Here is a 42,226-nt window from a genome sequence, read left to right as displayed (position 1 = left end):
AGCGGAGTGTCAGTCGACACGTGCATTGACTGACACTCCGCTTTCGTCGGAACGCCGCCCGGAGCAAGCCCGCTCCCACGAGGGATTTACGGTGCAACCAAAAACGAATAATAAGGATCGAGCCATGCGCGCACTGGCTGCATTGAGCCGCTTCGTCGGCAACACCTTCGCTTACTGGGTACTGATTTTCGCTGTGGTGGCGTTCCTGCAACCCGCGTGGTTCATCGGCCTGAAAAGCGCCATCGTGCCGCTGCTGGGGCTGGTGATGTTCGGCATGGGCCTGACCCTGAAACTCGAAGACTTCGCCGAAGTCGCCCGCCATCCCTGGCGCGTGGCTCTGGGGGTTGTCGCTCATTTCGTGATCATGCCCGGCGTGGCGTGGTTGCTCTGCCAGGCGTTCCACCTGCCGCCGGAAATCGCCGTTGGCGTGATTCTGGTCGGTTGCTGCCCAAGCGGCACCTCGTCGAACGTGATGACCTGGCTGGCGCGTGGTGACCTGGCGCTGTCGGTGGCCATCGCCGCCGTCACTACTCTCCTCGCTCCGCTGCTGACGCCGGCGCTGATCTGGTTGCTGGCCTCGGCCTGGTTGCCGGTTTCGTTCATGGAGTTGTTCTGGTCGATCCTGCAAGTGGTGCTGCTACCGATCGTGCTCGGCGTCGTCGCCCAGCGCCTGCTCGGTGATCGGGTTCGCCACGCGGTGGACGTGCTGCCGCTGGTGTCGGTGGTGAGCATCGTGATCATCGTCGCGGCGGTCGTCGCGGCCAGCCAGGCGAAAATCGCAGAGTCCGGCCTGCTGATCATGGCGGTGGTGATGCTGCACAACAGCTTCGGTTACCTGCTGGGCTATTTCACCGGGCGCCTGTTCAAGCTGCCTCTGGCCCAGCGCAAGTCCCTGGCCCTGGAGGTCGGCATGCAGAACTCAGGCCTGGGCGCCGCGCTGGCCAGCGCGCACTTTTCGCCGTTGGCTGCCGTGCCCAGCGCACTGTTCAGCGTCTGGCACAATATTTCCGGGGCGCTGCTCTCGACGTATTTCCGCCGGATGAGCGAGAAGCAGGATCAGGACAGCGCGGCGCAGCGGGTCTCGGACTGACTCGCGCTTGATCCCAGGATTGATGATGGGCACTCTATGGCGCATCGCGAGGACGACCTTGCGGCTCATTCGAGTCATCACTCTGGGGACGGCCCCGTCATCGATGGAGGTCTGTCATGTCCTGGATCATTCTGTTCTTCGCCGGCCTGTTTGAAGTGGGCTGGGCGGTCGGCCTGAAATACACCGACGGCTTCAGCCGCCCTCTTCCCACCGCCCTCACTGTTGCCGCCATGGCCATCAGCCTGGGCCTGCTGGGTCTGGCCATGAAGGAATTGCCGCTGGGCACCGCGTACGCGATCTGGACCGGTGTCGGGGCCGTGGGTACGGTCATCGCCGGCATCATCCTGTTTGGCGAGTCCATGGCGCTGTTCCGGCTCGCCAGCGTGGCGTTGATCGTGGCCGGACTGATCGGGTTGAAAATCAGCACCTGACAACCCTTCGCCCATGAAAAAGCCCGCCCCTCTATCCATAGAGGGAGCGGGCTTTTTCGTTACTGTAGGGGCGGGCTTGCCCGCGATGGGGGGTCAACGATCACGCGGGCGGTCTGATGCTCCACGGCGTTTGAGCCACCATCGCGAGCATGCTCGCTCCTACATCTACACCAGGTCAACTCTCGGCCAGGGCCATGCGCTCACGGGCGACCGAGGTCTTTTCCGCGTGCTCCAGTTGCATGCAGCGTTCGAGGAACAGATACATGTAGTCGTAGCTCTTGCAGATGGCCTGACGCAGTTCGCTCTGCAGGGATTTGCTCGCGTTCATCCCGGCCAGGGTGCAGATGATTTCCAGTGCTTCCCAGGGATGGGCGTCGTCGTACTGGGCATGCATCTTCAGCCACTTCATGGCCCGCTTGCGATCCTCCTCGGGAAACGCCGCTGCATAGACGCCCGTCGAACAGACCAGCGCCGACCACTCACCCGTCGCGCCTTCAATGGCGTAATTGGTGGCGGCAATGGCGACGATCAGCGAGTCCGCTGAACTGGTGTGCCAGCACCAGTGGCTCAGGGCGTGAAGTTCAGGCGCAACCTGCTGGGCCTGCAGGTCTTCAAGGCTGACACCATGGGCACGACTCCAGTGCACCCAGTAGTCGGCGTGGTTGAGTTCCACACGAATGTTGCGCATCAGCCAGCGACGCGCCATGTCCTCGCCGGGATGGCGGGCAAAGCGGGTCTTGGTCAGGTTCTGGGCCATGTAGAGCGCGAATTGTTCGACCACTGGCCAGCCACCGATCAGGTAGTGACGCATGGTCCTGGCGCTGAGCTTGTTATCGCGCATGCGCTTGTACAATTCGTGCTCGACAACCCGGCGTTTACTCTCGCTGCAGTCCTGGATCAGTTTCTGAGCCCAGGCGGGGTAACTTGCAGCTTCCATGAGGGGTCCGGTTCGGTTGAATGAGTCGATCACTGTCGGGTTCCTTCTGATTGTGATTGTAAGGATCAGCGAGAAATTTCAACGGAACGTGCCAGGCGCCTTGAACAGCAAAGGTTGAGGCCTGGCAGGACGACATTGCAGACTATCGCAGGTAAACAGATGCGGGCGCTCAATGACATACCCTTGAGCGTAATCCACCCCGATCTCCAGCAATGCCTGCTCGATCTGAGGCGTTTCAACAAACTCGGCAATCGTACGCTTACCCATGACATGCCCGATGTGATTGATCACTTCGACCATGGCGCGGTTAATCGGGTCGTCCAGCATATCCTTTACGAAACTCCCGTCGATCTTCAGGAAGTCTACAGGCAAATGTTTCAAGTAAGCGAATGAGGACATTCCGGCGCAAAAGTCATCAAGGGAAAAATGACAGCCTAACCCTTTGAGTTCGTTGATAAATCTGATCGCACTGCCTAAATTCGAGATCGCGCTGGTCTCAGTGATTTCAAAACAAATCATTTCAGGCGGTATCGAATACGTAACGAACTGTTCTCGCAGGAAATCGAGAAATGCCTCGTCTCCGATGGTACTGCCTGACAGATTGATCGCACACATGGCCAATGGCCCCTGGTTCCGCTCGGCGATGCACTGGGCAATGATCTTGAACACATTCTGCACGACCCAGCGATCCAGAGACGTCATCAGGCCATAACGCTCGGCGGCGGGAATGAAACTGTCCGGCAGAATCATGCGCCCGGCTTCATCGTGCAGGCGCAACAGGATTTCGATATGGCCCGTGCCGTGTTCGGCTTGCCCCAGAGCCGCGATTTCCTGGGCGTACAGACAGAAGCGATCTTCCTCCAGCGCCATGTGCAGACGCTGGACCCAGGCCATCTCGCCGAAGCGCAGCGACAGTTCCGAGTCATCGGCGTGATACACCTGCACCCGGTTGCGACCCTTTTCCTTGGCCATGTAGCACGCCATGTCAGCGGCGCGCAGTGAGGTTTCGAGGGTGGTCGGGTGCTGGTTGACGTGCACCAGCCCGACGCTCACGGTGGTGACGAAGGGTCGGCCTTTCCAGACGAAATGCAGGTTTTGCACGGTCTGGCGCAGGCTTTCGGCGATCTTCTCCGCCGCTTCCGGGGCGCAATTCTCCAGCAGGATGCCAAATTCGTCGCCGCCGAGCCTGGCCAGGGTATCGCCCTCGCGCAAACCCGACTGCAGCAGCGCGCAGATATGCCGCAGCAGCTCGTCCCCGGCCGCATGCCCGCAGGTGTCGTTGACCAGCTTGAATTGATCCAGATCGAGGAACATCAGGGCGTGGCGCCCCGGCAGTCGCGTCAGGCCGTGCAGCACCTGTTCCAGGCGATATTCGAACTCCCGGCGATTGGCCAGGCCGGTCAAGGCATCGTGGGTCGCCTGCCAGGACAGGTTGGCGATGTACTGCCGCTCCTGGGTCATGTCGTGCAGGACCAGCACCGTGCCGCTGACCTTGCCCGCGTTGCGGATGGGTGCCCCCACCAGCGTGACCGACACCGTGCTGCCGTCCAGGCGCTGGATCAGCTTGGAATGTTCACTGCCGCCGGTGAGCTGGCCGCTCTGGATGCGCTCGATCAGGGTGAAGCCCTCGGCTTGGGCATTCTCGTCCAGCACATTGAACAGCGCAGCCAGAGGCAGACCGGTGGCCTGCTCGGCTTTCCAGTGAGTCAAGGCTTCGGCCGCCGGGTTCATGAAGGTAATGGCGCCCGCGACATCGGTGGTGATCACGCCGTCACCAATCGATTGCAGGGTGATCTGCGCGCGGTCCTTCTCCAACTGCAAGGCGTCGGCAAACGCATGACGCTGCTTGAGCAACTTATGGGTGCGCATCAGGGCCAGGACAATCAGGCCCAGGGCGGTGGCGAGGTTGGTGATCAGCAACAGGCGAAGAATGACCCGTGATCCCTCCCCCAAGGCATCGCTGAACGCTCTCGCCGCCGGTGTGACTTCGTCGTTGATGGCGAAGATCTGCGCCTTCCACCGCTGGATATCGGCATCGGAGGCCCGGGCGGTGATGATGGTCTGGTGCATTTCCCGGGCCACCTCGTCGAGCTTGACCAGGTAGGCGTCCCCCACGGTCCAGCGGTCAATGGCCTTTTCCAGATAACTGAAATGGCGAAAGTTGAGGTACAGCCAGATCAGGCTGGACACGTCATCCGGGTGGTTGCCGCCTTTGAGAATCGCCACCCGTGCCGCCTCGATGTCCGGAGGCTGGCGATCCAGGGCCACACGCAACTCATGCCCGCCCTGTGGCACGGCGATAGCGTTCTGAAACTTACGAAAAATCGTCTCGTCACGACTGTCGGCGTAGAGATTGAGGTAATAGATGGCGTCTTTCTGGCCCTTCGACCAAAGGCTTTCACCGGCTACATAGCCGCGTACCGCCGAAAGAACATAGAGGCTGACGCCGCCCAACAGCGCCTGAAACAGCACCACGGCAATAAACGGCCATACGATGCCCAGCAACCGTGGCGTTCCGAGAGTCCGCGCTTGATTCATGAGGTCCCTATATTAAGCACTGCTTGATCGTCTTCCGGACGAAATCGCTAACGCAAGACTAGGGGGCGTTTTCAATTCCGGCAAGCGACGGATATGCGTCCCCGCCCTGCGCGCGCGGGATGTAGATATGTACCACCCGCAAGCGTCTCGAAATCGATGTACTGCGCTCCCGGCTTTCCTTCCAGCCAGGAAGGGAAGCGTTCACAAGGAGTGCGACATGCCAGCGACCCCTTTTGCTGCATCCGATTCACCGATCGATGATGAACAGCGCGCCAGACAAGCCCTGGGCCTGAACAACGGCCCGGATATAGACACATGGCTCCTCACCCCCACAGCCCGGGATCGAAGACGCCACAAAGCGCTCGCGCGTACGTCACCCGGACTCGATCTCGATCTGACAACGCAAACCCTTACCCGCCTGATCCAGACCGTCAAGACCTTCCTGGACGGCAAGCCTTCGTTGATCGGTCATCTGTCGCGCGACACCCTGAGATCCGTCTCACAGGAAGCATTGCGCGCCCGCCCTTCGGTCTACCTCAAGCAGATACTCGACGCGCCACCCGCACAGGATCTGGCGGACCGCCTGCTCAAAGCGCTCAGGTGGTACGGTGCGCGCCCTGGCGAGCAGACACCGGTCAGCGTCAGGTACATGCTGGTGTGCAAGGCGCTCTATTTTTATCTGCACTCGACGTCAGTGGACCGGAGCGACGCATTCGCCGGCTTCAACTGGTCGGATCCGAGCCATTGGGGCAAAAGCTACGACACCCTGCGCGAGGATTTCGAGCAGCATCTGCTGCGCGTTCGATGGGCCACCACCCCCCATGAATCAGTCATCCTGGCGCAAGTGCTGCAGACCTGGCTCTCAAGGGACTTCTCGGTGCCGGACATTCCGTCCGATCTGCGCTACAGAAGTTCGGTGGTGTGGGTGAATTTCATGCACGGTGTGCTGCTGGCCGACGAGCTTGGCCTGGACCGAGCCACCCCGCTGTCCTTCCAGACGCTGATCAATCTGCCCCTGGAACACAGCGCCAGCGCATCGCCGCCAGAGCTTGCAACCATCACCCGGCTGAGGATCGGTCCGGCGCTGCAATGGGCGGTCTGCATGGGACTGGTGACTGCAAAAGCCCAGTCCGACTACGACGCGCAGGACATTCAACGTGCCCTGGAAGCGCTGGAGGCCCAGAGCGAACAGTTGAGCGACGCCGTGCAGCGGCTGGATGAGCGCCCGCCGGATCGACTGCAAATGGCCAAGCGGATCAAGGATGAACTGTGGGGGGCGAAGGCCTTCGAAACCGACGGCCACCGGCTGCTCGCCCTCCCCCCTGCGGACCGCGCAGGCGCCAGGGATGTGCCAACCCTGAAACTGCCGGGCCACGGTTTTCTCGACGTCTACGTGGACGGCCAGTTCGATGATGGACAAAGATGGACCGTCACGCAGTCCGACGGGACCACGCCAACCCGGCAGACCTTCCGGGTCGACAGCCAGCGAACGACCCACTCGGAACGCCTGGATCCTCAAGGCGAGTACAGAACGGTGTTCCACGGGGACGTTGCCATTGCTTCCGGCAAGCGACTGCCGGATATCAACGCGCAGTTTTCCACCGCCTTCGAGCAGCACCTTTCGACCCTGCGGGCGGCCTATCAGACCCTGATCGCCAGCCTGTTGGCCTCACTGCCCCTGGCGGAACGTCGGGCGCTGGAACAGGGTGACGTGCACGTGCTGGGGTTGCGACAGACCCTCAAGAAAAATGGTCAATCGGAGGTGGTCCGGGCCAGGAAAGGTTTCCTGCTCAAGGTGACCCACGCGCACATCATCACCTATTACGAGGTGATCCCGAGTGCAGGCTTCATATGCCAGCGAACCACCTTGAGGTTTTCGACCATCAATGGCGTACGCACCGAGTTTCCCCTGCACGCCTCAATTCCCAACCAGACCTACGCCCCTGAGCAGAACCTGAGCACAACGCTCCTGCTGGACTGGTCTGCCCACGTTCATGGCAGGGTGCCAGCCGCCAGGGCGTATTGCGTAGGCTGCCTCGACAGCATGGCGCACATCCCGGCAACGGTTCCCGCCGACTCGATTGTGATCGGTGAAGCCATGGCACTGACGCCGAGACTGCAGGCGATCGCTCAGCGCATTGCAGCGAAGTATCTGTTCGTCGACGAACAGCATCTGCGTCTGCAGGCCCGCGGCCTGACGGCCTTCGACACCCTCAGGGCCGAGGGCAAGCAGCGTCGTGAGACGTTCATTGCCACTGTCAAAGCGTTCGCGCCCTTCTGGGGCAGCATCGAGGACCTGATGTCGGACGACATCGAGACGAAGGTCATCGGCGGGGTGGGACTGGTATTTGACCTGGCGTCATTCTTCTTGCCCATCGGCAAATTCATTTCCGGCTCGATGCGCCTGGCCAGGCTCGGCAGTGGGGCTTCGCGCATGGCCGTCAAGGCAACCCTGCCATCCTATTCAACGCTGACCCGCAAACTCCTCACCGCGTCGCTGCAAAACCTCAACCCGCTGGACGGCATTCCGTCACTGCTGAAATCGACGTTCAGCGGTATCGGCCGTTCGCTCTTCACCCTCGGTCGACTGGGCATAAAAGGCGTCAAGCACCTGATCGGACATTCGGCAGACCACTATCGCCTGGCCGACCACCTCTACCAGGTCAGCGACCCGGGGCGTTGGAGACCGCTGTCCAATGGCGATCAACTGGCAACGATCAACGGCATCGATGACGTGCTCGTGCGCAACACCAGCACATCGGGCGGCAGACGCTTGCACCTTGTCGACCCGGTGACGTCCCTGCCCTACGGGCCACGGCAGCCCGACAACCTCAGGCAAGGGCGCTCGACGTTCAATATGCTGCCCGCGACCAAATCCCACGCCCTGGTAGAGGTACCAGGCCACGCCCACGTCCGTGAACTGCTTGAGGTCGATGGCCGTACCACGCTGCTGATCGATGACATCCCCTATCGCCTGGACGGCGATCAACTGCGCCGTGCCGACCTGATCGACGATCAGTCGATCTACAAGCACCTCCCCTGCCGGACACGGCGCATGGACGGCCCCAACACCGTTTGCAATACCCGCTATGTCACCCACACCCCGGCACCGACACCGCCCCCTGGCAGCCATGACCCGAGCAAGGGCTTTGCCGAGTGGTTTGGCGACAGGGTCTATACGCCGGCGTTTGTAACGCGGCCATTGCTGCTCAATGCCCTGCGCACGTACAAGCGGCTCAATGCACGCCTGCTGTTCCAGAAGGGTCTCTACGCACGGATCAAGGTGCGGATCCGCCGTGGCAACCGGTTCGACAGCCTGGAGACAGGCGCCATCATCGTCCCGGCCCTCAATGAACCCAAACACTATGTCTTCACCCGCCTGGGCCCGGGAGATTTCTATGTCGCCGAGCGCCCGGCAGGGTCAGGTGTCTTCGCACCGTTGACCCTGCACACGGCGCAAAACCTTCCCGCTGACCTTGCCGACGAATTGAAGACCGTCTACATCGGCTCGCTGAACGCCAACAACATGGCCAGGATTCACGGTGCAGGCGCCGTGGAGCGCGCGATGAAAACCATGGACGACATTGCCATTCCCATTGGCGGTCACGCCAACCCGCCTGCCGACCTCAAATGGCTCAAGGTCGATACCAGCCCGGGCGAAGCGGTGCTGTTCGACCATCGAACGCGCATGATCGTGACCCGGCTGGCGGACGGCGCGGCCTCCTGGTCCCGCAGCCGCAACGCTCCGGACGCCTTTCGCCAACGAACTGCAGAAATCTTCGACACCTTGTTCGTCGAACCGACCATCAGCGTCAAGCGCAACAGTGACTTGAAGATCAACAGGGCCATGAACAGGTTCCAGGAGCTGCTGCCGGCCAATCTTCAATCGCAGAATCCGAGGAACATCGCGTTCGCAGACGTCGTCACCGCCGATGGCAAACGCGAGGTGTATGTCAGTGTGTCGGGAGGGTTGGGCCTCACCGCAGAGCTGCCGCTGTTCAAGGCGCCTTTTACGCCTGATGGGGTGATCGTCAACGGCACCACTTACTTCAATGTCGACTTCGGGCAGACCTTCACCCGAACGTCGCTGAACCTCTCAGGCGATGGAAAGGTGCTGGCCATACCCCACACCATCAAGGACATCGATACCTACACACCGCAGATGACCCGCCGCCCGACCTCCCTGGACAGTGAAGCCAAGCTGATCAGCACACTCAGGGAAAAGTACCCGCAGAACAGCCTGCTCGCCTCGGTCGACGTGGCCACCACCATGCCGCCGTGCAACAGTTGCTCGGTGGTGATCAAGGCGTTCGGTCACGACGGCGCTGCCGATGCCCTGCAGGTACTGTGGAAGTGACCTACAACTGCTGCAGATGGCCGTAGAGTTTGGCGTACAACCCGCCATCGGCAATCAGTTGTTGATGGTCGCCATCCTCGGCAATCTTCCCGCCGTCGAACACCAGGACCCGGTCGGCCTGCTTCACCGCTGACAGGCGGTGGGCAATGATCAGCGTGGTGCGTTGGCTCAGGAACCGGGCCAACGCCTGGTGCAGGTTGTACTCGGTGGCGGCATCCAGGGCCGAGGTGGCTTCGTCGAGAATCACCACCTTAGGCTCCGCCAGCACCATTCGCGCAATCGCCAGCCGCTGCCGCTGGCCGCCGGACAAACGCACGCCGGAACGGCCGACGACGCTGTCCAGGCCATTGGGCAGCTCGCGGATGGTGGCGTGCAACTGGGCGATTTCCAGGGCCTGCCAACAGGCTTCGTCGCTGCGGTCACGGCCCATGGTCAGGTTGGCCCGCACGGTATCGTTGAACAGCGCCGGGTGTTGCAGGACCACGGCAACGTTTTCCCGCACGGCTTCCAGGCCGATCTCCTGCTGGGTCGAACCGCCAAAGCGGATCGTCCCGGCCAGTGGCGTGTACAGGCCCAGCAGCAACTGCACCAGCGTGCTCTTGCCGCCACCGCTGGCACCGACGATCGCGACCTTTTCACCGGGGGCAATCGACAGGTTCATCTGGTTCAACACCAGTTCGTCGCCGTAGCCGAAGCTCAGCCCCTGGACTTCGATGCCGACGGTCTCGCGGCCGTAGAACGGATCGACACCGCCCGGGTATTCGGGCTCATCGGCCCGGGCCAGCAATTCGTTGATCCGCGACAGCGCGCCACCGGCGGCGTAGTAGGCATATTGCAGGTTGAGCAATTGCTCCACCGGGCCAATCATGAACCACAGGTAGCTGAACACCGCGAGCATCTGGCCGATGGACAGGTCGGAAAAGAGCACTGTGAGCATGGCGGCGGCACGGAAGATGTCGATGCCGAACTGGAACAGCAAACCGCTGGCCCGGTTCGAAGCATCGGTTTTCCATTGCGATGTCACGGCGTAGTCCCGCACTTCCCGGGCACGCTGGCCGAGGCGGCCGAGGAAGAAGCCCTGGCGGTTGCCGGCGCGGACTTCCTGGATGGCATCGAGGGTTTCGGTCAGCGCCTGGGTGAATCGCGAGGTACTGTCGTTCTCGAGCTTCTTCAGGTGTTTGACGCGCTTGCCCAGCAACACCGTGGCGTAGATCACCAGGGGGTTGAACAGCATGATCAGCAGCGCCAGCTTCCAGTGCATCCAGATCAGGATGCTCGCGGTGCCGACCAGGGTCAGCATGGCCACGAGGAAACGGCTGAGGGTTTCGCCGACGAATTTGTCCAGGGTATCGAGGTCGGTCACCAGGTGCGTGGTCACGGTGCCGCTGCCCAGGCTTTCGTATTCGCCCAGTGAGATGCGTTTGAGCCGCTCGATCAACCGGGTGCGGATGCGGTACACGATGTCCTTGGCCAGGGCCGCGAACAGTTTGGCCTGCACCACGTTGAACAACAGGGCCGCGCAGCGCAGCAACAAGGTCACCAGCAGCATCAGGCCGATGTAGCCCGCTGCTTTCTGCCAGCCCTGAGGCAGCAGGTGGTTCATGACCTTCAATGCAGAATCGCCATGCCCCAGCAGCACTTCGTCCACCAGCAAGGGCAGCAGCAAGGGGATGGGCACGCTGCACAAGGTCGCCAGCAAGGCCACGCCATTGGCGATCCACAGGGCTTTCTTGTGCTGCAGGGCCAGGCGGCGTATTTCCGCCCAGCTCAGTCGATCGACACGTCGGGTAGCCGCTGTTTCATCAAGCCGCTCATGCACAGGCGGCGCGCTCCAGCCAACGGCCGAGCAAGGGTGAGAGGACGCTCAGGGGCTGGTAACCATTGGTCAGCAAGGCCAGTTGACCGTCACGTTCGGCCAGCAGGGTCGGGAAACCGGCGATGCCCAGGTCCTGGACCCAGGTGAAGTCGGCTGCCGTCGCCGTGTGCATGTCGGCCCGGTCGAATGCGGCCGCGAACTCGATGCGCGGCACACCTGCCTGCTCCGCCAGCTCCACCAGCACGCTGGCGTGGGTGACGTCGCGACCCTCGACGTAGAACGCCTGCTGGATCAGGCCCAGCAAGGTCCAGGCGCAATCGGGGGCCAGGCTGCGGGCGGTGACCAGCGCTCGGCAGGCCGGCTCGGTGTCATAGACAAAACCTTCGGGCAGCGCGCCTTCGGTCTTGAACGGCTGGCCCGTGGCCTCGGTGACCGCTTGCCAATGCTCGAGAATGTAGCGCCGAGTGCTCGGCTCCAGCGCCGAACCGCTGCCGGTGCGCAAGCCGCCCACCACCAGGTGCACGTCCACACCGGCCGCCTGCGCCTGCTCGACCAGCGCTTTGGCCACCGGCGCGAAGCCCCAGCACCAGGAACACATGGGGTCCATCACATAGAGCAGGCGGCATGCAGACATGGTTCAGGCCTCGGAAGGAGTTTGCTTGTAGTTGTAGCCGATCGGGTGAGGCAGGTTGCGAGCCTTGGCCAGCTCGATCTGTTTCTGCCGGTCTACGGCGCTGCGGCGGGTCTTCTCGCTCAGGTTATCCCAGCAATGCGGGCAACTGATGCCGGCCACGTAGTGCTCGGAGGCGCGATCCTCCACACTAACCGGAGTACGGCAGGCGTGGCATTGATCGTAGTCACCCTCGCTGAGGTCATGACGCACGGTCACGCGGTTGTCGAAGACGAAGCAGTCGCCCTGCCATTTGGTTTCTGCCTGCGGCACCTCTTCGAGGTACTTCAGAATGCCGCCCTTGAGGTGATAGACCTCGTCGAAGCCTTCGCTGAGCATGTAGCTGGAGGCCTTCTCGCAGCGAATGCCGCCGGTGCAGAACATCGCGACCTTCTTGTGCACGGCCGGGTCGAAGTTGGCTTTGATGTAGTCGGGAAATTCACGAAAACTGGTGGTCTTCGGATCGATGGCGCCTTCGAAGGTGCCAATCGACACTTCGTAGTCGTTGCGGGTATCGATCAACAGCACTTCCGGATCGCTGATCAACGCGTTCCAGTCCTGCGGCTCGACATAGGTGCCGACCTGCTTGTTCGGGTCTACACCGTCGACACCCAGGGTGACGATTTCCTTTTTCAGCTTGACCTTGGTGCGATAGAACGGCTGCTCGTCGCAGTACGACTCCTTGTGATCGATGTCGATCATGCGCGGGTCGTTCTTCAACCAGGCAAGCAGGCCATCGATGCCTTCGCGGCTGCCGGAGACGGTGCCGTTGATGCCTTCCTCGGCGATCAGCAGGGTGCCCTTGATGCCGTTGTCGACCATCGCTTGCAGCAGGGGCTCGCGCAGCTCGACGTAGTTTTCCAGGGTGACGAACTTATACAGTGCCGCCACGACAATCTGTTGTGTCATGGGTGATTCTCCAGGTGGCTACCCTCGTAAGGGGTGAACCGGATTCAAAAAAAAACGCGCCGGGTGAGCGGCGCGTTGCGGATTCTAGCAAAAAACCTGGGGTCAATGCTTGCTGCCGCCAGCGCAGGTCGGCGAGGCCGGAGCCGTGTCGACCTGTGCCCATTCCTGCGGGGTGTAGGTATGCAGCGCCAACGCATGGAACTCGCCCATCAGCTCGCCGAGCGTGCCGTAGACCTTCTGGTGGCGCTTGACGCGATTGAGTCCTTCGAACTGCTGGCTGACCACCACCGCCTTGTAGTGGGTTTGCACCCCACGGCTGTGCATGTGGCTTTCGTCCAGCACCTGGAGGAATTCGGGCTGCAGCAGGCCCAGCGTCGATTCGATGCGTTGTTGCATGGTCATGCCCGGGCTCCGGTCAAGGCTTCTTCTTGGCAGGAGCGGCAGCTTTTGGCTCCAGCTCGGCCGTCATGTCGGCCAGCAGCTTGTTGACCACCGGCACCGCGCTTTCCAGCTTGGCCTGGGTCATCTGGGCCGATTGCTGGGTCAGCTGCGGCATTTTTTCCAAGACTTTCTTGCCCAGTGGCGACTGGTAGAAGGCAACCAGGTCCTTGAGTTCGGATTCACTGAAGTTGGTGGTGTAGAGCTTGACCATGTCCGGCTTGAGCTTGTTCCAGCCAATGGCCTGGTCCAGCGCGGCGTTGGCTTTGGCCTGGTAGGTTTCCAGCAAGGCTTTTTTCGACTCGGGCGCTTTGGTCTGGGCAAAGCGTTGAGCGAACATCTGCTGCACTTGCATGTACACCGGGGTGCCCAGTTTGTCAGCATGCGCCAGGGTCAGGAAAGCCTCGGCACTGGCGTTGTGGCTGGCGGTATCGGCAAAGACAGGGCCGCTGGCGCAAACCAGTGCAACCGCGGTACAGATGGCACGAAGACGAGTCATCGAGTTTCCTTTTCTAGCAGGCGAGGTAAAACCCCAAGGGCGACCATTCTGCGCCTAAAAATCTGTGTCACTCAAGCCCAAGCCTTGCCGGGCCTGATTTAGAAGGGTTGAATGGTCGAAAACCAGACCGATGGAACCACGGCCGGCATGCACGGCCTAAACTGCGCAATTGGACCTTCAGGAGTGAGCACGATGAGCCGTATCGAAACCGACAGCCTTGGCCAGGTTGAAGTCCCGGAAGAAGCCTACTGGGGCGCTCAGACGCAACGCTCGCTGATCAACTTCGCCATCGGCAACGAACGCATGCCGCTGGCGGTACTGCACGCGCTGGCGCTGATCAAGAAAGCCGCAGCGCGGGTCAACGACCGCAATGGCGACTTGCCTGCCGATATCGCCCGCCTGATCGAACAGGCCGCCGACGAAGTGCTCGACGGCCAGCACGACGACCAGTTCCCGCTGGTGGTCTGGCAGACCGGCAGTGGCACCCAGAGCAACATGAACGTCAACGAAGTGATCGCCGGGCGTGCCAACGAACTGGCCGGCAACCCGCGCGGCGGCAAGTCGCCGGTGCACCCCAACGATCACGTCAACCGCTCCCAGAGCTCCAACGACTGTTTCCCCACCGCCATGCATATCGCGGCGGTCCAGGCGGTGCAGCATCATCTGCTGCCGGCGGTCAGCGAGCTGTCCGGCGGGCTGGCGGAGTTGGCCGCACGCCACATGAAGCTGGTCAAGACCGGCCGCACCCACATGATGGATGCGACACCTATCACCTTCGGCCAGGAGCTCTCGGGCTTCATCGCACAGCTCGATTACAGCGAACGGGCGATCCGCAGCGCACTGCCGGCCGTCTGTGAACTGGCCCAGGGCGGCACGGCGGTCGGCACCGGATTGAACTCGCCACAGGGTTTCGCCGAAGCCATCGCCGCCGAACTGGCAGCGCTCTCCGGCCTGCCGTTCGTCACTGCGCCGAACAAGTTCGCCGCGCTGGCCGGCCATGAACCGCTGACCACCCTGTCGGGCGCGCTGAAAACCCTCGCCGTGACCCTGATGAAAATCGCCAACGACCTGCGCCTGCTGGGCTCGGGCCCCCGTGCCGGTTTCGCCGAGGTCAAGTTGCCAGCCAACGAACCCGGCAGCTCGATCATGCCGGGCAAGGTCAACCCGACCCAGTGCGAAGCGCTGTCGATGCTGGCCTGCCAGGTCCTGGGCAACGATGTCGCCGTCGGTTTCGCGGCGAGCCAGGGGCACCTGCAACTGAACGTGTTCAAACCGGTGATCATCCACAACCTGCTGCAATCGATCCGCCTGCTGGCCGACGGCTGCAGCAACTTCCAGCAGCATTGCATCGCCGGGCTGGAGCCGGATGCCGGGAAAATGGCTGAGCACCTGGAGCGGGGCCTGATGCTGGTCACGGCGCTGAATCCGCACATCGGCTACGACAAGTCGGCGGAAATCGCCAAGAAGGCCTATGCCGAAGGCTTGACCTTGCGCGAGGCGGCGTTGCAGTTGGGGTATCTGACCGATGAAGAGTTCGATGCCTGGGTGAGGCCGGAGAATATGCTGGAGGCTGGGGCCAAGGGCTGATTGTTCAGCGCCTGACACACTGCCATCGCGGGCAAGCCCGCTCCTACAGGTGGGGGAACACCTGTGGGAGCGAGCCTGCTCGCGATGGCAGCAACGCGGTCTAACCGGCCGCCATCCGTGCCCGGCGCGCGCGCAGCCCGGTGATCAGCGACGGACCCAGGGCCACCAGCGCCGACCCCAGCACCACCAGCACCGCCCCGCCGTAACCCAGACCATTGATCGTCTCGGCATGTACAAAGTCGGGCCACATCCAGGCCGCAACGGCCACCGCCCCGAAGGTCACCAAGGGTGTGATCGCCAGCGTCGCACTGACCCGCGAGGCTTCCCAGTGCGCCAGTGCCTCGGCGAACGCGCCATAGGCAATCAGCGTGTTCATGCAGCACGCCAACAGCAGCCAGGCTTGCAGCGGGTTGAGTTGCAGTGCTTCGAGCGGATGGACCCACGGCGTCAACAGCAGCCCGCAGAACAGATAGATCACCATCATCACCTGCAACGAATTCCACACCGTCAGCAATTGCTTCTGCCCCAAGGCGTAGAACGTCCAGACCGTGGACGCCAGCAACACCAGCAGCACGCCGGCGGTGTAGTCGCTCAGCGAAGTGAGCAGCTCGGTCAGGCGCTGGTTGAAAAACAGTCCGAAGCCGATCAACAGCACCAACAGGCCTATGCCCTGCCCCAGGCTGAATCTTTCCTTGAACACGAACACACTGGCGATCAGCAACATGATCGGACCCATCTGCACCACCAGTTGCGCGGTGCCGGGGCTGAGCAGGTTCAAGCCCATCAGGTACAACACGTAGTTGCCGACCAGCCCGCACACCGCCATCGCCACCAGCCAGCCACCGCGTGGTCCGAGCACTTGGCGGCTGGGCAGGCGCCGGGTCGCCGCCAGGTAAAGGAACAGGCAACTGCCGGAGACCATCAGCCGAAACCAGGTGACGGTCACCGGGTCCATGACCTGCAGCACTTGCTTGAGCTTGATCGGCAGGATTCCCCACAACAGCGCGGTCAACAGGGCCAGGAACAGTCCGTAAACCCAGCGACCGGATGAAATGTGCATGCGTACCTCAGGGCCAGATGGCGGAAACCGTCATTCTAGGCGCAGCGGCCCGAGGTACACAGGGACAGTTGGCGCGCGGACGCGAATGAAACTGTGCGGGTCGCAACGATAAATGGGCGGTGGCCGTCGATCGGATTGGCGGGCGGCGCAAGGGGTTCATGCATAAGCTGATGACAGCCACCCACTTTCAGGAGATCCCCATGTTAGGCATGCGCGCCCAGGACAAGGCCCCCGCCACGCACTTTCGCAGCGACCGAGTGAGTCGGGTGAACGGCGAGCTGTACTTCAGCACCCGGGAAAACACCCTGGAGGGGCCTTTTGACAGCATGGAGAAGGCGCTTCTGGAGATCGAGGCTTATATTGGGCGGATGCAGGCGTTGAGTGCCGGACGTTAGACCGAGTCGCTCCCATCGTCGGATCGCCGCCCGGAGCCAGCCCGCTCCCACATGGACCTTCCGAACACGGAAGATCCATTGTGGGAGCGGGCTTGCTCGCGATAGCTATCTAACAATCTCCGCAAATCTCACGCTTCACCGCACCGCTTCAAACAACCCGGAAGCCCCCATCCCTCCCCCTACACACATGGTGACGATGCCGTAACGCAGATTGCGCCGCTGCAACTCGCGAACCAGGTGGCCGACCTGACGCGAACCGGTCATGCCGAACGGGTGGCCGATGGAAATCGAACCGCCGTTGACGTTGTACTTCTCGTTATCGATGCCCAACCGATCACGGGCATACAGGCATTGCGAGGCGAACGCCTCGTTGAGTTCCCACAGATCGATGTCGGCGACCTGCAAGCCCTTGGCCTTGAGCAGTTTCGGCACCGAGAACACCGGGCCGATGCCCATTTCGTCCGGTTCGCAACCGGCGACCGTGAACCCACGGAAAAACGCTTTTGGCTTCAAGCCCAGCTCCAGCGCTTTGTCCAGGCTCATCACCAGCGTCATAGACGCGCCGTCGGAGAGCTGCGACGAGTTGCCCGCCGTGACCGAGCCGTCTTCGGCAAACACCGGTTTCAACCCGGCCAGGCTTTCCAGGGTGGTGTCCGGGCGATTGCAGTCGTCGCGGTCGACCACGCCGTCGAGAATCTGCACCTGGCCGCTCGCCTTGTCCTCGACCCGATATTTCACGGTCATCGGCACGATTTCGTCATCGAACAACCCGGCTGCCTGCGCCTGGGCGGTGCGCTGCTGGCTTTGCAGGGAATACAGGTCCTGGGCTTCACGGCTGACGTGGTAACGGCGGGCGACCACTTCGGCGGTCTGGCCCATGGGGAAGTAGATTCCCGGCACCTGCTCCTTGAGCAGCGGGTTGATCAGGTTGTCGGTGTTGACGCTTTTCATCGTCAGGCTGATGGATTCGACGCCACCGGCAACGATGATGTCGCTGCAACCCGAGGCGATCTGGTTGGCCGCGATGGCAATCGCCTGCAGGCCCGAGGAGCAGAACCGGTTGAGGGTCATGCCGGCCGTGCCGGTGCCCAGGCGCGACAGCACCGCGACGTTGCGCCCGATGTTGTAGCCCTGGGCGCCCTCGTTGGAGCCGGCGCCGACGATGCAATCCTCGACGCTCGCCGGGTCGATGCCGCTGCGGGCCAGCAGTGCATTGACGCAATGGGCCGCCATGTCGTCCGGGCGGGTCTGGTTGAACTTGCCACGAAAGGACTTGGCCAGGCCGGTCCGCACGCTGTCGACGATCACCACTTCACGCATGGCATACCTCATTGTTGTTGTCGGTTGAGAGTGGACCGAGCATAAGTCCAGCCCTCAGCGCCCGCGACAATCATTCACCCGGCGTATGCGTCACCATCGGCCCGCACTTTGAACTACTTGCGTTTTTTGCCGTGCCCGTCGGACTTTTCGAAGGCCGCTTCCAGGGCATCGTTGAGGGTGCGCAGCACCTTGACCCGAGCCCAGCGCTTGTCGTTGGCTTCCACCAGCGTCCAGGTGGAGATCTCGGTGCTGGTGCGGTCGACCATGTCGCCAACCGCCGCCCGGTAGGCGTCCCACTTTTCGCGGTTGCGCCAGTCGTCTTCGGTGATCTTGAAACGTTTGAACGGGGTCTGTTCGCGTTCCTCGAAGCGCTCCATCTGCGTGTCCTTGTCGATGGCCAGCCAGAACTTGACCACCACCACGCCGGCATCGGCGAGCTGTTCTTCGAAGTCATTGATCTCGCCATAGGCTCGCAGCCAGTCGGCAGGGCTGCAAAAACCTTCGACCCGTTCGACCAGCACTCGGCCATACCAGGAACGGTCGAACACGGTGAACTTGGTCCGTGCCGGTATGTGTCGCCAGAACCGCCACAGGTAGGGATGCGCCCTTTCTTCCTCGGTGGGCGCAGCGATGGGCACGATGCTGTATTGGCGCGGATCGAGTGCCCCCGCCACCCGACGAATCGCCCCGCCCTTGCCTGCCGCGTCGTTGCCTTCGAACACCGCGACCAGGGCGTGGCGGCGCATGCGTTTGTCGCGCATCAGCCCGGAGAGCCGCGCCTGTTCGGCGATCAGCAGTTCTTCGTAATCCGCCTTCTCCAGACGCCGGGTCAGGTCGAGGCTGTCGAGCAGGCTCACCCGGTCGACGCTGCTGACCAAGGGCGCGGCGCTGACTTTCTCCGGGTGGATGTCGGGTCGTTTCAAGGCGCCTTGCAGGCCTTCGAGCAGGATCTTGCCGACCGCCAGGCTGCGATAACGCGGGTCCATCCCGGCGATCACGTGCCACGGGGCGTAGTCGCGGCTGGTGCGGCGCAATATGCGCTCGCCGTATTTGACGAACTTGTCGTAAGTCTGGGATTGCTGCCAGTCCAGCGGGCTGATGCGCCAGCTGTGCAGCGGGTCGTCGGCCAGGGATTTGAGCCGCGCCTTCATCTGCTTCTTGGACAGGTGGAACCAGAACTTGAAGATCAACGCGCCTTCGTCGCAGAGCATTTTCTCCAGGCGCTCCGCACCATTGATGGCCTGGTCGAGTCGCGGGTCCTTGAACACGCCATGGACGCGGCCCTGCAACATCTGGCTGTACCAGTTACCGAAGAAAATGCCCATGCGCCCCTGGGCCGGCAGCATTCGCCAGTAGCGCCAGGCGGGCGGGCGGGCCAGTTCCTCATCGGTCTGCTGGTCGAAGGTACGGACCTCGATCAGGCGCGGGTCCATCCATTCATTGAGCAGCTTCACCGTCTCGCCCTTGCCCGCGCCTTCGATGCCGTTGATCAGGATGATCACCGGAAAACGCTTTTGCTGCTGGAGCTCGAACTGAGCTTCGAGCAAGGCTTCGCGCAGCGCCGGTACTTCGGCGTCGTAGGTGTCTTTGTCGATGACGTGACCGATTTCGGCAGATTCGAACATGGACCGCTCCCTTTCAAGATTGCACAAGCCTAGCGGAAAAACACACGCCCATCAGGACCTCCGTCAATGTCGGGGCTCGGTCCCACGAAGAAGGGCGGGCATGCGCTGGGTCATGGATCAACCCCGGCGATCGGCTAGAATGGCGCCCTTGCCGTTACCGAGCCTGCCATGAAACCTGTCCTGCCCCACGCCCAACTCGACTGGGACGACCAAGTGCTCCCGCGTTCGCGGGTGTTCGACGATGTGTATTTTTCCGACCTGTCCGGGCTGGATGAAACCCGCTACGTGTTCCTTGAGCAGAACGCTTTGCGCGAGCGTTTTGCCGCGCTGCCGGCAGGTGGACGACTGGTGATTGGCGAGACCGGTTTCGGCACCGGCCTGAATTTCCTCTGTGCCTGGCAACTGTTCGAACAACAGGCGGTGGCCGGTGCGCGACTGCACTTCGTCAGCGTCGAAAAGTACCCGCTGAGCTTCGCCGACCTGCAACGGGCACTGGGGTTATGGCCGCAACTCAAGCCCTGGGCCGATCAGTTGCTGGCGCAGTACGTGGCGATCCACCCGGGCTTCCAGCGCCTGGTGCTGGCCGAAGGCCGTGTGACCCTGACCCTGTTGATCGGCGATGCGCTGGAACAGCTGCCGCAACTGGACGCAAAGATAGACGCCTGGTTTCTCGACGGATTCGCCCCGGCGAAAAACCCCGACATGTGGACCGCCGAACTCTTTGCCGAGCTGGCCCGGCTGGCAGCCCCCGGTTCGACCATCAGCACCTTCACCAGCACCGGCTGGGTACGGCGCCTCCTGAATGCGGCGGGTTTCAAGATGAAGCGCACCCCCGGCATCGGCCACAAATGGGAAATCCTGCGCGGTGCATTCCTTGGCTGGCCACAGGACGTCCCGCCTCCTGCCGCAGACAAACCCTGGTTTGCCCGCCCGCAACCGCCGGCCGGCGAACGCCGCGCGCTGGTGATCGGTGGGGGCATGGCCGGTTGTGCGACGGCTGCCAGCCTCGCGGCACGGGGTTGGCAGGTCAGCCTGCTGGAGCGCCGCGATGGCCTGGCGCAGGAAGCCTCGGGCAACCCCCAAGGCGTGCTGTACCTCAAGTTGTCGGCCCACGGCACCACGCTGTCGCAGTTGATCCTCAGCGGTTTCGGCTACACCCGGCGCACGCTGGAACACTTGCATCGTGGTCTGGACTGGGACGGTTGCGGCGTGTTGCAACTGGCGTTCAACGCCAAGGAAGCCGAGCGCCAGGCGCAGTTGGCGCAGGCATTTCCCCATGACTTGCTGCATACGCTGGATCAGGAACAGGCCCAGGCCCGTGCCGGTATCGGCCTGGCCTCAGGCGGGTTGTTTTTCCCCGAAGGCGGTTGGGCACACCCACCGGCGTTATGCCGCTGGCAGGCGAGCCACCCGAACATCCAGGTACTGCCCCACCACGATGTGCTGCAACTGCGCCACGCGCAAGGCACCTGGCAGGCGTGGGATGGCGAACGTTTGCTGGCCGATGCCCCGGTGGTGGTACTGGCCGGCGCTGCCGAGATCCAGCGTTTCCCGTACACCCGCCACCTGCCGCTCAAGCGCATTCGCGGCCAGATCACCCGCCTGCCGCAGACACCTGAAAGCCAGGTCCTGAGCACCGTGGTCTGCGCTGAAGGTTATGTCGCGCCGGTACGCCTGGGCGAACACACCCTGGGCGCCAGTTTTGACTTCAACAGCCAGGACCTGGAACCCACGGCGGCCGAGCACGCCGGCAATCTGCAGATGCTCGAAGAGATTTCGGCGGACCTGGTGACCCGTCTCAAGGCCGATGACTTGCAGCCGGAGGCGCTGGAAGGCCGCGCCGCATTTCGCTGCACCAGTCCGGACTACCTGCCGATCGTCGGCCCGCTGGCCGATGCCGAGGCCTTTGCCGATGCGTACAGCGTGCTGAGCAAGGATGCCCGGCAGATACCGGACATCCCTTGCCCATGGCTGGACGGTTTGTACGTCAACGGTGGCCATGGCTCCCGGGGCCTGGTGACGGCGCCCTTGTCCGGCGAATTGCTCGCCGCCTGGCTCGATGGCGAACCGTTGCCGGTGCCCCGAGCGGTGGCCGAGGCCTGTCATCCAAACCGCTTTGCCTTGCGTCGGTTGATTCGCAAGGCCTGACGCGCTCAATCCAGTGCAAAGCAGGTCTTGAGCTCCTCGGCCTTCATGGCTTCTTCGGTCAGGCGCCGCAACAGCCGGGTTTCACCTTGTTGCAGCTCGGCGGCAATGCCGTCGACCTGTCCGTGATACCGGTCCCCAAGGGTGTCCTGGCTGGCGAACGCCTGCTCCATGTGCTGGTGAAACGGCGCGGCGAGCTCAAGGAACCGTTCAGCGTGATGCTGGCGCAGGAAATCGACCCAAAAGCTGCGTTCGCTGAGGTATTTGAGCAGTTCAGTGGACATTTCGGCGCTGATCACCCGGTTGTACGCCACGTTCAGATCACTGGTCCTCACGCCGCTGGCCGATGAATAGCGCATGTGCCGAGGTTGCCCGATCAGATCGAGCCTGTCCGCCAGCCCCACACGGTAGGCCAGTTCCACCTCCACCGGATCGAGTTTGGCATCGGCGGCCACCCGTTCCCGGGCAATCCTTGCCAGGTAGTCGTGGCGAAACAAGCGCCGTCCCAGGCCCAACAACCGTGCCGCGTGATCGTGAATATTGCCGGCCTGGCGACTCACGGCATCGATCTTCACCGCCACTTCGATGTTGCTGAAGATCGTCGCCGCCGAATCCGCGCAATTGGCTTTCACGGCCATCGACAGCAGCTGATCACGCAAATGCGCATCGGACTCGAGCGCCTCGATCACGCTCCAGACCCGCCGAGTCATGTCTTCACGCACGTAATGGCTGTCCGCAGAGCTTCCGACTTCTGCCAGCAACTGAAAGAAGCCGCTGGCATGTGGCTCGTTTTTCAGGGCCAGCCAGCTGCGATTGCGCGCGCCATAGGTGGCTTCGGCGGGGTTGTCCATCCACAGGTCCCGCGCCACCTGCTCATTGATCACCCGCGTGTCATTTTCCAGATGCCCCATGCCGACACCGGTCCGACTGCGGTAATTACCCAGCGCCACCAGGCTCGAGACCGACAACGGGTTATGCCGCAAATTGAGGGTCTCGGCGAATCGCCGCGGCATGTCGAACAACCAGGTCGGCAGCGTACGGATCTCGTTGCCGCGCAGGTCGACCATGTCCAGGTAACCCAGGCGTGACAACCCGATGGGCAGTTCCGTGGCATGGGTATTGGCGAGGAACAACGATTGCAGGTTGGCCATCTTGCTCACATCCGGTGTCGCGCCGAGACGATTGCCGCTGAGTCCCAGGGTGCGCAAGCCACGCAGGTCCGCAAGCTTGCGCAGCGTGTGTTCGGTCAGGGCCAGTCGGTTGTCGTTGACGCTCAGGTGCTGAAGGCCGGGCATGTGCGACAGCGCTTCGGGCAGGCGCGTGAGGTGGTTGCGGTCCAGTTCCAGATTGACCAGGCTTTTGAACGGCTTGAGAAAATACGCCAATTCATCGCCGGCCTGCATGTCCTTGATCGACAGGCTGCGCACGTGGGCGACGTCCTGCTCGGTCAGGGTCGGCAGCGGCCCCACCGGGTTACGCTCAAGCCTCAGCGTGGTGAACGGCTGCTCCTGCGGCCAGCGCGGTGGAGTCACCCGGCGCCAGCAGTTCTCGATGGCGGCAGCGACCTGGCGACGGCTGACACGGATATCGTTGAACTGCCCCGGCAGCTTCTTCATCGCCGCCTCGTCCTCACGCCAGGCCAGCAACACCGCTTGCAGTTTCTGCAACTGCTCCCCCAGTTCCTTGAGCCGGGTCACCCGCATCATCGGGGTACTGCCGGCTTCATCCAGGAACCGTGAAACCTGGGCATCGCTGAACAGCGGATAGAGTTTGCGGACCTGGCGGATCAAGCTCTTGGCGTAGGGCTTCGCCACGGGAGGATCGGCCAGGACGCAGGCGGCAAGGTGTGGCGGCAGCTCGCTGCGCTCCCCCCGAAGCACCTGCGCGGTACGCGCCAGATCGCGGGTACCGGCCTTGGCCAGGCGAGTGCGCAAGGTCACGGCATCCTGCCCATCGTTGCCGCTGAACCCAAGGCGCGTGCGCTGGCTGGCCGGCACTGCATCGACGATGGCTCCGAGCAGCGTTTCACTGGCCAGGGTGGAGGAGACGTTGCCGCTGGTGTGGGTGACCCTGTAGCCGCTGGGCGCCTTGACGATGGTTGCACATGAGGTCGCATCCGCTCTGCCAACGCTTTGCAGCAAGCGGCCGGTGACTGATCCCTGGCGCAGTTCCAGGCGAAAGTCGTCGTCCCAGCCTTGCACGTTCTCCATCAAACCGAGGGTCAAGGAGTCGGTGTCGGCATTCGCCAGCTCCGGCAGGTGCAGCCCCATGAGCGCGCGATCCTGGCGGATGTCAAACACTGCCTCCCTGACCTGGCGCGCAAGGTCGACGCCCAGAGTCCTGTTTTCACGCAGCAGCGTCCGGTCCCTGGCGGATGCATGGTCCAACAACGCCTGGCCGACCCTGACCGGAAGCTCGCGGGCCTGTTCGCGCAACCTGGCGACCTCGGCGCCGGCGCTGCCGTCCCAGGTTTTATACAGCGCATCGAGCAGCGGCCGCCGATCGGCCTGCAGCGTTGCGGCGATGCGCTTGGCCAGCAGGCTCGCCCTGGACTGTGTGGTCACCGGGCCGATGATGTTTTCCACTTCATGGGGATAGAGTCCGCTGATCACCGTATCGAGCAGTTTGCCGGCGCTCAATTGCGCTTGCGAGACGTGCACGCTGTTGATGTCATCATTGTGCGGCGCCGTCTCCGGGAAGCGATTGACCACTCGGTCCTGGGCATCGAGCACTTCGATGAAGCGCTGTTTCGGCCAACCGGCGAGCCTGGGCAGGGTGTGCAGTTGCTCCGTTGCAAAAGCGCTGTTGGCGATGTCATCACGGGCGATGGCCGCGATCAGCGCGCTGATGTTGCGGTTCAGCCTGAAGCGCTCGGCACAGTCATCGAGCCGTGCGGGCAAGGGCAGCTTGCTTTCATGCAGGCGATATAACTGCGCGGGCGACAGACCGGTGATGTCGGCGATCTGGGTCAGTTCGCGGTGGGAAAAACGGCCGAAACGCGCTGCCGTGCGCTTCAGAGCATAGGCGCTGTCGGGCCATTCGTCCCCGTATTCATGGACCAGGCGCCAGCCGCCCTCGACGTTGCGCTCGATCGCCGGCTGATAGGCGTCCGGGCGGGACGGGTGTTTCAGCCGCCAGGCCTGATCCTTCGAATCACGAGCCACCTGATACACCCCACCGTCCATGACCACCGAGGTGCGCCCGCCGTGCTGATGGAAGCCGTCGGCGTCGGCCTGCGAGCTCTTGGGCAGCGGTGACGGCTGCCTGTAATGCGCAAGTTCGGGCTTCCACAACCGGGGTTTGCCATCTGCACGGGTCACGGCTTCGAAGCCGTCGAAAAAAGCCGTCTGCTCCTGCATGCTTCGCCGCAACACGTTCGACACGACTTTACCGCCGACCGCGAAGGCCGCCATCTGCGTCACGTTTTCCACGACATTCATCAGGTGGGAGAGCGCTTTGCTGCGCTCACCATGGGCCCAGTCTTCCACGCCTTCGTAGACCTCGCTGACCAGATCGACAGCGGCGGTGGCCGCCATCACCAGCCCCAGCGCCGGGACAAAAAAAGACGCCAGGTTCAGCAACATAAGCGTGCCATCGAGCACCTGCTGAAGGGTCTTCTCGCGCTGCGCTTCATCGACCTCGGAGGTCGGGATCGCGAGGATGCGGGCATCTTCCTGAGCCTTGCTGACCAGGGCACTGAAGAGGAAATCGGATACGCAGGTGGCCGAGGCCGCCGTCAGCGTACCGAGGGTTTTGTCCTTGTCGAATTCGGCAAAAAAATCCGTCTTGTCGTGCCCGTGCAGGTATTGCCTGGCGAAGAACGCCCGATAGCTCTTGCTCTGCAGCTTGAGCGTCAGGTAGACCTTGAATTCATCCAGCGAGGCGTATTCATACAGTGGCCGCCGGGGCTCGTTCGGCAGGTACACCACACACCTGGCCTGCGGCGCGCTGTCGATGGACACCTTGCTGAACACCAGCGCGCCACAAATACAGGCCCCGTGGATCTTCAAACCTTGCCAGATCACCGCCGAGCCATCGAAGACTGCGTCGCGGGTTTGAAAGGCAGGCACATCCTGCGCAATGACGCTGGACATCATCTTGTACACCGCGTCACTGATGTCTTTCTTCAGGTAGGCGATATGCGTCGCCACTTCCATATCAAGCAATTTCAACCGCCGGATATCGGCAGCGCTGGCCTGCTCATCGTCCGATGCGTTTGCTGGGGTCTTGGCCGGCAGGGTAAATACCTGATCGATGTGCCGCTGGTATTTTCCCCCCAGGTCCAGCTCCCGGCACAGTTCGGCAAATCGACTTGGGGTGATCTCGGGTCCCTGTTGCGCCTTCGAATTGAGCTTGATGGAGGAGCTGTCCGAGAAACCGCCACTGCGCGCCTGGTCCACGGTGAAATTTTCCATGGCGGCGTGAAGCAAGGTGCGCGAGGTGGTGGTGACAATACCGTCGAGTCCGATGATCCCTGGCACGGTCGTGATGGCCAGCGAGCGTTTGACGATCTCCAGCGTGTCGCGATCGACATCCACGGTGACCGACCATTTCTCCTTGAGAAAGCGCGTCAGGTGTTCCCGGCAGAACAGGTCCAGGGGTTTGAGTTTGCACAGTGCCTTGGCGGCTTTGGGATGCAAGAGCTCGCTCTGGGCAAAAGCCGCCTTGAGCGCCTGCATCACCCCCAGATCGGCGTAGGCCAGCCACGCTGGAATGGCGCGGTGCAGGGTTTGCGCCTTGTCCAGATCGGCGGTGTGTTCCAGCAATGCCTGGAGTCGATGGGCCGGGGTGAAAGTGGCGACGGCAGGCGTCGCGCCTTGGGTTGAGGGCATGAGCAATATCCTTATTGCGTTCAGGTTCCGTCAGCCTACGGGACCTCTTGCGGCAAAAGATAATTCGAATATCGAGTGGAATCGGAGGCTGATCGAACAACTACTCGCATGCGTCCCAGCAGTAATTACCGCCTGGGCGAAACGTCCGTGTGGCAGGTGCTCCATTCGTCCGAGCAGTGCCCCTTATTACTTATCGATCTAAAACTCCTGAAATCTGCACAGGTCAGTTTCTGAGTACCCGCCGTTGCGGCCGGGTGCCGAATGACCCTCCCCAACGGAAAAACCGGTAAGGACTTTATGTGCGGATTAGCTGGCGAGTTACGCTTTGATCATCAACCTGCGGACCTTGCAGCCGTTGAACGAATCACCCATCACCTGGCCCCTCGCGGCCCCGACGCCTGGGGTTTTCACAGCCAGGGACCGATTGCCCTGGGCCATCGTCGCCTGAAAATCATGGACCTGTCGGACGGCTCCGCGCAGCCGATGATTGACCATCAACTGGGCCTGTCCCTGGCCTTCAACGGCGCGATCTATAACTTCCCCGAACTGCGCGCCGAGCTGGAAAGCCTTGGCTATGCCTTTTATTCCGGTGGCGACACCGAAGTGCTGCTCAAGGGCTTCCATGCCTGGGGCGAGGCATTGCTGCCCAAGCTCAACGGCATGTTCGCCTTCGCCATCTGGGAACGTGATGCCAAGCGCCTGTTCATCGCCCGCGACCGTCTCGGCGTGAAGCCGCTGTACCTGTCGCGTACCGGCCAGCGCCTGCGCTTTGCCTCGGCGCTGCCTGCCTTGCTCAAGGGCGGTGATATCAACCCCATCCTCGACCCGGTGGCGCTCAATCACTATCTGAACTTCCACGCCGTGGTCCCGGCGCCACGCACCTTGCTGGCGGGCATCGAAAAACTGCCACCGGCCACCTGGATGCGCATCGAGGCCGATGGCCGTACCGAACAGAAAACCTGGTGGACCCTGCCCTACGGGCCCCGGGCCGATGAGATGAACCTGACGCTGGAAGACTGGCGCGACCGCGTGCTCGACAGCACCCGCGAGGCCGTGGCCATCCGCCAACGGGCGGCGGTCGATGTCGGCGTGCTGCTGTCCGGCGGCGTCGACTCGAGCATGCTGGTCGGGCTGTTGCGTGAAGTCGGCGTGGAAAACCTCTCGACCTTCTCCATCGGTTTCCAGGATGCCGGTGGCGAACGCGGCGACGAATTCCAGTATTCGGACCTGATCGCCCGACACTACGGCACACAGCATCATCAACTGCGCATCGACGAGAAGGAAATCATCGAGCAACTGCCGGCAGCCTTCCACGCCATGAGCGAGCCGATGGTCAGCCATGACTGCATCGCCTTCTACCTGCTGTCCCGGGAAGTGGCCAAGCATTGCAAGGTGGTCCAGAGCGGACAAGGTGCGGACGAGTTGTTCGCCGGTTATCACTGGTATCCGCAGGTCGATGGCGCAGCCGACCCCTATGCGGCCTATCGCGAGGCGTTTTTCGACCGCAGCTACGAGGATTACGCCGCCACCGTGCAGCCGAAATGGCTGACGGCGAATGACGCCGCCGGTGATTTCGTGAAAGAACATTTCGCACAGCCAGGCGCCGACGCGGCGGTGGACAAGGCCTTGCGCCTGGACAGCACCGTGATGCTGGTGGACGACCCGGTCAAGCGCGTCGACAACATGACCATGGCCTGGGGCCTGGAGGCGCGCACGCCGTTCCTCGACTATCGCCTGGTGGAACTGTCGGCGCGGGTGCCGGGCAAATTCAAGCTGCCCGACGGCGGCAAGCAGGTGTTGAAAGAAGCGGCGCGCCTGGTGATTCCAAGTGAAGTGATCGATCGCAAGAAGGGTTACTTCCCGGTACCGGGCCTCAAGCATCTGCAGGGTGACACGCTGAACTGGGTGCGCGAACTGCTGCTGGACCCGAGCCAGGACCGTGGCCTGTTCAACCCGGCAATGCTCGACCGTCTGCTGACCGACCCACAAGGTCAGTTGACCCCACTGCGCGGCTCCAAGCTGTGGCAACTGGCGGCTTTGAACCTGTGGCTCAGCGAACAAGGAATCTGATCGATGAAACCTCACGCCACGGCGTACAGCCAACGCCTGTTGCGCGGTCAGGCACCGTCCTACGAACGCTTGCAGGCGCGCCTGGCCGAAGACGGCAGCGAGTTGGCCGCCACTCCGATTGCCGTGCATTGCGGCTGGGGTCGGCTGCTGATCGGCCACACCTTCCCGGACCCGGCGAGCCTCGCCGGGGAATTGCTCAACGAGCAGCCCGGCGAACGCGACATTGCCCTGTACGTTGCCGCCCCCCAGCAAGTCCTGGGGCTTGAGCCGGCGCAGCTGTTCCTCGACCCGTCCGACACCCTGCGCCTGTGGTTCAGCGATTACCGCCAGGCCACCCGCGTCTTTCGTGGTTTCCGCATTCGCCGCGCCCAAAGCGAGGCGGACTGGCAGGCGATCAACCAGCTGTACCAGGCACGCGGCATGCTGCCCATCGCCCCCACCCTGCTGACCCCGCATCATCGGGGCGGCCCGGTGTACTGGCTGGCCGAGGACGACGACAGCGGCGCGGTGATCGGCAGCGTGATGGGCCTCAATCATCACAAGGCCTACAACGATCCGGAGCACGGCAGCAGTCTCTGGTGCCTGGCTGTCGACCCGCACTGTTCGCGACCCGGCGTTGGCGAAGTGCTGGTGCGTCACTTGATCGAGCATTTCATGAGCCGGGGGCTGAGCTACCTGGACCTGTCCGTGCTGCATGACAATCGCCTGGCGAAGAACCTGTACGCCAAGCTCGGTTTTCGCAACCTCCCGACCTTCGCCATCAAGCGCAAGAACGGGATCAATCAGACGTTGTTCCTCGGTCCCGGTCCGGAAGCGGCGTTCAACCCCTATGCGCGGATCATCGTCGACGAAGCGCACCGGCGTGGCATCGAGGTGCAGGTAGATGACGCCGAGGCGGGTCTGTTCACCCTGGTCCATGGCGGCCGACGCGTGCGTTGCCGCGAATCCCTGAGCGACCTGACCAGCGCCATCAGCATGAGCCTGTGCCAGGACAAGAGCCTGACCCACAAAGTGCTGAAAAACGCCGGCCTGAATCTGCCCGCACAACAACTCGCGGCCAATGCCGATGACAACCTGGCGTTCCTCGACGAGCACGAGCGGGTGGTGGTCAAACCGCTGGATGGCGAACAGGGCCAGGGCGTGGCCGTGGATTTGCGCACCATCGAAGAGGTGCAGCAGGCCATCGAAGCCGCCCGCGCGTTCGACGGCCGGGTACTGCTGGAGAGTTTCCATGAAGGCCTCGACCTGCGGATCCTGGTGATCGGCTTCGAGGTGGTCGCCGCCGCCATTCGCCGGCCGGCGGAAGTGGTCGGTGATGGTCAGCATTCCATCCGTGCCCTGATCGAGGCCCAAAGCCGACGCCGCCAGGCGGCGACGGGTGGCGAGAGCAAGATCCCGCTGGACCACGAAACCGAACGCACCCTGCACGCCGCCGGTTACGACTACGACAGTATCCTGCCCGCCGGCGAGCATCTATTCGTACGGCGGACGGCGAATCTTCATACAGGTGGCGTGCTTGAGGACGTCACCGCGATCCTGCACCCGACCCTGGTCGATGCCGCCATCCGCGCCGCGCGGGCGCTGGATATTCCGATGGTCGGCCTCGACCTGATGGTGCCGGCGGCGGGCCAGCCCGACTATGTTTTCATCGAAGCCAACGAACGCGCCGGACTGGCCAACCACGAACCTCAGCCCACGGCGGAACGGTTCGTCGATTTGCTGTTTCCACACAGCCAGTCGGTGGCCTGTTAATCATGGGGCGGCGGGGCTGACGCCATCGCGAGCAGGCTCGCTCCCACAAAGGGGAGCCCGCTTGCTCGAGAGACGGCCTGACAGGCGCCGCATCCCCCTCATAGAAACATCGATCAGGAGTTTCCATGACCAGCAATATTCCCGAACCGGATCTCAACTACCTGCAAAAAGTCCTGCTGGAAATGCTCGCCATCCCGAGCCCGACCGGCTTCACCGACACCATCGTGCGCTATGTGGCCGAGCGTCTTGAAGAGCTGGGCATTCCGTTCGAAATGACCCGTCGCGGCACCATCCGCGCCACGCTCAAGGGCAAGAAAAACAGTCCCGACCGCGCCGTCTCCGCTCACCTGGACACCATTGGTGCCGCCGTTCGCGCGGTGAAGGACAACGGTCGCCTGACCCTGGCACCGGTCGGCTGCTGGTCGAGTCGCTTTGCCGAAGGCAGCCGCGTCAGCCTGTTCACCGACAACGGCGTGATTCGTGGCAGCGTGCTGCCGCTGATGGCTTCCGGGCACGCCTTCAACACCGCCATCGACGAGATGCCCATCAGTTGGGACCACGTCGAACTGCGTCTGGACGCCTACTGCGCGACCCGCGCCGATTGCGATTCACTGGGGATCAGCGTCGGTGACTTCGTGGCCTTCGACCCGCTGCCCGAGTTCACCGAAAGCGGCCACATCAGCGCCCGGCACCTGGATGACAAGGCTGGTGTTGCTGCATTGCTGGCAGCGCTCAAGGCGATTGTCGACAGCGGTGAAGAACCGCTGATCGACTGTCATCCGCTGTTCACCATCACCGAAGAAACCGGCAGCGGTGCCGCTGCTGCACTGCCCTGGGATGTCAGCGAGTTCGTCGGCATCGACATTGCCCCGGTCGCCCAGGGCCAGCATTCCAGCGAGCATGCCGTCAGCGTGGCGATGCAGGATTCCGGCGGGCCTTACGACTACCACTTGTCCCGCCACCTGCTGCGCCTGGCCAGCGACAACGAGCTACCGGTGCGCCGCGACCTGTTCCGCTACTACTTCAGCGATGCCCACTCGGCGGTCACCGCCGGCCACGACATCCGCACAGCCCTGCTCGCCTTCGGCTGCGACGCCACCCATGGCTACGAACGCACCCACATCGACAGCCTGGCCGCCCTCAGTCGCCTGCTTGGCGCGTACATCCTCAGCCCACCGGTGTTCGCCAGCGATGCACAACCGGCCAAAGGGTCGCTGGACCGGTTCAGTCATCAGATCGAACATGACACGCAGATGGAAAGCGATACACGAGTGCCGTCGGTGGATAGCCTCGTGGGGCAGCGGTCGGAGAGCTGATCTGACATTCGTCTTGCCTGATCTGGCCCTATCGTCGGAACGCCGCCCGGAGCAAGCCCGCTCCTGCAGTGGGAGCGAGTTTGCTTGGGGCGGCGGTCCGGCGATGGCGGCGGAACATCACCCCATCGACTGAAACTAGCCGCAATCCTCCATTCACCGTAGCATCGCACCACTGCTAACCCGAGGTGCCCATGCTGATCCCCCACGACCAACTTCAAGTCGACACCCTGACCCGCCTCATCGAAGACTTCGTGACACGCGACGGCACGGACAACGGCGACGACACCCCGCTGGAAACTCGCGTGCTGCGAGTTCGCCAGGCGCTGACCAAGGGCCAGGCGCTGATCGTGTTCGATCCCGAAAGCGAGCAATGCCAACTGATGCTCAAGCACGACGTGCCCAAGCACCTGTTTGACTGACGGCTTCAGCTCGCCTCGGTTTTCTCCCGCTTGGCCTGGATCCGTTGGTGAACTTCGGCGCGGTGCACCGCGACACTTTTGGGCGCTTCGATGCCGAAGCGCACGTTGTTTCCGTTGACGGCCATAATGCGCAGGGAAATGTCGTCACCGATGGAAATCATTTCACCCACAACGCGGCTGAGTACAAGCATGGCATTCGTCCTCCAGGGTTATCGAGCCCTGAAGATGCCCGGTGTGTAGCGGGGCTTCAATGCAGCGGGAGCAAAACAGTCTCGCCCTACAGCGCTAAACGAACGACTCCCTAGGAAACGTCCGACAAAGTTGAGCGAAACTTCAAGACGCGGAAAAACGTGGGCCGAACAGGATGACGCTCGCGCCGATCACGCACAGCGCCACACCGATCCAGTCCGAACCCAGGGGACGAATCCGCTCGACGACCGCCAGCCAGCCAATCGAAGCAATGATGTAGATACCACCGTAGGCTGCGTAAGCACGCCCGGCGTAAGTCGCCTCGACACGGGTCAGCAACAGGGCGAACAAGGTCAGGCTGAGCAGCGCTGGCGCGACCCACCAAACACTTTTGCCCTGGCGCAACCACATCCAGAAGGCAAAGCAGCCAGCGATTTCAAACAGCGCGGCGAGGAAGAACCACAGGTAATTGAGCATGCCAGGCGTCTCGCAGGGTGACCGATGGCGGCCACCCTAACGAGGACACTGGCAAGGGGCAAGTTCAACCTGCGGTTTGTCTCGCCTTGGCGCGCATTTTGTCGGCCATGGCGGTCATTTCATCGTAGAGCAATTGCGGGTTCTTCTGCTTGAGCGCCCAGGCCATGCGCCCCTGCTCGTGGGGCAGGATCATGAATTCGCCAGCAGCCACTTGCCGGTAGATGTAATCGGCGATATCGCTGGCGGTGATCGGCGAACTCTCCAGCAGCTTGCCCACCTGGGCTTTCATCGCGGGCGTCGGGCCACGGAACGAGTCCAGCAGATTGGTCTGGAAGAACGACGGACACACCACGTGCACGCCGACTTCCTGCTGCGCCAGTTCGACCAGCAGGCTTTCCGACAGTGCCACGACGCCGGCCTTGGCCACGTTGTAGTTGCTCATGGCCGGGCCCTGCATCAAGGCAGCCATCGAGGCGATGTTGATGATCTTGCCCTTGCTTTTCTCCAGCAGCGGCAGAAACGCCTTGCAGCCTTTGACCACGCCCATCAGGTTGATCGCGATCTGCCAGTCCCAGTCTTCCAGCGACAGTTCGCTGAAGAACCCGCCCGAGGCGACACCCGCGTTGTTGACGATGACGTCGATGCCACCGAACTTCACTTCGCAGGCCTGGGCAAACGCGGTCAATTGACTGTAATCGCGCACGTCGCAGCGCTGAATGAAGCCGTCGCCACCGGCTTCGCGAACCCGTTTCAGGGTTTCCTGCAAGCCGGGCTCGCTGACATCGGACAAGGCCAGCCGCCAGCCTTCGCGCGCCCAGCGCAGTGCGATTTCGCGACCCAGGCCCGAGCCTGCGCCAGTGATCATCATGCGATTTTGCATAGCAAACAGCCTTGTTGTTCCGGGGAAGATTCGTCGAGTGTAGCGAAGGTCCCTGATCAACCCACGCTCCATCAGATTGCTGAATAGCCCGAACAAACCACGGACAGGTGCGCGCTAACTTGGCTCGTTAAAACGAAATAAGCCTGCCTTCGAAAAACATTAAAAAAACATGGAATTTTCTTTCATTCGCGACAGTCGGACTTTGTAAGCAGCTTGGGTTTGTTGCAGTCCAGCTGATAACTGAATACCAAGTAACTCCCGAATACTTCCAACAAGGAACTAGACATGGGCACAATCCTAATTATTATTCTGATCCTCCTGCTGGTAGGCGGCCTGCCGGTCTTCCCTCACTCCAGAAGTTGGGGTTACGGCCCATCGGGTATCATCGGCGTGGTATTGGTGGTGCTGTTGATCCTGCTGTTGCTCGGCAAGATATAAAACGACCGATAAAAAAAGAGGCCCTGTGAAGGGCCTCTTTTTTATTGCGCCGGGAACTTAGTCCGGCTTGCCGTCAACCACACCGGCGGTGTTATCGATCAGGCTCTTGGTCGCCGTCTGGATAAACGACTCAAGCTTCTTCCTGAGCGCGCCTTCATCGGCCGACGCCGGGATCAGCTCACCTTTGGGATTGGCGCCCAACTGGTACTGATACAGCTTGGGTTCCATTTCCTTCGGCAGCACCAACACGCGGTCGGCGGTGAGCAACGCAACCGTCTGGTCACTGCCCGACGGCTTGATCACGCCAAAGCCCTTGTCGCCTTCCGGCAGGTTCAGCAGGTCACGGCCCCAGCACTGGTGAAGCACATCCCCACCGATACGCCCCATGATGGTCGGCACGATGTCGATCTGGGTGCCTACGGTGTGGTCAACCTGGCCGAACTTGTCCTGGACGCCCGGCCCGATCAGCAGCATTGGAACGTTGAAGCGGCCCAGGTCCATTTCGGTGATCTGCTGCTCGTTGCCGAAACCATGGTCGCCGACGACCACGAACAGCGTTTCCTTGAAGTACGGCTCCTTGCGCGCCTTCTCGAAGAACTGACCCAGCGCCCAGTCGGAGTAGCGCATGGCGGTCAAATGCTCGTTGAGGCTGCCACGATCGGTCACACGCTCGACCGGCAAGGGTGTCGGCAAGGCGTATGGCGTATGGTTGGACAGGGTTTGCAGCAAGGCATAGAAGGGTTTCTTGTCCTGGCCGTCGCGGGCCTTCAACTCTTCCAGGCCGCGATCGAACATGTCCTGGTCGGACACGCCCCACGTCGGATCGGAGAACACCGGGTTGACGAAGTCGTTACGCCCGATGAAGTTGGTCATGCCCTGGTTGCTGAAGAAGCCCGACTGGTTGTCCCAGGCGAAGTCGCCGTTGTAGACATACACATCGTCATAGTCGCGGGCGCTGAGCAGTTGCGGCAGGCCGGACAGCTTGTGACTGCCTTCCGGGGTCTGCATCAGGTATTCGAAACCCGGCAGATTGGGGAAGCAGGCCATGGTGGCGAACATGCCCTGATGGGTATGCGTGCCGTTGGAGAAGAAACGGTCGAACAACAGGCCTTCTTTCGACAGCTTGTCGAAGTACGGCGTAACGTTGCCCGGACGTCCCAGCGCGCCGACCGAGTGACCGGCGAAGCTCTCCATCAGGATCACCACGACGTTCTTGATCGGCAGGGTCTTGTCGGTATTGGGCGTGTAAGTGCGGCGCACGGCAGCGGTCTCGGCATCCACCAGCTTGTCGCTCGGTGTCAGCAGCAGGTCGCGCACGGTCTGCTGGGCCACCGGCTGTTCAATCGTGGCTTTCCAGATGTTGTCGCGGTCCTCGGACATCCGGCTCTTGGCTGCCGCGATCAGCGACAGCGTGCCGTTGAGCCCTAACTGGTTGGCGAAGTTCGAGTCGGTGGTGTAGACATCACCCCAACGCAGCGGCGGACCTTGGCGCAGGGTACCGCGAGCCGCGACCACGCAGATCAGCAGGCAGACCACGAACACCGCCAGGCGCGCGTACCACGGAGCGACCTGGCGCGCGCCGATGCTGCCACCACTGAACGGCCCGCGAGGACGGGTCGCACGGTCGGCGCCCTTGAACGCCAGGGTCAGAATCACCGTCCCCACGGCCCAGGCGAGCACGTAGCGAACCACCGGGAAACCGTACCAGAGCATGCTCATCACGGTTTTCGGGTCTTCCTTTACATACTGGAAAACCAGGCCGTTGAGGCGTTGGTGGAACTCGCGATAGAAGTCCATCTCCATCAGGCCAAGGAACAGCGCGATGCTCGACGCAACGGTCAGCCAGAGGCGGAAGAACCCGCGCGCAGCCATGGCCCGGGCACTGAACAGGGCCAACACCAATGGAATGCTGAGGTAAACCACCAGGCGCAGGTCGAAACGCAGGCCGTTGGCGAAAGCTTCGACAAAGGTCGAGGCCGGGGTGTCGAGGATCATCTCGCGGTTGTAGACCAGCAGCGCCAGGCGCAGCAGGCTGAACATCACCATCATGACCAGTGCGCACAGCAGCGTGTACGCCAGATGCGATTTGACGGTCGGTTGCAGCAGGCGATTAGAGGCTCGCTGCTGACTCAGGGCGTCCGGGATTGCCATGTCGTTTTAGGACCCTTGGAAGTTGAAGTTGCGAAAAGGCGGGTGCGCCCTGCCCTCTATCGGCCCGTACCGGGCCCCGGGGTTTGCGCGGTGCGCAAATGTTGCACGATCAGCAGAAGCAATGCCATTGATAACTGAGCGGCAAAATGAGCGCGGGCGAATTGTCTTGGAGCGATTGTGAAAATTTCGTGCAAGGCATATGCGGAAACACAAAATAGTGCCGGACGTGGGGTTTTCCTGTAGGAGCGAGCACGCTCGCGATGGTCGTTAACGATAACGATGGAGTCCTGACACCCAGCGGCGCTCTCTCGTCCATCGTCGGAACGCCGCCCGGAACATGCTCGCTCCTACAGTTGTACTGCGCAGTTACTTCTCGGCCTTGGCCTTCAACGCTTTCAAGGTATTGAACGGCGCATCCACCACAAACTTGTTGGCAACCATCGACGGCACGCTGCCGCCCGGTTCGGTGTGAACCTGGTAGGTCACTTCGACCTGGTCACCCTTGGGCACGAATTTCCAGAAACCCTCGACCTTGGCGACCCGCACGAACCCCTTTTCTTCAGGGATGAACTTCGGCACGCCTTCGAGTTTGCGGGTCAGGCTGCCATCGGCGCCTTCGCTGGTGGTGACGTGCAGGACCGAATCACGCGGGGTCACCGGCCATGGGGTGTTGAACTGGCTGTAGGTCCAGCTCTGATCGCCTTCGTGCTTGAGCAGTTTCTGCTGTTTGCACTCGTAGATCCAGGTGCAGGCTCCCGCCACGTCATCCTGCAGGGCGCGCAACTTGGCCACGGTGGTTTTCATCAGGGCAACGCCCTGGTAAGCCTTGTAGTCGGAACCGGGCACTTCGCTCAAGGACACCTTGATGCCATCCTCGTTCCGGGCTTCCTTCCAGTCTTCGGCGTGGGCGGCGCTGGTTGCCAGCACCACCGTCAACCCGCACAGCACAGCCATTCGATGCAGCGAACCCATAATCTTGTTCCTTATTGTTGAAGTTCCGTCGTTGGACCCATCATGCCGCCGTCATTTGCTCCCACCAGCCCAGCAGCCTGATCGCCTCTTCGCTGCTGGCGCCGCAGACCTCGACATCGGCCTTGAAGCCCGCGCACACCGCAGGTCGCTCCGGTTGGCCGAAGATATTGCACAGGTTTTCGACCGACAGCTGCGCGCAACGTTCTCCAGCGGCCTTGCCATTGGGCATGCCGGGGATGGCGGAACTGATGGAGGGGGCAATGCAGCAGGCGCCACAACCTTCACGGCATTTCATGGCGACGGGCTCCTCGCGACGGGTGATGGACTAATGGACGGGCACAGAATAGCGGCTTAAACAGGCGTTTTAAATTACCTGGCGCCGGGTTTTTATGCTGATTCGAACGTGACTGACCAGTCTCCGACAAAGCGTCGGGGGCATGGGTCACAAAGGACAGGCAATCAGCGCTTGAATTCGAACTCGAGTGCAGCGCCTTCCACTTCACGGCGCTCTTCGTTTCGCAGTTGCAGCTGCATCTCGTTGCTGATCAACCGCCCGTTGAGCTGAAACGGCGAGCTGCCGGTCTTGTCGCCGAACATCTGCGGCAGCACGCCGTCGTGGCGCGGCAACGGCACGGTCCCCTTCGGCTTGAGTTCCTCGGCCATGTCTTCGGGCAGACTCAAATCCAGGTTCGCCGAAGGCAGCGGGGTTTTCACGATTTCACTGGCGGGTTTGGACTTGGCGGCAATCGGCGGCCGTTTTTTCACCTTGGCGGCATTTGTTTTGGCAGGTGTGGCCTTTTTGACGGGTATCGCTTTCTTGACCGGGGCCGCCTTTTTGGCCGGCGTTTTTTTTGCCGGGGTCGCGCTCGCGGCCGGTTTTTCCTGCGCGGAAGCCGCCATGACGCCGGACGCCTGGACGGTCAGTGCCAGACAGATCGCCAGGCAAACAGAGGAAAAAATCGGTTTCATGGACCCTACGCAGCTCAAGGCACATCGGCAGAGGACCGTATGCTCGCTTGTTGGACGCCACAAGACAAGCTCGGTCCGGGGGCAGCTTGTTTCAAAAGCTGCCAGTGGTCTCCTGGCACAGTTGTGTGGCGAGCATGCCCAGGGTCATCAAGGCCCGCTCGGCCTCGCGGTTCCACGGCGTACCGCAGTTGAGCCGGATGCAGTGATTGAATTGCTCGGTGTTACTGAAAATCAGCCCCGGCGCAATGCTGATGCCTTGTTGCAGGGCACGCACATGCAGCTCCTGGGTGTTGACCCTGCCCGGCAGGCTCACCCACAGGATGAAACCGCCCGTTGGCCGGGTCATCTGCGTGCCTTCCGGGAAATACTGCTGCACCGCGAGCTGGAAGGCGCTGAGGTTCTTGCGGTATTCCTGGCGGATGAATCGCAGATGCCGGTCGTAACCGCCATTTTCCAGATAGGCCGCGATACCCATCTGCGTGACGCTGCAGGCGGAATGCGTACTGAACGTCTGCAAACGCTGGATTTCCTGCTGATACTTGCCGGCGATCATCCAGCCGATCCGTACACCCGGCGACAAGGTCTTGGAAAAGCTTGAGCAATAGATCACCCGATCCAGCCGGTCATAGGCCTTGAGCGCCTTGGTACGGCCCTGTTCGAACATCAGCTCGCCGTAGATGTCGTCCTCGACGACCTGGATATCAAAATCCGACGCCAGGCGCAGCAGTTGCTTCTGCCGCTCTTCAGGCATGGTGCCGCCCAACGGATTGCCCAGGCGCGTGGTCAGGACCAGCGCCTTGATCGACCATTGGTTGGCCGCCAGTTGCAAAGCTTCCAGGCTCATGCCGGTGGCCGGATCGCTGGGGATCTCGATGACTTTCAGGCCCAGCAGGTCAGCCAGTTGCAGCAACCCGTAATAGGTCGGCGACTCGGCGGCGATCAGATCGCCCGGGCGGGTCAGCACACGCAGCGACATCTGCAGCGCGTCCACGCAGCCATGGGTAATCACCACCTCGGACGGATCGACCACCACACCGGCATCGCGCATGCGAATCGCCACCTGCCGGCGCAACGGCTCGAAACCGGGGCTGAACATGTAGCTGAACGCCCGCGGGCTGTGGAATCGGGTGACCTTGGCCAGTTGCTGGTGCAACGCGCGCACCGGCAGGTAGTCCACGCTTGGCACCGCCGCGCCCAGCGGGAAAACCCCTTCACGGCGCGACTCGACCAGCACCTGCTGGATGATGCTGCTGCGCGTGACCAATCCCGGACGCTCAACCCGGGCGATATCCGGCGTCGGTGCCGTCAGGGCCGGGGTCTGGTGCACGTAATAACCCGACTGCGGCCGGGCACGGATCAGCCCCTGATCCTCGAGGTTGGCGTAGGCCTGCAACACCGTGGCATGGCTGACGTTGAGCTGCGAGCTCATCTTGCGCACCGAAGGCACGCGCTCCCCCGGTTGATAGACACCACGGCGGATGTCTTCGGCCAGTTGTTGAGCAATACGTTGGTACAGCAAGAGGTTGGTCATGACGCAGCACTCGATTTCACGGGCATATTATTCTTGTGTGAAACAATACCGGAACAGTTTAAAAGTGTACGGGGACAGTTACCACAATAGTCGACAGCACAGTGCAGTGTCAGCAAAATCTGTACTGCTTTCACCCGGCCTGTGAGGCAGTTGGCAGGCGCAAAAAAACCCGGCACTGACGGGGTAGGCCGGGTTTTCCAGAGACGCCGACCTCAGCGGGCGGCGCCGAGCTGGCCTTTTTCGTCGGAAAAAACGATTTCCACCCGACGGTTCTGCGCGCGCCCCCGTTCGGTGGCGTTCACGTCCACCGGGTATTGATCGCCGTAGCCTTCGACATGAACACGCTTGTCGTCAATGCCCAGGTCCACCAGCACATCCGCCACCGACTGCGCACGGTCACGGGACAGCTTGAGGTTTTCCTGCCGGCCACCGGTACTGTCGGTATAACCCTCGATGCGTACGACGCGCTTGGGATTGAGCTGCAGGAACTGGACGATCTTCAACACCACGCGGTTGGCCGAGTTTTTCAGTTCCGCTTCACCGGTATCGAACAGCACATCGCCCAGGGTCATCACCAGGCCACGGTCGGTCTGGGTGGTGGCAAGCGCGACGATCTGTTCTTCGAGCCACTTGCCCTGCTGCTGCACGCTGAACAGCTTGGACTCGCGCAGTGCCAGTTGCAGGCGTTGGCGCTCGAGCTCGAGTTTTGCCGCGCGCTCTTCATTGAGAACCAGGTTGGTGTGCTCCCGGGCGATTTCGCTGTAGCGACGGCTCAGGTAGGCGTAATGCACCACATCCGAACCGCTGCCCCAGTAACTGGACAAACGATCGGCGCGCGCCAGGGATTCGCCGGCACGGATCACGTCTTTTGGCGCGATACGCAGCACGTTGGCGTCTTCCTTGACCTTCTGGAAATCGTTGCCCGCGTCCTGCAATGCGGCTTCGCTGCGCTGACCGGCGCAGCCGGACAGGCTGACACAACCGGCCAGGATCAGAGCGCCGACAACCTTGGTATCGAGGTTCATTGGGCATCTCCCACTTGCTTGCGCAGTCGGGTTATGCGGGCATTGAGCACCTTCAACTGCTCCTCGCTCTTGAGGGTCAGGACCTTGGCTTCGGCCAGGCGTGCATCAAGTTCGGCCTGTTCAGAGCGCATCCGCGCATGCTTGTAGGATTGATCGGCCATATCGCCCTGGGCTCGGCTGAACTTGTCCTCAGCCAGTTTCATTTCCGCCACCTCGTCGGCGGAAGCGCCCACCGCCTTGGCCTGCGCCAGAGCCTGCTCGGTCAGGCGGAACTGTTCATTGGGGGCCGGATCGGCTGCACACCCCGCCAGGCCCAGAACGGCCACGGCAGCGAAAAGAGGTCGAATACTCACAAAAAATCCCTACTGTTTTGAGGCACTGACGGGGGCCTGCGGCGGTTGGGAGAGCTGGTTCTTCCAGCGCTCGATGTTGCGCAACAGCGCGGCTTGCGTCAGTCCGGACGCGGGCAATTCTGTCATCTTTTTGGCCAGCTGTCCGCGCAACCACGGATCGTTGCAGGCCGAGTTATGGGAAACCGCCAGGAACAGGCCGGGTTTGTCGACCGGCTGCGGATGCGCCACCAGGTCATTGGCCATGCTCAACGTCTGCGCGACTGCCATCCCCGAATAGCGTCCGGCAACCACGTACTCCACCTCCCCCAGCAACAACTTCTGAAAAGCCTGGGTCAAGTTCGCCGTGCGCACGAGGGCCAGATGCTGCTCGGCGAACAAAGCAAATTCCGAGGTAACCCGGGATTTTTCCGACAGCGCACCGGGGTGCCCGTGAAGGTCCTGCGCTTGGTTGTAGACCAGCGACGAGCCCTTGCGGGTCCAGACCAGGTAATCGTTTTCCAGCAGCGGTGGATGGATGTAGTCCAGGCTCTGCAACTCGTTGATCGTCAAGGGTGCGTCCGCCAGCATGTCCATGCGTCCGCTGCGCACTTCTTCCAGGGCCTGGGCGCGCTTGCCGGCATACAGCAACTCGACCTTGATCCCCAACTCCCCTGCCACCTGCTGCAGCAGGTCGGCACTGGCGCCAATCAGGTGCTTGGGGTCCTGCGGATCCTGCCACAGGTACGGCGGCGCATCCGGGCTGCCGGTGACCACCAGGCGCTCGCACTTGCCTGCCGCAACGGACAGGCCGGGTAACAGCGTCAATCCCAGCACGCTCAATATCAAACGCAGATCCATGGTCATCCCCCGTTCGGTCCTGCAGAAGCAAACGCAAAATCAACAGCAAAAAAAAGCCCGACCAGAAGGTCGGGCTCTCTTATAGGTCAAGCGGCGGGTTTAGACCAGCTTCTCGAGCTCCGGGATGGCTTCGAACAGGTCTGCCACCAGGCCGTAATCGGCCACCTGGAAGATCGGCGCTTCTTCGTCCTTGTTGAT

33 protein-coding genes and 1 pseudogene are annotated in these 42,226 nt (G+C 62.1%); 11 read left to right on the top strand and 23 right to left on the bottom strand.

Annotated elements, in window-relative coordinates; genetic code table 11:
* The first annotated feature begins 124 nt into the window (after positions 1-124).
* Both QIW53_RS26060 and sugE read left to right on the top strand, forming a co-directional pair.
* Positions 125-1,090, top strand: coding sequence for a bile acid:sodium symporter family protein (locus QIW53_RS26060; protein WP_371052456.1), 966 nt, complete (start codon positions 125-127; stop codon positions 1,088-1,090).
* A gap of 116 nt (positions 1,091-1,206) precedes the next feature.
* The gene (gene sugE, locus QIW53_RS26055; RefSeq protein WP_192306145.1) at positions 1,207-1,521 is read left to right on the top strand and encodes a quaternary ammonium compound efflux SMR transporter SugE; all 315 of its coding nucleotides are present in this window, start codon (positions 1,207-1,209) and stop codon (positions 1,519-1,521) included.
* 175 nt (positions 1,522-1,696) lie between these two features.
* Here sugE and QIW53_RS26050 read toward each other — a convergent pair whose 3' ends face one another.
* Together QIW53_RS26050 and QIW53_RS26045 are read right to left on the bottom strand one after the other, a co-directional pair.
* Positions 1,697-2,458 (bottom strand): TenA family transcriptional regulator, encoded by a 762-nt coding sequence (locus tag QIW53_RS26050; RefSeq protein WP_371052455.1) that lies wholly within the window; start codon positions 2,456-2,458, stop codon positions 1,697-1,699.
* A 78-nt stretch (positions 2,459-2,536) separates the two neighbouring features.
* Positions 2,537-4,996, bottom strand: coding sequence for an EAL domain-containing protein (locus tag QIW53_RS26045; protein WP_371052454.1), 2,460 nt, complete (start codon positions 4,994-4,996; stop codon positions 2,537-2,539).
* Positions 4,997-5,213: 217 nt separating this feature from the next.
* Between QIW53_RS26045 and QIW53_RS26040 the strand changes: the two genes are divergently transcribed.
* Positions 5,214-9,353 (top strand): hypothetical protein, encoded by a 4,140-nt coding sequence (locus QIW53_RS26040; protein ID WP_371052452.1) that lies wholly within the window; start codon positions 5,214-5,216, stop codon positions 9,351-9,353.
* Between the two features lies 1 nt (position 9,354).
* Here QIW53_RS26040 and QIW53_RS26035 read toward each other — a convergent pair whose 3' ends face one another.
* From QIW53_RS26035 to QIW53_RS26015, 5 genes are all read right to left on the bottom strand, one after another.
* Positions 9,355-11,172, bottom strand: coding sequence for an ABC transporter ATP-binding protein (locus QIW53_RS26035; protein ID WP_371052450.1), 1,818 nt, complete (start codon positions 11,170-11,172; stop codon positions 9,355-9,357).
* Positions 11,165-11,803 carry a DsbA family protein gene (locus tag QIW53_RS26030; protein WP_371052448.1) on the bottom strand — a complete coding sequence of 213 codons (639 nt, stop codon included), beginning with the start codon at positions 11,801-11,803 and terminating at the stop codon, positions 11,165-11,167. The genes QIW53_RS26035 and QIW53_RS26030 overlap by 8 nt, the downstream gene beginning before the upstream one ends.
* 3 nt (positions 11,804-11,806) lie before the next feature.
* The gene (gene trhO, locus QIW53_RS26025; RefSeq protein WP_371052447.1) at positions 11,807-12,748 is read right to left on the bottom strand and encodes an oxygen-dependent tRNA uridine(34) hydroxylase TrhO; all 942 of its coding nucleotides are present in this window, start codon (positions 12,746-12,748) and stop codon (positions 11,807-11,809) included.
* A gap of 102 nt (positions 12,749-12,850) precedes the next feature.
* Positions 12,851-13,150, bottom strand: a complete 300-nt coding sequence (locus tag QIW53_RS26020; protein ID WP_371052446.1) for a BolA family protein — start codon at positions 13,148-13,150, stop codon at positions 12,851-12,853.
* A gap of 13 nt (positions 13,151-13,163) precedes the next feature.
* A complete protein-coding gene (locus QIW53_RS26015) occupies positions 13,164-13,685 on the bottom strand; it encodes a DUF2059 domain-containing protein (RefSeq protein WP_192306129.1) in 522 nt (173 codons plus the stop codon).
* Between the two features lie 192 nt (positions 13,686-13,877).
* Between QIW53_RS26015 and QIW53_RS26010 the strand changes: the two genes are divergently transcribed.
* Positions 13,878-15,272 carry a class II fumarate hydratase gene (locus tag QIW53_RS26010; protein WP_371052445.1) on the top strand — a complete coding sequence of 465 codons (1,395 nt, stop codon included), beginning with the start codon at positions 13,878-13,880 and terminating at the stop codon, positions 15,270-15,272.
* A 100-nt stretch (positions 15,273-15,372) separates the two neighbouring features.
* Here the strand turns inward: QIW53_RS26010 and QIW53_RS26005 are convergent, their stop codons facing one another.
* The gene (locus QIW53_RS26005; protein WP_371052444.1) at positions 15,373-16,332 is read right to left on the bottom strand and encodes a DMT family transporter; all 960 of its coding nucleotides are present in this window, start codon (positions 16,330-16,332) and stop codon (positions 15,373-15,375) included.
* 200 nt (positions 16,333-16,532) lie between these two features.
* On the opposite strand from QIW53_RS26005, the gene QIW53_RS26000 reads away from it, so the two are divergent.
* Positions 16,533-16,727, top strand: coding sequence for a DUF6316 family protein (locus QIW53_RS26000; RefSeq protein WP_371052443.1), 195 nt, complete (start codon positions 16,533-16,535; stop codon positions 16,725-16,727).
* Positions 16,728-16,862: 135 nt separating this feature from the next.
* On the opposite strand, the gene QIW53_RS25995 is transcribed toward QIW53_RS26000, so the two are convergent.
* Positions 16,863-18,047, bottom strand: coding sequence for a thiolase family protein (locus QIW53_RS25995; RefSeq protein WP_371052442.1), 1,185 nt, complete (start codon positions 18,045-18,047; stop codon positions 16,863-16,865).
* 113 nt (positions 18,048-18,160) lie between these two features.
* Positions 18,161-19,672 carry a polyphosphate:AMP phosphotransferase gene (pap, locus tag QIW53_RS25990; RefSeq protein WP_371052440.1) on the bottom strand — a complete coding sequence of 504 codons (1,512 nt, stop codon included), beginning with the start codon at positions 19,670-19,672 and terminating at the stop codon, positions 18,161-18,163.
* A gap of 168 nt (positions 19,673-19,840) precedes the next feature.
* Between pap and mnmC the strand changes: the two genes are divergently transcribed.
* Positions 19,841-21,820, top strand: coding sequence for a bifunctional tRNA (5-methylaminomethyl-2-thiouridine)(34)-methyltransferase MnmD/FAD-dependent 5-carboxymethylaminomethyl-2-thiouridine(34) oxidoreductase MnmC (gene mnmC / locus QIW53_RS25985; RefSeq protein ID WP_371052438.1), 1,980 nt, complete (start codon positions 19,841-19,843; stop codon positions 21,818-21,820).
* A 5-nt stretch (positions 21,821-21,825) separates the two neighbouring features.
* Here mnmC and QIW53_RS25980 read toward each other — a convergent pair whose 3' ends face one another.
* Positions 21,826-26,649 carry an NEL-type E3 ubiquitin ligase domain-containing protein gene (locus tag QIW53_RS25980; RefSeq protein ID WP_371052437.1) on the bottom strand — a complete coding sequence of 1,608 codons (4,824 nt, stop codon included), beginning with the start codon at positions 26,647-26,649 and terminating at the stop codon, positions 21,826-21,828.
* Positions 26,650-26,946: 297 nt separating this feature from the next.
* Here QIW53_RS25980 and QIW53_RS25975 point away from each other — a divergent pair, with 297 nt between their 5' ends.
* The 4 genes from QIW53_RS25975 to QIW53_RS25960 all read left to right on the top strand — a co-directional run bounded on the left by QIW53_RS25975 (position 26,947) and on the right by QIW53_RS25960 (position 32,206).
* Positions 26,947-28,719 carry an N-acetylglutaminylglutamine amidotransferase gene (locus QIW53_RS25975; protein WP_371052436.1) on the top strand — a complete coding sequence of 591 codons (1,773 nt, stop codon included), beginning with the start codon at positions 26,947-26,949 and terminating at the stop codon, positions 28,717-28,719.
* Positions 28,720-28,722: 3 nt separating this feature from the next.
* The gene (gene ngg / locus QIW53_RS25970) at positions 28,723-30,471 is read left to right on the top strand and encodes an N-acetylglutaminylglutamine synthetase (protein WP_371052434.1); all 1,749 of its coding nucleotides are present in this window, start codon (positions 28,723-28,725) and stop codon (positions 30,469-30,471) included.
* A gap of 125 nt (positions 30,472-30,596) precedes the next feature.
* A complete protein-coding gene (locus tag QIW53_RS25965; protein ID WP_371052433.1) occupies positions 30,597-31,787 on the top strand; it encodes an osmoprotectant NAGGN system M42 family peptidase in 1,191 nt (396 codons plus the stop codon).
* A 191-nt stretch (positions 31,788-31,978) separates the two neighbouring features.
* Complete coding sequence (locus QIW53_RS25960) at positions 31,979-32,206, top strand: YheU family protein (RefSeq protein ID WP_056727184.1); 228 nt, start codon at positions 31,979-31,981, stop codon at positions 32,204-32,206.
* Between the two features lie 5 nt (positions 32,207-32,211).
* Here QIW53_RS25960 and csrA read toward each other — a convergent pair whose 3' ends face one another.
* From csrA to QIW53_RS25945, 3 genes are all read right to left on the bottom strand, one after another.
* Positions 32,212-32,397, bottom strand: coding sequence for a carbon storage regulator CsrA (gene csrA, locus QIW53_RS25955; RefSeq protein ID WP_371052432.1), 186 nt, complete (start codon positions 32,395-32,397; stop codon positions 32,212-32,214).
* Between the two features lie 142 nt (positions 32,398-32,539).
* Complete coding sequence (locus tag QIW53_RS25950) at positions 32,540-32,872, bottom strand: YnfA family protein (protein ID WP_371052431.1); 333 nt, start codon at positions 32,870-32,872, stop codon at positions 32,540-32,542.
* 64 nt (positions 32,873-32,936) lie between these two features.
* Positions 32,937-33,752, bottom strand: a complete 816-nt coding sequence (locus QIW53_RS25945) for an SDR family oxidoreductase (RefSeq protein ID WP_371052430.1) — start codon at positions 33,750-33,752, stop codon at positions 32,937-32,939.
* Between the two features lie 285 nt (positions 33,753-34,037).
* Here QIW53_RS25945 and QIW53_RS25940 point away from each other — a divergent pair, with 285 nt between their 5' ends.
* Complete coding sequence (locus QIW53_RS25940; RefSeq protein WP_008034551.1) at positions 34,038-34,190, top strand: DUF3309 family protein; 153 nt, start codon at positions 34,038-34,040, stop codon at positions 34,188-34,190.
* Between the two features lie 57 nt (positions 34,191-34,247).
* On the opposite strand, the gene QIW53_RS25935 is transcribed toward QIW53_RS25940, so the two are convergent.
* The 9 genes and pseudogenes from QIW53_RS25935 to QIW53_RS25895 form a co-directional block, all read right to left on the bottom strand.
* On the bottom strand, positions 34,248-36,341 hold the full coding sequence (locus QIW53_RS25935) for an LTA synthase family protein (protein WP_371052429.1): 2,094 nt from the start codon (positions 36,339-36,341) through the stop codon (positions 34,248-34,250).
* Positions 36,342-36,707: 366 nt separating this feature from the next.
* Positions 36,708-37,313 (bottom strand): START domain-containing protein, encoded by a 606-nt coding sequence (locus QIW53_RS25930; protein WP_371052428.1) that lies wholly within the window; start codon positions 37,311-37,313, stop codon positions 36,708-36,710.
* Positions 37,314-37,353: 40 nt separating this feature from the next.
* Positions 37,354-37,608 carry a YkgJ family cysteine cluster protein gene (locus QIW53_RS25925; protein ID WP_371052427.1) on the bottom strand — a complete coding sequence of 85 codons (255 nt, stop codon included), beginning with the start codon at positions 37,606-37,608 and terminating at the stop codon, positions 37,354-37,356.
* Between the two features lie 164 nt (positions 37,609-37,772).
* Positions 37,773-38,282, bottom strand: a complete 510-nt coding sequence (locus QIW53_RS25920) for a translation initiation factor 2 (protein WP_371052426.1) — start codon at positions 38,280-38,282, stop codon at positions 37,773-37,775.
* Between the two features lie 91 nt (positions 38,283-38,373).
* Positions 38,374-39,813 carry an aminotransferase-like domain-containing protein gene (locus QIW53_RS25915; protein WP_371052425.1) on the bottom strand — a complete coding sequence of 480 codons (1,440 nt, stop codon included), beginning with the start codon at positions 39,811-39,813 and terminating at the stop codon, positions 38,374-38,376.
* Between the two features lie 212 nt (positions 39,814-40,025).
* Entirely contained in the window at positions 40,026-40,838 is an 813-nt protein-coding gene (locus QIW53_RS25910) for an OmpA family protein (protein ID WP_371052424.1), read from the bottom strand.
* Positions 40,835-41,191, bottom strand: coding sequence for a DUF4398 domain-containing protein (locus tag QIW53_RS25905; RefSeq protein ID WP_371052423.1), 357 nt, complete (start codon positions 41,189-41,191; stop codon positions 40,835-40,837). The genes QIW53_RS25910 and QIW53_RS25905 overlap by 4 nt, the downstream gene beginning before the upstream one ends.
* A gap of 9 nt (positions 41,192-41,200) precedes the next feature.
* Positions 41,201-42,028 carry a substrate-binding periplasmic protein gene (locus tag QIW53_RS25900; protein WP_371052422.1) on the bottom strand — a complete coding sequence of 276 codons (828 nt, stop codon included), beginning with the start codon at positions 42,026-42,028 and terminating at the stop codon, positions 41,201-41,203.
* Positions 42,029-42,127: 99 nt separating this feature from the next.
* Positions 42,128-42,226, bottom strand: a pseudogene (locus QIW53_RS25895) (electron transfer flavoprotein subunit alpha/FixB family protein); the annotation flags it as partial.

The sequence above is a fragment of the Pseudomonas fluorescens genome, assembly GCF_041354075.1.
In the GTDB taxonomy this organism is placed as follows: Bacteria; Pseudomonadota; Gammaproteobacteria; order Pseudomonadales; family Pseudomonadaceae; genus Aquipseudomonas; species Aquipseudomonas fluorescens_CE.
The sequence above is the reverse complement of the archived record's forward strand: the minus strand, read 5'-3'. Positions and strand labels throughout refer to the sequence as shown.

Bases quoted from the DNA above. Each gene is read 5' to 3' on its own strand.
- QIW53_RS26060 (WP_371052456.1), top strand. From the start codon at position 125: ATGCGCGCACTGGCTGCATTGAGCCGCTTCGTCGGCAACACCTTCGCT.
- sugE (WP_192306145.1), top strand. From the start codon at position 1,207: ATGTCCTGGATCATTCTGTTCTTCGCCGGCCTGTTTGAAGTGGGCTGG.
- QIW53_RS26050 (WP_371052455.1), bottom strand. From the start codon at position 2,458: ATGGAAGCTGCAAGTTACCCCGCCTGGGCTCAGAAACTGATCCAGGAC.
- QIW53_RS26045 (WP_371052454.1), bottom strand. From the start codon at position 4,996: ATGAATCAAGCGCGGACTCTCGGAACGCCACGGTTGCTGGGCATCGTA.
- QIW53_RS26040 (WP_371052452.1), top strand. From the start codon at position 5,214: ATGCCAGCGACCCCTTTTGCTGCATCCGATTCACCGATCGATGATGAA.
- QIW53_RS26030 (WP_371052448.1), bottom strand. From the start codon at position 11,803: ATGTCTGCATGCCGCCTGCTCTATGTGATGGACCCCATGTGTTCCTGG.
- trhO (WP_371052447.1), bottom strand. From the start codon at position 12,748: ATGACACAACAGATTGTCGTGGCGGCACTGTATAAGTTCGTCACCCTG.
- QIW53_RS26020 (WP_371052446.1), bottom strand. From the start codon at position 13,150: ATGACCATGCAACAACGCATCGAATCGACGCTGGGCCTGCTGCAGCCC.
- QIW53_RS26015 (WP_192306129.1), bottom strand. From the start codon at position 13,685: ATGACTCGTCTTCGTGCCATCTGTACCGCGGTTGCACTGGTTTGCGCC.
- QIW53_RS26010 (WP_371052445.1), top strand. From the start codon at position 13,878: ATGAGCCGTATCGAAACCGACAGCCTTGGCCAGGTTGAAGTCCCGGAA.
- QIW53_RS26005 (WP_371052444.1), bottom strand. From the start codon at position 16,332: ATGCACATTTCATCCGGTCGCTGGGTTTACGGACTGTTCCTGGCCCTG.
- QIW53_RS26000 (WP_371052443.1), top strand. From the start codon at position 16,533: ATGTTAGGCATGCGCGCCCAGGACAAGGCCCCCGCCACGCACTTTCGC.
- QIW53_RS25995 (WP_371052442.1), bottom strand. From the start codon at position 18,047: ATGCGTGAAGTGGTGATCGTCGACAGCGTGCGGACCGGCCTGGCCAAG.
- pap (WP_371052440.1), bottom strand. From the start codon at position 19,672: ATGTTCGAATCTGCCGAAATCGGTCACGTCATCGACAAAGACACCTAC.
- mnmC (WP_371052438.1), top strand. From the start codon at position 19,841: ATGAAACCTGTCCTGCCCCACGCCCAACTCGACTGGGACGACCAAGTG.
- QIW53_RS25980 (WP_371052437.1), bottom strand. From the start codon at position 26,649: ATGCCCTCAACCCAAGGCGCGACGCCTGCCGTCGCCACTTTCACCCCG.
- QIW53_RS25975 (WP_371052436.1), top strand. From the start codon at position 26,947: ATGTGCGGATTAGCTGGCGAGTTACGCTTTGATCATCAACCTGCGGAC.
- ngg (WP_371052434.1), top strand. From the start codon at position 28,723: ATGAAACCTCACGCCACGGCGTACAGCCAACGCCTGTTGCGCGGTCAG.
- QIW53_RS25965 (WP_371052433.1), top strand. From the start codon at position 30,597: ATGACCAGCAATATTCCCGAACCGGATCTCAACTACCTGCAAAAAGTC.
- QIW53_RS25960 (WP_056727184.1), top strand. From the start codon at position 31,979: ATGCTGATCCCCCACGACCAACTTCAAGTCGACACCCTGACCCGCCTC.
- csrA (WP_371052432.1), bottom strand. From the start codon at position 32,397: ATGCTTGTACTCAGCCGCGTTGTGGGTGAAATGATTTCCATCGGTGAC.
- QIW53_RS25950 (WP_371052431.1), bottom strand. From the start codon at position 32,872: ATGCTCAATTACCTGTGGTTCTTCCTCGCCGCGCTGTTTGAAATCGCT.
- QIW53_RS25945 (WP_371052430.1), bottom strand. From the start codon at position 33,752: ATGCAAAATCGCATGATGATCACTGGCGCAGGCTCGGGCCTGGGTCGC.
- QIW53_RS25940 (WP_008034551.1), top strand. From the start codon at position 34,038: ATGGGCACAATCCTAATTATTATTCTGATCCTCCTGCTGGTAGGCGGC.
- QIW53_RS25935 (WP_371052429.1), bottom strand. From the start codon at position 36,341: ATGGCAATCCCGGACGCCCTGAGTCAGCAGCGAGCCTCTAATCGCCTG.
- QIW53_RS25930 (WP_371052428.1), bottom strand. From the start codon at position 37,313: ATGGGTTCGCTGCATCGAATGGCTGTGCTGTGCGGGTTGACGGTGGTG.
- QIW53_RS25925 (WP_371052427.1), bottom strand. From the start codon at position 37,608: ATGAAATGCCGTGAAGGTTGTGGCGCCTGCTGCATTGCCCCCTCCATC.
- QIW53_RS25920 (WP_371052426.1), bottom strand. From the start codon at position 38,282: ATGAAACCGATTTTTTCCTCTGTTTGCCTGGCGATCTGTCTGGCACTG.
- QIW53_RS25915 (WP_371052425.1), bottom strand. From the start codon at position 39,813: ATGACCAACCTCTTGCTGTACCAACGTATTGCTCAACAACTGGCCGAA.
- QIW53_RS25910 (WP_371052424.1), bottom strand. From the start codon at position 40,838: ATGAACCTCGATACCAAGGTTGTCGGCGCTCTGATCCTGGCCGGTTGT.
- QIW53_RS25900 (WP_371052422.1), bottom strand. From the start codon at position 42,028: ATGGATCTGCGTTTGATATTGAGCGTGCTGGGATTGACGCTGTTACCC.